Genomic DNA, 56,549 nt, shown 5'->3' with positions numbered 1-56,549 from the left:
GCATCGTCTGCGCCGTGTTCTATTTCGGCACCATCGGTGTGCTCGATCGCAGCGTGGACCGCAAGCTGACCCTGCTCTCGGAGCGCCTCGCCGCGCTGTACGAACAGGGCGGCAGCAGCCGCACGACGGCGGAAATCGCCCATTTGCTGACCGACCGCACCGACAGCGACACGGAGATTTTTTTGCTGGTGGATGCCGATGGCCGCCGCGTGGCGGGCAATCTGACGTCCTGGCCCGACGTGGGCAGCCCCGTGGGCCACCTGCTGCACCGCGACGTCACGCGCGAAGGGCGCAGGGTGCCGGCGCGCATGCTGATCCGCGATCTCGATGGCGGCGCGCGCCTGTTCGTCGGGCGCGACATGGAGGAGGGCAGGTCGATCCGCGCCCTCGTGCTGCGCTCGCTGGCCTATGGCGGCGGGGCGGCCATCTTGCTCGTGGTGGCGGGAGCGTGGCTGTTCCGCCGCCAGCTCGAGGCGCGCATCGGGCAGATCCGCCGCACGGCGGGCGAAATCGAGGCGGGTGACCTGAGCCGGCGCATTCCCGTCTTCAGCGAAGATGAATTCGGCTTGCTGAGCCGCGACATCAACCGCATGCTCGACCGTATCGAACACCTGATGGAAGGCGTGCGCCACGTGTCGAACGCCATCGCGCACGACTTGCGCACGCCGCTGGGCCGCATCCGCAACAAGCTCGATGGCGCCTTGCGCCAGCAGCAGGGCGTGGCAGGCTACGAGAGCGCGGCGCAGGCGGCCATCGACGACATCGACGACCTCACGCGCGTGTTCGACAAGCTGCTGCAGATCGCCGCGGCCGAATCGGGCATGCGTCCCGAGAATTTCGACGATATCGACCTGCACCAGATCGGCGCCGATATCGTGGAAATGTACGAGGCCACGGCCGACGAGCAGGAGGTGCTGCTGGTACAGATGTATGGCGAGGGCGTGCCGGCGCGCGGCGACCGCAACCTGCTGGGCAGCGCGCTGGCCAGCCTGGTCGACAACGCCATCAAATATGCGGGGCCGGGCGCCACGGTGGAAGTGTCGGCCGGCAGCGATGAGCGCGGCTGCTGGCTGGCCGTGCGCGACAACGGCCCCGGTGTACCAAAGGAAGAACTGCCGAAACTGACGCAGCGCTTCTATCGCCTGGACAAGAGTCGCCACCTGCCTGGCAATGGCCTGGGCCTGTCCATCGTCGCGGCCATCGCGGCGCTGCACGGGGGCAGCCTGGAGATCGAGGATGCGGCGCCGGGCTTGCGGCTGCGATTGCGGCTGCTGCGCTAGCATGGCCAGCGTGGCGTATCGGCACATTACCAACTTGTAACCCCCTTCATTTTCACCTCCCCCTATCATCCGCTCTACCCGGCGTGGAGCGGCTGCCAGCGTGCAGCCGCCTGTTCCGGGCTGCCTGCGGCCGTCGCCGTGTCCCGTTCATCAGACCCGTCATAGAGCCGTTCGCATGCATACTTTTACCGCCACCGGCGACAACGCCGCGCCACAGCAGGCGCCACTGCGCCAGCATGGCCACCGCATCAAGGCCGCGTTGGGTGCCATCGTCTTTCCCCGGCAGCGCGCGCGCTGGCAAGCGTTCATCGCCGCGACGCCGGGACTGCCGGCGCTGGCGCAAGCCCATCCCAGCCTGCTGTACAAGATCTATCGTCCCTACGCCAACCGCCATTTCGGCTGCGCGGCGCGGGTGGACCTGCTGCGCGGGCATTACCGCTTCCTGTGGCAGGCGGGCGCGCGGCCGCTGGTGGAATACGCGGCGCGGCGCGCGCTGGTACTGGCCGCCATCGAGGGCAAGGATGGCGCCACCTACCGCCTGAAATTGACGGCCATCCGCGACAGCCACCGCGAAGGGGAACTGTGCCTGCGCCTGACGCGCGACGGCGTGCCGCTGTACCTGGCCAGTTTCCTGTTCCGCCCCCAGCCTGGCGGCGCCGTCATCCAGCTGGGCGCCTTGCAGGGCTTACGCTCGCCCGCCGGCGCGCAGGCGGTGAAAGAGGCCACGCGGGCGCTGCATGGCTGCCGGCCGAAAAACCTGATGGTGGCCGCCTTGCGCGACTTCGGTGATTTCTTCGGCTGCGGCCACCTGGAACTGGTCAGCAACGCCAACCGCATCGCGCTGAACTGGCGCCGGCGCCGGCATATCTCGTGCGACTACGACCTGGCGTGGCGGGAACTGCATGCGCAGCCCGCCAGCGACGGCAATTTCCGCCTGCCATGCGGTCCCTGCCGGATGCCGGACCTGGCCCTGGTGCCGTCGAAGAAACGGGCGGATGCGCGCCGGCGCGGCGCCATGCTGGTGCAGCTGGCGGCCGACATGCGCTGGCAAGTGGCGGCCCTGCTGCACGCGCAATGACGGAGCGGTGCGGGTTTTTTGACCTGTGCGGCTTTTTTGCCGGGCGGTCCGGCGCAAGCGGCGCGATCGGCGTATACTTATCGGCGTTGTTAACCTGAAGCCAGTCACCCCATGCCAGCACAATTCCCCACTTCGCGCATGCGCCGCCTGCGCGCGACCCCGCAACTGCGCGAGCTGTTCCGCGAAACCGAGATCAATCCGCGCGACCTGGTCCTGCCGATCTTCGTCGACGAAGGCAGCAGCGATTTCATCGATATCAAGTCCATGCCCGGCGTGCGCCGCATTCCCGAAGCAAAGCTGGCGCAGGAAGTGGAGCGCTACGCGCGCGCCGGCCTGCGCTCCGTCATGACCTTCGGCATTTCGCACCACAAGGATAGCCACGGCACGGACACCCTGAACCCGGACGGCCTGGTGGCGCGTATGTCGCGCATCATCAAGGACGCCGTGCCGGAAATGGTGGTCATGTCCGACACCTGCTTCTGCGAATACACGGACCACGGCCATTGCGGCATCCTGCATGGCGACACGGTCGACAATGACAGCACGGTGCTGAACCTGGGCAAGCAAGCCGTCATCGCGGCCCAGGCGGGCGCCGACATCATCGCGCCATCGGCCGCCATGGATGGCCAGGTGGCGGCGATCCGCAGTGCGCTCGACGCGGCCGGTTTCCACGACACGCCCGTGATGGCGTATTCGACCAAGTTCGCCTCGGGCCTGTACGGCCCGTTCCGCGACGCGGCCGGCAGCACCCTCAAAGGCGACCGCAAGACCTACCAGATGGACCCGATGAACCGCCGCGAAGCGATCCGCGAATCGCTGATCGACGAAGCCGAAGGCGCCGATGCGCTGATGGTCAAACCGGCCGGCGCCTACCTGGACATCATCCGCGACCTGCGCGAAGTGACGCGCTTGCCGATTGGCGCCTACCAGGTCAGCGGAGAATACGCGATGATCAAGTTCGCCGCGCAAGCCGGTGCCATCGACGAGCGCCGCGTGGTGCAGGAAACTCTGGGCGCCATCAAGCGCGCGGGCGCGGACATGATCTTTACGTATTTTGCGATGGATGTGCTGAATAATCCGTATTGAGCATACCCGGCGTTTTTCTCACCCCGAAAGCAAATTCCGGGGTCAGACCCGGCGGGTCTGACCCCAGCATTTACGCTGTTGGGGTTCTTTCTGCATTCCCCGCCTCCCATGCCCCTGAAAATTTCCCGCATCCTGCACGCCGGCTATGTCTTCGAATGCGAAGGCACGGCCATCGCCTTCGATCCTATCGTCGAAAATCCGTTCAGCCGCAACTGCCACGCGTTTCCGCCCGTGCGCTTCGACCTCGATGCCGTGCGCCGGCTGCGCTGGGATGCCGTCTTCATCTCGCACTTCCACGACGACCACTGCTCGCTCGACAGCCTCGATGTGCTCGACCGCGCGACGCCCATTTACCTGTACTGCGTCTTCGACGAACTGTTCGCCATGATCCGCGCGCTGGGGTTTACGCAGGTGCGGCGCCTGCACGTGGACGTGCCCGTGCAGGTGGGTGCCATCGAGGTGATTCCGCGCCGCGCGCTCGATGACGATGTCGACTCGCTGTTCCAGGTGCGCGCGGCCGAGCTGAACGTGCTCAATGTCGTCGATTCCTGGATCGGCCCCGAGACGCTTGAACAGCTGGCCGCCTTTGCGCCGTGGGACATGGTGCTGTGGCCATTCCAGACCATGCGCGAGATCGCCGTCATCGCGCCGTCGCAAGCGCAGCCTGGCCCCGTCGAGCTTCCCGACGACTGGGTGCCGCAGCTGCGCGCGCTGGCGCCACGGTACATCGTGCCCAGCTCTTGCCAGTTCGTGCAGGAAGACTGGTCCTGGTACAACCACGCGATGTTCCCGATTACCTACCGCCGCTTTGCCGATGAAATCGGCGCCGCGCTGCCCGAGGCGCACATCTTCCGCCTTGATCCATCGATGGCCGTGCTGCTCGACGCACACGGCGTGAGCAGCGCCGAACCCTTGCCCTGGGTGGTACCCGTGGGCCCGCAAGACGTGGATTTCGACTACCGCCCCGATGCGCCGCCGCCCGCCACGGCGGACATCGCGCGCCGTTTCGCGCCCTTGAGCGATGCCGACGCGGCGCTGGTGTTCGATTTCTGCCGCCACGGTTTGCTTGAACGCTACCGTGACATGGAACTGCCCGAGGATAGCTACTTCCAGGCCCCGCGTTTGTGGCGATTGTCCCTGTACGGCCATGACGGCGCGGCCACCATCCTGCATTACCGCACCCACGGCGACTTGATCGACCTCGTGCCGGACACGGGCGAGGCGCCCGGCTGGACTACCGAGGTGCCGCTGGTGAAATGCCATGCGGCGCTGGTGCTCGGTGAATCGCTGACGTCGATGTACATGCGCATCAACGATGGCCCTTTCGATGCCGAGGCGCGGGCGGAACTGGAGGAGGCCGACATCGTCGACGACCCGCTGATCCGCTGCCTGTTCAACGACGCCATCGGCGCCTACCAGGCGGCGCAGCTCAAGCGCTTGCTGGCCCGCTGAAGAAAGTCGCGTGACAGGGTAAGATAGCTGCTTCTGACTAGAACGGGAAAGACACCATGGCACAAGACAATGAAACGGCAATCCTGGCCGGCGGTTGCTTCTGGGGCGTGCAGGACTTGCTGCGCCGCTATCCGGGCGTGATCGCCACACGTGTGGGCTACAGCGGCGGCGACGTGGCCAACGCCACCTACCGCAACCATGGCACGCATGCGGAAGCGATCGAGATCATTTTCGACCCGAACACCATCAGCTACCGCAAGATCCTGGAATTCTTCTTCCAGATCCACGATCCCAGCACGGAAAACCGCCAGGGCAATGACCGCGGCACGAGTTACCGTTCAGCCATCTATTACACGAACGACGAGCAGAAAAAGGTAGCCGAAGACACCATCCGCGACGTCGACGCCTCCGGCCTGTGGCCCGGCAAGGTGGTGACGGAAGTGGCGCCGGCCGGCCCGTTCTGGGAGGCGGAACCCGAGCACCAGGATTATCTGCAGCGCTTGCCGCACGGCTACACCTGCCATTACATCCGGCCGGACTGGGTGTTGCCGCAGCGCGGGCAGTAAGGAAGCAGATATGCGTTACTGGCGCGTCGAGCGGCGGCAGGCGGAAGGGCAGCTGGACTTCGGGCGTACCCTGGAGCTGATGGCTGCCATCGGCCATGCCGACGTGAATGCCGTCGCCGGGGCCATCCTGAAAACGGTCAGCACGGTCGCGCCGATTGCCCAGTGCACGATCTTTGCCTATGAATTCGGCAATCGGCCACGGACCGTCGCCGTGGCCGACCGGCGCGGTGGACGTTTCCTGCAAGATATTGCCGACAGCTACGCGCGCCATTACTACGCGCTCGACGGCAACCAGCGCGTGATCGCGCCGGCGCCGGGACGGAAAATCGATCCCGCCATCGTGCTGCACCAGCAAGCCAGCGACGAGATCGACCATCCGGGCTACCGCGCCGCCTGCTATCAAAAACCGAATGTGTCGGACCGGCTATCCCTGCTGGTGCAGCCGGCCGGCGATATCTGGCTATCCGTCAATTTCTACCGCGACAGCAGCCAGGGCCAGTTCCAGGCCGGTGAAGTGGCCGGCATCGAAACCCTGTCACCGCTGTTTGCCCATGCCGTCAAGCATCACTACAGCCTGAACGGCCAGAATACGCAAGGCGTCGCGCCCATGATGCTGGCAAGGCTGCGCCAGCATTGCCCGGCCTTGAGCAAGCGCGAACTGGATGTGTTGCGCTGCGTGCTCGAAGGTCTCACGGCCGTGGAAATCGCCGAGATCATGGGCGTGCAGCCGTCCAGCGTGACGACTTACCAGAAGCGCGCCTATAAACGCCTGGGCATTTCCAGCCAGCGCCAGTTGTTCGCCCTGTGCATGGCGCCAGCGCCTGTCTAGTTCCTTGGACGTAGCAATGGCTCCGCCTTTCTGACTGTTTTGGCCGCAAAATGTCCCCAAAATGGGGACAGCCGGCGGCATCGCCGTCTGCATACTGTGTTTCAAGCCGGGATCACCCGGCCGCTCTTGCCCAAGAACAATAACAAGGGGAGGGCGACATCTTATGGAGACAAGCATGACCATCGCCAAAGCGGCCACCCCCGCCACTGCGCCCGTCCTCGACGCGGCCGCCGTCCAACTGGAACAGCAGGTGATGCGCAAGGTATCGCGCCATCTGCTGGGATTTCTGTTCCTGCTGTTCGTGTTTTCCTTTCTTGATCGCATCAACATCGGCTTTGCCGGCCTGACCATGATGCAGGACCTGGGCCTGTCCGGCACCCAGTTCGGCTTTGCCACCACCCTGTTTTACATCGCCTACATCGCTTGCAGCATCCCCAGCAATATCGTGCTGGCCCGCATCGGCGCGCGTAAATGGATAGGCAGCATGATGATCGCCTGGGGCCTGGCCTCGACGGCGACCCTGTTCGCCAGCGGCCCGGCCAGCCTCTACGCGCTGCGCTTTTTGGTGGGCGTGACGGAGGCGGGCTTTCTGCCCGGCATGCTGCTGTACCTGACGTACTGGTTTCCCAGCGCCTACCGCGCGCGGGCCAATGCCTTGTTCATGATCGCCATGCCTGTGACGGCCGCCATCGGTTCGGCCTTGTCGGGCGTGATCCTGGGTCTCGACGGTCACTGGGGCTTGAAGGGCTGGCAATGGTTGTTTTTGCTCGAAGGCATGCCATCCGTGTTCCTGGGGCTGGCAGTGTATGGGTACCTCGATGATGCACCTGGCAAGGCGAACTGGCTGAGCAAGCTGGAACAGCAGGTGCTGGCGCGCATGCTGGCGGCCGAGCACAAACCGGTGGCGCTGCGGCAGAACACCTCGGTGCTGGCGGAAATGCTGTCGCCCACGGTATTGAAATTCGGCGTCGCTTATTTTTGCCTGGTGAATACTTTGGCCATGGTGGCCGTGTGGACACCGCTGATCGTGAAAAGTTTTAACAGCAATGCCAGCAACACGCAGATCGGTCTGCTGGCCGCCATTCCGCAAGTGTGTACCGTCATCGGCATGATTGCCTGGGGCCGCCGCTCGGACCGCTTGCAGGAACGCCGCTGGCACATCGTCTGGCCCATGCTGCTGTCGGCCGCCGGCTGGCTCTTCACCGCGTATTCGGCCAATCCCATCGTGCAGCTGCTGGGCGTATGCATGGCGTCGACGGGCGCGTACACGGCCATGTCCGTCTTCTGGACCACGCCGGACCGTGCCCTGAGCCTCGGTGCGCGCGCCATCGGCATCGCCGTCATCAATGCGACGGGCAATATCGGCTCGGCCCTGAATCCCGTTGTCGTGGGCTGGCTGAAGGATTTCACGCACAGCTTTGCCACGGGCTTGCTGTACGCCAGCGTGCTGCTGGTGGCCGGCGCGGCCATCGTGCTGACCCTGCCCATCGCCCGTGGCGGCAAAGAACAATCTTGAAGAGGACACCATCATGAGCGACACGTTCCACCCTTATCCCCATGTGCCGAAGGTGTATCCGCCCGGCAAGCCGGCGGGCGGATCGACGCAACATGTTCCTGTGTTGATCGTCGGCGGCGGCCCCGTGGGCCTGGCCACGGCCCTGGGCCTGGCCCGCCACGGCGTGCGCTCGGTGCTGATCGAGGCCGACGATGGCGTCTGCACGGGCAGCCGCGCCATCTGCATCTCGCGGCGCAGCCTGGAAATCATCGAACGCCTGGGCGCGCTCGACGGCTTTATCAGCAAAGGATTGCCGTGGGCCGGTGGGCGCAGTTTTTACCGCGACGAGGAAGTGCTGCACTTCACGATGCCGCAAGACGCGAACCAGAAGCTGCCGCCCATGGTCAACCTGGCGCAATACCATATCGAGCAATTCCTGCTCGATGCGGCCGAACGCCTGCCGGAGCTGATCGATATCCGCTGGCAAACGCGGGTCACTGGCGTGGATCGGCGCGCCGATGGCGCCACGGTCACGGTGGCCACGCCCGACGACACTTACCGGATCGACACGGACTGGCTGGTGGCGGCCGATGGCGGGCGCAGTGTCGTGCGCGAGGCGCTGGGCCTGAAATTGCAGGGCACCAGCTATGAAGGGCGCTATGTGATCGTCGATATCCACCTGAAGAGCGACCGCCCGACGGAGCGCCTCGCGTATTTCGATCCGCCGTCGAATCCTGGCTCCACCGTGCTCGTGCACAAGCAGCCCGACGATATCTGGCGCATCGACTACCAGTTGCGCGACGACGAGGATGCGCAGGCGGCCGTGCTGCTGGAAAACGTGGCGCCCCGTGTCGACAGCCTGCTGGCCATGATGGGGGAGAAAAAGCCTTGGCATCCCGTGTGGATCACCATCTATAGAGCCAACGCATTGACGCTGGAAAAATACCGGCACGGCCCCGTGCTGTTCGCAGGCGATGCGGCCCATCTGGTGCCCATCTTCGGCGTGCGCGGAGCGAACTCCGGCATCGACGATGCGGATAACCTGGCCTGGAAGCTCGCCTACGTGGTCAGGGGCCAGGCACCGCATGCCTTGCTGGACAGCTATTCGGATGAGCGCGTGTACGCCGCTCATGAAAACCTGCGCCACGGCACCAAAAGCACGGAATTCATGGCGCCGCCCACGTTCGCCTTCGATCTCATGCGCACGGCCGTGCTGGGGCTGGCGGGCAAGCACGCGCACGTGCGCTCCTTGATCAACCCGCGCCAGACGAGCGCCATCGCGTATGCGCAGTCGGCCTTGAATACGCCAGATAGTGCGACGTTTGCCGCCGGTCCCGCACCGGGCACGGTCTTGCCCGAGTGTCCGCTGGCGCTGCTGCACAACGGCGGGCAGAAAGCGGGGTATATTACCGATCTGGTGAACCGCACTGATGGCGATTTCACGGGGCTGTACTTCAGCGACGATGGCTGCGTGCCTGCGGAATTGCTGGCGCTGGGCGATACATTGCCGTTGACGACCGTGGCGATCGCCCGCAGCGGGGCGCAAGGGGACGCGTGGGACCACACGGCGCAGGTATTCCCGCTGTTCGATGCCTTGCCAGGCAGTTTTTACCTCGTGCGGCCGGATGGGCATGTGCTGGGGCGCTGGCGGCAAGTGCAGGCGGAGCAGGTGGCAGCAGCGCTGGCTAAATCCGGGGTCAGTCCCTTCGGGAGCGGTACGCGCCCCATTGGGGCGTGCACCCCCGCCGGGTCTGACCCCAGCACTTTGCGCAGCGGGTCAGTAAAAGTTATTAAGGAGATAGCATGACCGACATCGAACTGGATAATCTTTACACCGAGCTATGCCACACCATGGGCGGCCTGGGCGAACAGCGCTCGCCCCTGTTCCTGGCCCGCTTTGCCTTGCTGGCCATGGGCGCCATCGGCAAGGCTGACGTGGTGCAGGGCTTGCTGCGCGACGCGGCCGACGGCCTGGCGGAGCGCGCATGATAGGCGCCGGCTACCAGAGCGGCTTCGGCAACGAATTTGCCACGGAAGCCATCGCCGGCGCCTTGCCGCAAGGGCAGAATTCGCCGCAGCAGGCGCCGCTGGGGCTGTATGCTGAGCAACTTTCGGGCACGGCCTTCACGGCGCCGCGCGCACAGAACCGGCGCTCCTGGCTGTACCGCATCCGTCCCGCCAGCCAGCATCCGCCATTCACCTTGGTGGAAAACACCCGCATCGTCAGCGATTTCCACGCCATGCCGCCCACGCCACCGAACCAGCTGCGCTGGGATCCGCTGCCGCTGCCCGACAGCGCGACGCCAACGGACTTCATCGACGGCTTGCAGACGATGGCCGGCAATGGCAGCGCCGAAGCGATGAGCGGCTGCGCCATCCATGTGTATGCGGCCAACCGTTCCATGCAGCGCTTCTTCTATTCGGCCGATGGCGAATTGCTGGTCGTGCCGCAGGAAGGCCGGCTGGCGATCGCCACGGAACTGGGCTTGATCGAGCTGGAACCGCAGGAAATTGCCGTGATCCCCCGCGGCGTGCGCTTCCGCGTGACCCTGCCCGACGGCGCGGCGCGCGGCTATGTCTGCGAAAACTTCGGCACGGCCTTCCGGCTGCCGGACATGGGCCCCATCGGCTCGAACGGCCTGGCCAATAGCCGCGACTTCCTCACGCCGCACGCGGCTTATGAAGATATCGACGGAGAATGCGAATTGCTGGCCAAGTTCGGCGGCCATCTGTGGCGCACAACCCTCGACCATTCCCCGCTGGACGTGGTGGCCTGGCATGGCAATTACGCGCCCTACAAATACGATTTGCGCCGCTTTAATGTCATCGGTTCCATCAGCTACGACCATCCGGACCCGTCGATCTTCCTCGTGCTGCAGGCACCGAGCGAAAATCCGCAGTTCGGCGCGATCGACTTCGCTATCTTCCCGCCCCGCTGGCTGGCCGCCGAACATACGTTCCGCCCGCCCTGGTTCCACCGCAACGTGGCCAGCGAATTCATGGGCCTGATCCACGGCGTGTACGACGCCAAGGCGGCCGGTTTTGTGCCGGGCGGGGCCAGCCTGCACAACTGCATGTCCGGCCACGGTCCCGATGCGCAGACGTTTGAAAAGGCCTCGCACAGCGACACGTGCGCGCCCGTGAAGGTGGCCGATACCATGGCCTTCATGTTCGAGACGCGCACCATCCTCAAGCCGACGCCATTCGCCTTGAACGGCGAACTGCTGCAGAATGACTATTTCGAGTGCTGGCAAGGCTTGCGCAAGCATTTCGATCCGGACCAGGCTTAGTCGAACCGCGCTCACGCGGCCCGCGCCAGCAGCGTGTGCGGGCTGGCGGGCAGGCGTCATTGCCTGCGCCCTTGCCGCAGCAAGGTTCGGGCCAACGCCCCGCATATGCAAAATCCGGATAAGCTAGCGCGGCACCATTCGTTCACGCCTGCGGATGGAGCGCGGTATAGTCGGCCCATGGAACTCTTAGCCCACAATTTCAGCAGCGATTTCGCGCGCAGCGCCCACCTTGCCCGGGGCGCCGGCGATGACGGCGACAGCGAGGCGCTGGTCGCCTTCCGCGACCCGCAGCAAATGAGCTTGCTGGTGCGCGCCACGGCCTTCGTCTTTGCCGATCCCCGTTCGCGCCAGCTGCACGAGCTGATCGAACGCATCGCCCCCAGCGAAGCGACGGTGCTGATCACGGGTGAAACGGGCACCGGCAAGGAACTGATTGCGCGCCACGTGCACGGCTTGAGCGGGCGCGCCGAGCAGACCTTTGTGGCGATCAACTGCGGCGCGTTTTCCGAAACCCTCGTCGAGAGCGAACTGTTTGGCTATGAAAAAGGCGCGTTTACGGGCGCGCAGCAGGGCAAGCCGGGCTGGTTCGAGACGGCCAGCGGCGGCACCCTGTTCCTCGATGAAATCGGCGACTTGCCGCTGGCGATGCAGGTCAAGCTGCTGCGTGTGTTGCAGGAGCGCGAAGTGGTGCGCCTGGGCGCGCGGCGCGCCATCCCCATCGACGTGCGCCTGATCGCGGCCACCAACGTGGACTTGGCCGAAGCCGTGCGGGCAGGGCGCTTCCGCGAAGACCTGTATTACAGGCTGCAGGTGATCGGCCTGCCGCTGCGCCCCTTGCGCGAGCGTCCGGGCGACATCATGCCGCTGACGCGCCATTTCATGGCCATCTATGCGCAGCGATTGCACCTGGGCGAGGTGGAGCTGGGCCTCGATGCGCAGCAGGCCTTGCTCGCTTATCCATGGCCGGGCAATATCCGCGAACTGGAAAACGTCATCCACCGCGCGCTGCTCGTCTGCCGCAGCGGCGTCGTGCGCGCCGAGGACCTGAGTTTGTCGGGCTGGCACCGCGCGCCTGCCGCCGCACCTGTCTCTGCGCCTGTTCCAGATGCCTGGGCCGGCGGCGCCGACATCGCCTACGCGGCCCATGGCGCGGCCTGCCAGGACGATATGCTGGCCGCCGAGCGTTTTGCCCGCGCCTGGCAAGCCTTGCTCGACTCGGGCGAAGCCGTGGAATTCGAAGCCATGCAGCAGGAACTGGTGCGCGCGGCGTGGGAGCGCAACGAGCGCAACCAGGTGCGCACGGCGAGGCATTTGAACCTGAGCCGCAACATCCTGCGCACCTTCTTGAAAAAGGCGGGTGCCATCGACTAGCCACGCGACTTGGCCAATGGAGCCGGACCCGCAGCGATGCGGCTCCGGCTTTTTTCATGGCTGCTGCGCGCGCAACACATTGCTGCCGTGGCTGCAGCCGATTGCTGCGCAAGCAGCAGTTTCGGGCGTCGATGGGTAGCCAGCGCATGGCATGTTTTCTGCGAGGAGAGAAGGGCAGATCGCCACGCATGATGCGCCGCGACCTTTTCTTCGATCCACGACAGGAGTCCATGCATGACCATCGAATTCATCTGGCAATTGCCCACCAGCGGCGACGGCCGTTACGCGGCGCCCGGCATCACGCGCAGGGGCGAGCGAAACGCTGGCGCGCCCAGTCCCTTGCAGGCGGGCGTGAGCGACCCGCGCGGCGCGCGTCCGCCCTTCAATTATTTCGACTACCTGCACCAGATCGCCCGCGCGGCCGACCTTTCGGGCTTCGACGGCATCCAGATACGCCACGATACGCAGGGCGATGAAAGCTGGATCGTCGCAGGCTACCTGGCCCGCAGCACGCGGCATCTGAAACTGATCGCCGAATTCGACGCGGCCTGGGGTTCGGCCGTGTACGCGGCAAAGAACGCGGTCAGCTTCCAGCGCTTTACGGGCGGGCGCTTTGCCTGGCAGATCGGTCACGGCGGCGATGCCGCGGCGCGCCGGCGCCAGGGCGATGCCGTGCCGGACGCCGATATTCTGCCCCGCATTGATGAATTCATCACAGTGGCGCGCGGCGTGCAGAGTACTTCGCCGTTCAGCTTCAAGGGCAAGTTCTTCGAGGTGCAGGACGGCGGCTTCAAGGGGCCGCTGGCGAACCATCCCATTAACACCATCTACCTGAACGGGGACAGCCCGGAGGCGCTGGCCCTGTCGGCGCGCCAGGCCGACGTGCACGTGTTCGATGCGGCGCCGCGCGCGGATTTGCAGCCGGCCATCGCCAGCCTGCAAACGCAGGCGCACCAGTTGGGGCGCGCAGTGGCGGCCGGCGTCCGCATCGACGTGCTGGCCCGCGAAACGTCCGAGGAAGCACTGCGCGATGCGCGCCGCTACCGCAGTGGCTCGGGGCTGCCCGACGATAGTGCGTTTGATGGCGGCACGGCTGCCTTCTGGCCCGGCTTTGCGCAAGCGCAGACGGGCGCCCACGGCGCCCTGGTCGGCAGCTACGAGCAGGTCAGCGCCGCGCTTGAAGCGTATGCGCAGGCGGGGGTCTCCAGCTTCGTGCTGGCAGCCATCCCCCATTTCGAGGAAGCCTACCGCATCGGTGAACACGTGCTGCCCCGCGTGCGGGCGGCGTTGTACACGCAACGGCAAGCGGCCTGAATCCCCTAATTTGAAGGAGTACCACTACATGGCAATCGATTTTTTCTGGCGCATTCCCACGCATGGCGAACCGAGTTCGCACCGCGCCCGCACGCCGTTTCGCGGCGACTGGTTTCCCGGCAATGACAACCTGCACCAGGCCGGCCTCGGTGGCGGCGGCGCCGACGGTTTTACGTATATCGACTATCTGGCGGAAATCGCCCGCGCGGCCGAGCTGTCGGGCTTTCAGGGCGGCCTGATTCCTTCGTTTCCCATGACGGACGAACCGTGGGCCATCTCCGCGCTGCTGGCGCGCGAGACGAGCACCTTCCGCTTCATGATCCCGTTCCAGCCCGGCTTCCTGAACCCCGTGGTGGCCGCGCGCATGACGGCCAGCCTGCAGCGGGCCACGGGCGGCCGCGCCCTGTACAACGTGATCACGGGCGGCGGCGGTCCGGCGCAGCTGTGGTGGGGCGATTCGGCCGGCCACGACGACCGCTACACGCGCACGACGGAATTTCTCGACGTGGTGCGCGGCGTGTGGCGTGGCGGGCCGTTTTCCTACCAGGGCAAGTTCTACCAGGTGGAAGATGCTGGCCTGGCCACGCCGCTGTCGGAGCAGGACTTCCCCGAGATTTATTTTTCGGGATCTTCGGACGCGGCCCTCGGGTCGGCCTCGAAACACGCCGATTACTACCTGACGTGGTTGGAACCGTTCGAGCAGCTGCGCGAGAAATTCGCCCGCGTGCATGAAAAGACGGCGCTGCTGGGCCGCAAGATCAAATGCGCCGTGCGCGTCGACATCGTGGCCCGCGCCACGGAAGAAGAAGCGTGGGACGAAGTGCGCAAGGGCTTTGACGCCGTGGACCCCGCCACCTTGCGCCAGTTCCTCGGTGCCGATGGCGGCGATTCCGTGGGCGCGGCGCGCCAGCGGGGCAACCGCCCGACCACCCTGAACAGCTACAAGGATTTGATCACGGCGCCGAACATCTGGTCCGGCTTCAACTTGCTGCGCGGCGGGCAGACGCAGGGCATCGTCGGCAGCTACCAGCAGGTGGCCGAACGCCTCGACGAACTGGTGCATCTGGGTGCCGACGCCTTCATCCTGGCCAGCACGCCGCACCTGGAAGAAGCGTACCGGGTGGGCGAGGAAGTGCTGCCGCTCGTGCGCGGACACACGTCGGCACTCTTGCGCGCTGCCTGATCCTTTCCCTGTTGGCGCGACAGCAGCGTCACCGCCTGCTGTCGCGCAGGCAGCACGCGGCGGCGCCGCTGCTGCCAAATCAACAGCACTATCAATTCGATAGTCTTCCTTTGAAATCAATCACTTGAGCACCATTTTGCTGCGCTGCGGCAGCGGGCATGCGCCTTGCAATGCAGGTCATCACCATCTCGCGTTTTGACTTTACTCAAGGATAATCACCCATGCGCCGTTCGACTGCCCCCGCCGCCGTTTCTTCTTTCCCCTTTCATTTGACGCCGGTGCGCCGCGCGCTGCGCTCGGCCTTCGCCATCGGCGGCCTGATGATCGCTTCCAGCATGGCCCATGCCGAAGCGCCGACCGCCGATGTCATTGCCGCGGCCGACGCGAACGGCGGGGGCGAGGGCGCCTCCCTGCAATCGGTGACGGTGACGGCGCAAAAGCGCGAGGAATCGGCACAGAAGGTACCGAGCGCGATCACGGTCCTCGGTGGCAAGGAGCTGCTCGACACGGGCATCGGCCGCTCGGCCAGCGAAATCCTCAATTACGTGCCGAACGCCTCGGCCGGCACGCAGCAGCATGGCCGCCCACGCTGGTGGATACGCGGCGTCGGCGCGGGCCAGCAGCAGATCGATTTCCCGAATCCCGTCGGCTTCTACCTCGACGACGTCTACATCAGCAATTCCAGCGCCACGGGCTTTCCCTTGTTCGACCTGGACCGGGTGGAAGTGCTGCGCGGCCCGCAAGGCACCTTGTGGGGCAAGAACACGACGGGCGGCGCCATCAACGTCATTTCGCGCAAGCCTTCGTTCAAGTCCAGCGGCTACGCCAAGCTTGACTACAGCAGCTACGACACCAAGCTGGCCGAAGGCGCCATTGGCGGCGCGCTGGTCGACGACGTGCTGGCGGGGCGTTTGTCCTTCCACACGGAGCAGCAGGACAAGGGCCGCTTCCACAACCAGTTTACGGGCGAGCGCGATGGAAAACTCAAGGACAGCGCCATCCGCGGCCAGCTCAAGGCCCTGATCGGGCGCGACCTGACGGCGAACCTGAACCTGCATTACCGCGACTACACGACCAAGGGCGCCACGACGACGGTGGCCAGCTATGGCGCCAATGGCGTCTACCGCAATGGCTACATCCCCAGCACCAATCCCGATGACGTGAGCACGAACGCGCCGGCCGACAGCGACGTGAAGCAGGGCGGCGCGCAGCTGAACCTGGAATATGCGCTGGGCGAGCTGACCCTGACGTCGATCACCGGCTATGAAAACTTCCGCAACGAAGCGACGGGCGACAGCGACAACACGCCGCTGGAAGTGGGCCGCAGCCGTTCAAAAGCCAGTAGCCGGCAAGTGTCGCAGGAGCTGCGCCTGACGTCGCCGCAAAACGGCGCCGTGAGCTGGGTGGCGGGCCTGTTCTACTTCAATGAAAAGATCGATTCCGATTCGGCCGGCGCGCGCCTGCCCAACGGCACGGTGCCGGCGCTGGCGGGCAGCACCCAGCCCGTCGGCTACAACCGCACCATCTACCAGCACAAGGCGCGCAGCGCGGCCATCTTCGGCAGCACGACCGTCAACTTCAGCGAACAGTTCCTGTCCACCTTTGGCCTGCGCTGGACGACGGAAACCAAGGACCTCGATTTGCAGCGCGTGCAGGCCGCATCGAATACGGTGACGTTTGGCGATGCGGCCAACTGGTGGAACACGGTCCGGGGCGGCAATTACGCGGCCGCGTCGGTGGCCAACAATAACTTCACGTCGAATCCCTCGACCACGTGGAATGCGCTCACGTATGACGTGACACCCGAATACCGCTTCAGCCGCACCTTGCGCGGCTATCTGAAATACGCGCATGGCATCAAGTCGGGCGGCTACAACACGAGCGCCACGGACGCGCGGGCGCTGAACACGGTGAAGCCGGAAACCCTGAACTCGTTCGAGGCGGGCATCAAGTCGGAATGGCTGGATGGACGTTTGAATTTCAACGCCAACGTTTTTCACTATGACTACAAGAACGTGCAGGTCAATATCACGGGCGTGTACAACGGCGACCCCACGCAAAGCGTCAATTACCTGCAGAACGTGCGCAAGGCTCACGTGAACGGCGCGGAATTCGAGATCGAGGCGCAGCCGACGGACAACTTGCACATCAACGCCAATATCGGCCTGCTGCGCACGGAATTCGACGATTTCGCCATCCAGAACAATGGCGGCGACCGCTCCGGCAATGAATTCGTGCGCTCGCCCCACGTGACGGCCTTGCTGGCGGCCGATTACCGCTACCCGCTGGGCAATGGCGCGCAGCTGGTCTTCAGCGGCGACGTGCGCTACACATCGAAGCAGTACTATTATGTCGACCCGCAAAACGCCGCGCGCGACCTGCTGAACCAGGGCGGCTTCGCGCTGGCCAATGCGCGCCTGTCGTATGTGCTCCCGGGCGGCAAGCACCGCATCACGGCGTATGCGAACAACCTGGCCGACAAGGTCTACCGCAACCACACCTTGACCAGCTTCGTGCCGGGTGCCGTCAACGGCGACACCGTCATCATCGGCCAGGGCCGCACGGTGGGGGCGTCGTACACGATCCAGTTCTGATGGCGATTGATTGATGTGAAGGCCGGCAAACTCGCCGGCCATTTTTTTGATCAGGTAGGCCGGCCTGGCGCAGCGGTAGGTCGGCTTAACGCAGCGGTAGGTCGGCTTAGCGCAGCGTAAGCCGACAACACCACTACCGCATCAAGCCGCCACCCGCAGCAGCGCCTCCAGCCGCCGCTGCGCCTCCTCCAGCGGCCGCCGGTCGATCCAACTCTCGATATCCACGTCGCGGTCAAGAAAACCGTGCTGCAGCTGAAAATCCTTTTGCTGGCGGAACAGCGCCACCTTGTCATCGGACAGGTCGGGCGCCAGGGTCAGATGAAAACCGTCGCGGTAGGCTTCCGCCACGGCGTCGGCGCCGGCCCGCGTCTCGCCCTGCAGGATGGCCAGCACGTCGGCCTGGTGGCTGCGGGCCCAGTGCGCGGCGCGCAGTGTCTGCGTCAAAAAGCGCACGACCAGTTCGAAATGCTGCTCCAGCATTGTTTCATGCACGGTGATCGGCCGCGGCGTGCCGTTATTCACGCGGAAGCGCCGGTCCGGCAGGGCGTCGATGTCGATCCCCACTTCCAGTCCCGCCGCGCGGGCCGCTTCGGCCGCCGCCGCGCCTTTGACGTAGACGGCATCGACTTCGCCGCGCAGCAGCGGCGCGATGCCTTGCCACAGTCCCGCGCCGAGATTGGCCGATGCCTGGGCGTCGCCTCCCACTTCCACCAGCCGTACATCGTCCAAGGTGAGGCCGGCCGACGCCAGCACGCCCTTGTAGCCGGCCAGGCTCATGCCGCGCGCGATGCTGCGCCCGCGCCGGTTTTCGCGCAAGTCTTCGGCGCGAAACGCTGGCAGCGCCAGACGCTTGTCCTGCAGCTGCGCCGGTGTCGTGATGCCGGAACCGGGGCGCACGAGGATGGCTTGCCATTCATCGATCCACGTCAGGCCGATCAGGCGCGTGGGCGCCCCTTGCGCGCGCGCGGGCAGGGCCAGCAGGTTGCCGCCTTCGCGCACGAGCGTGGACAAGCCGTGGTCGTAATGGTGGCGCGCCAGTTCGCCGCCCACTTCCTGCAGGGTTTTCAAGGCGATGCCGTCGCGGGAGAATTCCTCGTCCAGCCAGCCCAGTTTATAGGCCAGGCCCGTGGCCGTGGGCACGGGACAGCGGGTGAACCAGACGGTATCGGCAGCGGGAGATGGTGCGGTAGTCATGGGATTCCTTGGTGATGGGTGGAGCCTTGAACCGTGCAGGAAACGTGCCCGCGCCGCTTGCTGGCTTGCCGACAGCGCGCTTCCACAACGCTGCTGCCACGCCAGCAACCGCTGTTGCGCAGGCAGCAGCGCCCCACCATTTTCGCGGCCCCGGCGCTGGCACGCGTCTTGCGAAAGTAGAGGCATGACTGACCCGTATTCCAACCCAACCAAATGGAGCATGACATGACGGACGTGGCACAAGCGGAAGCACAACAAGTACAGGTGCAGGAGTTGACGGCGGCCGAACTGGCCTTCGTGGAGCAGGTGCGGCGCGACGCGCAGATCGCCTTCGACGGCTTGCGCGAGACAGGCAGCCTGACGGCCAACGGTACGGTGGGCTTTGTCGAGCGCACCCCTGGCGGCGACAAGGTCGTGGTGGTCAACGATCCGGGTCCGTTCCGCCGCGGCCAGGCATTGAAGGCGGCCGTGCTGGCGCTCGATGGCACGGTGATCGTGGGCGATGCGAACAACGGCGGCGCGCGTTACTTAAAACTGTTCCGCGAGCGGCCGGAAGTCACGTCGATCTCGCACGTGCATTCGCCGTCCTTGGGCGCGTGGGCGCAGACGCACCGCACCCTGCCGATCCGTTACGTGCCCGTGCAGCGCTTTCAGCTGATCCGCGAAATTCCCATCTATATCGACCGCCGCCAGCCGGAAGTCGATTTCATCCTCGGCGAAATCGCGCGCAATACGCATGCGACGGCCATCCTGGAGGCGAACGGCGGCGCCACCGTGTGGGGCAAGCAGGGCTTGCTGAAGCTGGCCGAATTCATCCTGCTGCTGGAAGAGGGCGCGCAGATCCAGATCGCGGCCGAAGCCATCGGCGGTTCGCGCGACTTCGGCCCCGGCGTGCTGCTGCAGCAATGGAAGATGAGCAAGCTGATCGACACGGCGCGCGCGCTGTCTCTGCTGCCTGCCACCGACCTGGTGTAACCCTTTCAAGAACAGGCCCCCGATGTCATTGCAATTCTTACGTTTGAACTGGCGCAAAGTACTCGCTGCCGCCGTGGCGGCCAGCCTGCTGGCGCCAACGATCGCGGCTGCCGCCGATCCGCTGCCGGCCGCCGTGCGCATCGCCGTCGTGGCCCGCACGGCGCCGTCCGGCAAGACCGTGTTTGCCGGCTCGGCCGCCCAGGTGGCCTCCCAAGGCTGGCTGGCGGCCGAGCTGGGCAAGCTGGGCGTGAAGCTGGAATGGGTGCCCGTCACGACCAATTCCGTGGCGACGCAAGTCAACGAAGCGTTTGCCAACCATTCGATCGACCTGGCCCAATATGGCGATCTGCCATCGATTATCGCCAATGCCTCGGGCTTGCAGACGCGGCTGATCTTGCCCGGCGGCAGCGCCAACAATACTTATCTGGTGGTGGCGAACGGCTCCACGGCCAAATCGATCAAGGATTTGAAGGGCAAGAAGATCGCGCTGCACCGTGGCCGGCCGTGGGAATATCCGTTCGCGCGCCTGCTGGAAGCCAATGGCATGAGCTTGCGCGACGTGAAAATCCTCAACCTCAATCCCCAGGCGGGCGCGGCGGCCGTGGCGACCGGTGGCGCGGATGCCTTTTTTACCCTCAGCGACGCCTTTTTGCTCGAGGATAAAAAGGTCGGAAAGATCATCTGGTCCAGCAAGGCGCCGCCGCAGGACTGGAAGATGCGCGCCGAGCTGTGGGCCGACAGCGGTTTCCTGCAACGCTATCCGCAGCTGGCCCAGCTCGTGGTGACGGCCTATGTGCGCGAGCACCACCGGGCCGCGGGCGCCGGCGGCGAAGACGAGTACGTGCGCACCGAGGCGGCTGCGGGCCAGGTGGAAAGCGTCGTGCGGCGCGAACTGGCGGGCGACCATACGCCGTGGCAGGCGCGCTGGTCGCCGTTGTTTACGGCTAGCCTGCGCCAGCATTACGTGGGCGAGGCGGCGTATGCGAAGAGCGCGGGCCTGATAGCGCGGCCCCTGCAGGTCGACAGCCTGTTCGCGCCCCAGTTCGTCAACCAGGCGCTGGCGCAGCTGAAATTGCAAACTTACTGGGCGCCATGACTTCCTTGACTATCGCCTTGCCGCGCGCCCCTGCGCCAGCGCGTGCGGCTTCGGTTCCCCGGCTGCGGCGCTTCGTGCGCTCGCCCTGGTCCGTGTGGGCGTCGCCGCTGGTCTTGCTGTTGCTGTGGACGGCCGCCACCACCTTCGAATGGATGCCTGCGCACATCTTGATGTCGCCATGGCAGGTGCTGTTGACGGCCCGCGACCTGGCCGACAGCGGCGAACTGGGACAGCACCTGGCCATCAGCCTGTTCCGCCTGCTGGCCGGCTTCGGCCTGGGCGCCAGCGCGGGCCTGGCGTTTGGCGTCTTGCTGGGCCTGTCGCCGGGCTTGCGCAGCTATGTCGACCCGACCTTCAATGTCTTGCGCCAGCTGCCCACGGTGGCCTTGATTCCCCTGTTTATCTTGCTGTTCGGCATAGGCGAGAGTTTCAAGGTGTTTATCGTCGCCAAGGCCAGCTTCTTTATCGTCGCGCTGGCCGTGCATGACGCCATCCGCAACCTGTCTGCGCGCTATTTTGAAGTGGCGCAAGTGTATTGCTTCTCGCGCTGGCAGCGCATCCGCCTGATCGTCTTGCCCGCCATCGTGCCTGCCGCGCTGACGGGCATGCGCATCGCCCTGTCGCGCTCGTGGATGGTGCTGGTGGGCGCGGAATTGCTGGCCGCCGACAGCGGCCTGGGCCAGATGATGGAAATGGGCCGGCAAATGTTCCGCCTCGACGTGGTGATGGTGGGCGTGGTGCTGACGGGCGTGATCGGCTTTGGCCTGGACCGGCTCTGCCACGCGCTGGAAGCACGGCTGATGCGCTGGAAACGTAACGGAAATGGTAAGGGAGGCGCAGCATGAAGCAGCGTTTGATACTGATCATCAAGGGCGCGCTGTTGCCGCTGGCCTTGCTGGGCGCCTGGCAATGGGCCTCAGGACAGGGCGCGGCGGCCGCCTACATTTTTGTCTCCTTGGGAGACCTGGCGCACAGCTTGCGCGACTTGATCTTGACGGGCGAACTGTGGGTGCATTTGCGCACCAGCCTGGGCAGGACATTGGCCGGCCTGCTGCTGGGCGGCAGCGCCGGCATCGTCACGGGCGCGCTGATGGCGCAGTCGCCGTTGGCCGACAGATTGATCGGCCCGCTGTTCCACAGCATCCGCCAAGTGCCGCTGCTGGGCCTGATTCCCTTGTTGGGCTTGTGGGTGGGCAATGGCGACGGCGCCAAGCTGCTGGTGATCGCCATCGCCGCCTTCTATCCTACCGTGCTCAACACGTATGCGGGCATGCGCCAGGTGGAAGGGCGCTTGCGCGAAGTGGGGCAAGTGCTGACCCTGACGCGTTGGCAGACCCTGCGCCAGATTCTGTTGCCGGGCGCCATGCCGGCCATCGTCACGGGCGTCACGCATGCGCTGGCGTTTGCCTGGCTCGCTTGCCTGGGCGGCGAACTGCTGTTTTCGGCTGGCCCCGGCATGGGTTCCTTGCTGCTCAATGGCGAAGTGTCGGGCCGCATGGACGTCGTCTTGCTGGCCGTGCTCGTGATCGCGCTGCTGGCGCAAGCGATGAACGTGGCGTTTGCGCGGCTGGCGCGTTTGCTGGTGAAGGGGCGCAGCAGTGAGTGAATCGTTGCCATTCCAGTCAGACGCGGCCGTCAGCGCGCGCGAAGGCGAGCTGCGCGCCTTTCTGCTGCGCTTTATCGGCTTGACCCTGCTGTCGGGCGTGACCATCGGCATGAACAAGGTGCTGGCCACCTTGCTGGGCTTGCACCTGCACGTGAGCAATTTTCAGCTGGCCGCGATCAGCAGCGCGGAAACCCTGGCCATGGCGCTGGGTACCATTCCTGCCGGCTATATCTTGTCACGCGGCAACCCCAAGCATTTGTACGCGGGTGTGAGCCTGAGCCTGGCACTGGCCTTCTGCGTGCTGCCGTGGCTGCCCGGCTGGCAATGGGTGGCCTTGCTGATGTTCTTGGTTGGCCTGTGCATCTCGCTGCGCATTGTAGCCATGAGCACGGTCTTCCTTGTGCGCCTGCCGGAACTGGGGCAGGGCAAGGCGGGCTGGTACAAGGGGACCTTGATCCTGGGCATGCAATTCCTCGGACCCTTGTGCGGCAATTACCTGATCGCGCAGTTGGGGTTGAAGGCGGGCTTCTTGATTTCCGCCCTGATGTTCGCCATCCTCGCCGTGCTGGGCTGGCAAGTGTTGCCTGACAATACGGCACCGCGCAAGCAGGAGGGGCATGTTGCCGTACCCGGCGCGGCCAGCCTGCGCGAACTGCTGCGCCTGCCCGTTGTGCGCGTGACGTACCTGTTTGAAATCCTCGCCAGCTTCACGGCGTCCAGCGTGGGCGTGTTTTCCATCTTGCTGGCCATCCGCGTGCTGCACTGGCCTGCGCATCACTCCGTCTGGCTGATGGCCGTGCAGGGACTCAGCTGCGTGCTGGTGCTGCTGTTCCTGGGGCGCTTCGTGCTGGCCAGCCGCTACCGCGAACAACTGTATGGCGGCGCGCACCTGGCCATCATGGCCGCCTTGCTGATCCTCGGCCTGTGGCCGAACAGCATCGCCTACCTGGCGGCCTCCGTGCTGCTCGGCCTGGGCTTGGGCGTGAATAACCTCGTCAACACGGACAATATCGCCCGCGCGCCCGTCGACAAGGCCAGGGTCTCGGCCCATTTGACCCTGTTCGGCATGGTGGGCGGCACGGCTGGCGCGCTGGCGGCGGGTCGTCTGGCGGACCTGACGGGCTTGCGCAATGTGTTCCTGATCTGGCTGGCTCCGTGGCTGGCCGCCTGGCTGGTTTTCCACGGCAGCCGCTGGCTGCGCCGGGCGCCGCCCGCCGCCATTCCTTCCCTCGCCCCCACCGCAGAGAGTGCTCCATGAATGATTTCGTTTCCCCCTCGGCCTTGTCGCCGCAACAGCAGCATCTGAGCGGCGGCTTGCAAGTGCAGCACGTGAGCAAGTCGTTTTCGCTGAAAGGCGCGCCGCTGCCTGTGCTCGACGATATTTCGCTGACCATCGCCCCGGGCGAATTCGTCGCCATCGTGGGCGCGTCCGGTTGCGGCAAATCCACCTTGCTGCGCCTGCTGGCGGGCCTGGATACGGATTACACGGGCTTGCTGCTGCACGATGGCGTACCGATTCGCGGCACGGATCTGCACCGGGGCCTCGTGTTCCAGGATCACCGCCTGTTCCCCTGGCTGACGGTGCAGCAGAACGTGGCCGTGGCCTTCAGCAATACCAAGGTGCCGCCGGCCGAGCGCGCGGCGCGTGTGGCGGCGGAAATCACGCGCGTGGGCCTCGATGGCTATGCGGATGCCTACCCGCATCAGTTATCGGGCGGCATGTCGCAACGGGCAGCGATTGCCCGCGCCCTCGTGGGGCGGCCTGACGTGCTGCTGCTGGACGAGCCGCTCGGTGCGCTCGACGCGCTGACCCGCTTGCGCTTGCAGCAGGAACTGCGCCGATTGTGGCAAGACGAGGGCATCACCATGGTCATGGTCACGCATGACATCGATGAAGCCGTCTACCTGGCCGACCGCATCGTCGTGCTCGACGCCCGCCCGGGCAAGGTGCGCCGGGTGCAAGACGTGCCGCTGGCCCACCCGCGCCAGCGCGGTTCGCCAGGTTTTGTCGCCATCCGCGATGGCTTGCATGCGGATTTCAGCGACCTTGACGAATCGCATGCGCCCGTGACGCAGGAAGAACACCCCAGCAGCTTGTGGGATGGCAATGAATGGGCGCGCAGGATGGCGCTGTAGTTTCCTTTTTGACTGGTCCACCCACTCTGGAGATACACCATGAGCAATGACACTCTCGACACCCTGTGGTACACGCGCTGCCCCGTTCCGACGGGCCTGGGGATAGCCCTGCAGCAAGGCTGGCTGGAAGAAGCGTTGCGCGCCGACGGCACCAGCTTGCGCTCGCTGCGCGAATCGGACCAGGAAGCCGTGCGCGAATCGCATTTCGACCATACCTTGCAAAATTCCGTGCGTCACGGCGGCAATATTCCCGCCCTGTGGGCGCGCGCGGCGGGGCGCGAGACGCGCGTGATCGGCCTGTCGTGGTCGGACGAGACGCAGCTGATATTGACCCTGCCCGACAGCGGCATCCAGACCGTGCGCGACTTGAAAGGGCGGCGCTTCGGCTTGCCCTTATGGGCCAAGGCGCAGATCGACTTTGCGCGCGCGCAAGCCTTGCGCGGGCTGGAAAACGCGCTGAGCCTGGAAGGGCTGGCTGTGTCCGACGTGGAACTGGTCGATTATGTGGTCAACACCGGCCAGAGCGAAGCGGCGCCGGAGAAAAGTGCGGCGACGAATCTGTTCAGCGGCGCGCGGCGCGGCGGCCAAAGCCCCGAACTGCTGGGACTGCTGCGGGGCGAGGTGGACGCCATCTTCCTGAAAGGCGCGTCGGCGGCCCTGCTGGCGCAGCAATTCGGCTTGCACACGGTGATCGACACGGGCATTCATCCGGAACCCTTGATCCGCGCCAACAACGGCACGCCGCGCACCTTGAGCGTCGATGCGCACCTGCTCGACAACCATTTCAATTCGGCCGTGACCCTGGTCGACCAGGTGTTGCGGGCTGAAGCGTGGGCGCGCGGCCATGCGGACGAGACGCGGCGTTTCCTCGCGCGCGAATCGAATGCCAGCGAGCACTGGGTGCAAGTGGCGTACGGCAAGGATGCCCATCTGCGGCTGGACACGGACCTGGCGGAAACGTCGGTCGCCGGCTTGCAGGATTTCAGCGACTTTTTGTTCCGCTGGAATTTCTTGCCCAGCAAGGTCGACGTGCGCGCCTGGATCGACCCCCGTCCCTTCGAAGCGGCGCTGGCGCAGACGCGCCGTGCGGCCTGAGCGGGAAGCACGTCAACAGTGGCCATGTTCGATGATGAGGAGAATGCGATGCGGCGACGCACGGTGATGGGCGGGCTAGCCTTGCTGCCCCTGGCGGGGCAGGCGGTGTCGGCGGTGTCGGCAGCGAAAGGGGCGGGGGCGCCGCCGGCGGCCCTGCGCATCGCCTCGACGGGTTTTGCGGAAAACGGCAAGGCGGAACTGGGCGGCATCGCTTACCGGGTACAGCAGGAAGGCTGGCTGGCGCGCGAACTGAAGCAACGGGGCGTGCGGCTGGAGTGGCTGCCCGTCACCGGCGACACGGGCGCGACCATGAACGAGGCGTTCGCCAGCGGCCGCATCGACATGGCAGCATATGGCGACTTGCCATCCGTCATCCTCAACGCGGGCGGCGTACGCACGCAGGTGATCGTGCCGGCGGGGCGGGGCACGGACCAGTTCCTGCTGGTGCCCACCGGTTCGCGCGCCACGTCCCTGGCCGAGCTGAAGGGCAAGCGCATCAGCGTGCACCGGGGCCGGCCGTGGGAACTGGGCTTGCGCCAGCTGATCGCCGACCAGCGCATGTCGCCCACGGATTTTCGTTTGATCAATATGGATTTGAAGCCTGGCACGGCCGCGCTGGCCACGGGCGCCGTCGATGCCTTGTTCATGATCAATGGCTATCCGCTGGAAGACAAGGGCATCGGCCGCATCATCTGGTCCAGCAAGGGGCTGCCGGAACGCAAGATGCGCGCGGAACTGTGGGCGCGGCGCGACTTTACGCAAGCCCATCCCGACATCGCCGAACTGGTGGCCACGGCTTGGCTGCGGGCCCAGCACTGGGCGGCGCTCGACGGCAACCGCGAAGCGATCATCAAGGATGGCACGCGCAATGGCACGCCCGACAGCGTGGTGCGGCGCAGCTACGACGATCCGGGCCTGCAGTGGAAGGAGCGCTGGTCGCCCCTGTACGACGACGCCGTGTACCGCCATTACCGCCGGGTGCTGGCGTTTGCGCAGGAACAAAAGCTGATCCGCCAGCCCTTGACGGCGGAGGAATTGCTGGAACCGCGCTTCGTGGCGGCAGGCTTGAAAAAGCTGGGCCTGGCCAATTACTGGGAGCCGGCCAAGGTGTAGCGCCAGCGTGGGGCGTGGTTCAGTGCGGCAAGCATACACGTCCCGCCACATTGACCACGTCGTCGCCCGCATGCGCGCGCAGTTGCAGCATCATCAGGGCCACGCCCAGCATCAGCGCCGCAGCGCAGAGTTTCTTGTGCATCGTCTTTCCTGTTCGTACGTTCGATGAGGTTTGCCGGCATATTATTGCCCAAATTCAGCGTGCGGGCTGAGCATGTGCCATGCGTGCTTTACAATTATGCATCTGCGCATCCGCGCCATCCGAATTCTATGCATAGTATGTGAAGGGAATGACAAGCCTGTGACTTCCAAGCCGATCAAGATCGCCGCCACCGTCGTCGTGGCTCTCGCCGCTGGGGCGGGCATTTACACGTTTACCCGTCCAGCCGCCACCGCCACGCCAGGCGCCCCGGCCTCGGGCAGCCCGGCCGCCGCGCCCCAGTCCACCGTCGATACGGCCGCCGTGGCGGCCCAGTTCCGCGACTTGCTGGGCAATTTTCGCAAGATTATCGTGCTGCTGGCCGACGAGCAAAGCTTGCCCGAAGGCGCGCGCGACGAAGCCCGCAAGGTGGGGCAGGCGCTGTTCCATGAAAACCAGGAACGCATCGCCAAGCTCGATGCCGCGCTCGACCAGCTGACGGCGCCTACCAATCCGGGCCGTTTCGAGGCGCTCGACGGTTTATTGAGGTATATCGAGTCCGATCCGGGCCTATACGACGCGGACCGCCTGGCGTTCCGCGAACTGCTGCAAAGCATGCTGGCCGACGTCGCCAAGGATTCGTCCTTGCCGGCGATCAAGCTGCACAAACGCATTTCCGAAGACCTCGATGCGCTGGGCGAGATCGAGCGCAATTACGAGAAGGAAATCCGGCAAATCTTCGGCAACCTGGGCCAGCGCGCCATCGAGCTCAAGCGCGAACGGTGGGATGATTACGTGGCGCAGCTGAAAAAGCTCTACAGCCGCGAACAGATTTTGAAGGAAAACGGCATCGTCGTGCCGTATGCGGTGCCGCCGGCAGGTTCTGTGCCCGAAGCCAAGCCCGTGCCAAAAAAAGACGAGGCGGAAATCTTCGGCCTGGGTTTGCCGAAGAAAACCATCGTGCTGACCTTTGACGACGGCCCGCACCGCCGCTACACGGAAGAAATCAGCGCCATCCTGAAACAATATGGCGTGCCGGCCGTGTTCTTCAACGTGGGCCGCAACTTGGGCAGCCTGGACGCGGAAGGCCACGCCAAGCTGAACGCGGGTGCGGAAGTGAGCCGCAAGCTGATGAAAGAGGGCTATGCCGTGGGCAACCACAGTTTCAGCCACGCACAGTTATCCAAGCAGACTGGCGACAAGCTGAAAGGCGAAATTCTCGGCACCGACACGTTATTGAAAGCCATCAGCCCCGAGCGGGCCGCGCTGTTCCGCTTTCCGTATGGCGCGCGCAACAGCGAAGGCATGGCCGCGCTGGCCGATGCCCATTTGAAATCCGTGATGTGGAATATCGATTCGCTGGATTGGGCCGACCCCGTGCCCAGCTCGATCACGAACCGGGTGCTGGCGTCCGTCGACAAGGCGGGACGCGGCATCGTGTTGTTCCACGACATCCACGAACGCACGGTGAAAGCCTTGCCGGCCGTGCTCGACAAGCTGATCGCCGAAGGCTATCAATTCGCCGGCTGGGATGGCACGAGCTTCCAGGTAGCGAAAAGCTCGGCGCCCGCGCCGGAAAAAGTGCCCGTCACCACCGGTTACGCCAATTCCTGGGCCGTCGTGATCGGCATCGACGATTATGCGAAATGGCCGAAATTGCAATATGCGGTGCGTGACGCGCAAGGCATCCGCGAAACCTTGATCGAGAAATTTGCGTTCGCGCCCGAGCGTGTCGTCACCCTGAAAAATGGCGAAGCGACGCGCAACAACATCTTGGCCGCCTTCCATGACAAGCTGGCCCATGGCGGCGTGCAAAAGAATGACCGTATCTTCGTCTTCTTCGCCGGCCACGGCGCCACGCGCAAGTTGAGCTCGGGACGCGACCTCGGCTACATCGTGCCCGTCGACTCCGACCCGGCGCAGTTCGCCACGGATGCGATCCCGATGACGGAAATCCAGAATATCGCGGAGTCCCTGACGGCCAAGCACGCGTTCTTCGTCATGGACGCCTGCTATAGCGGCCTGGGCCTGACGCGTGGCGCCGGTTCCAGCTCCTTCCTGCGCGACAATGCCAAGCGCATCGGCCGGCAAATGCTGACGGCCGGCGGCGGCGACCAGCTGGTGGCCGATGGCGGGCCGAACGGCCACTCCGTGTTCACGTGGACCCTGCTGCAAGGTCTGGCGGGCAAGGGCGACCTGAACGGCGACGGCCTGATCACGGCGACGGAACTGGCGGCTTACGTGGCGCCGGCCGTGTCCAGCGTGTCGAACCAGACGCCCGCGTTTGGCAGCTTGCCCGGTTCGGAAGGGGGCGATTTCGTCTTTGAATTGCCGGGCGAGACGGAATTCCTCAGTCCGAACACGACGCAGCTGTCGACGGAAGCCATTGCCCTGAACAGCAAGCTCGACGCCAAGCCGGCGGCGGCCAGCGTGACGGTCAAGGATTTGCAGGGCGGCGAACAGAAGATCGTCACGCCGGGCGCCGTGCCGAGCTCGACGCGCCAGCTGGCGCAGCGGGCCAACGACCGTGGCTTGCAGCTGTACAAGGAGAAACAGTATGCGGCGGCGGAAGCGCAATTTACGGAAGCGCTGAAACTGCGTCCCGATTTCGCGCTGGCGGCCAACAATCTGGGCTTTGTTTTCTACAAGCAGGAAAAATACCGCGAAGCGGCCCGCTGGTTTGAAAACACGGTCAAGATGGACCCGTCGCGCGCCATCGCCTATCTGAACCTGGGTGACGCGTATGCGAAGGCTGGCGATGCGGCCAAGGCCAAAGCCGCCTATAAAACCTATCTGGAACTGGCGCCGACGGCGGCCACGGCGCCGGCCGTGCGGCAAAAGATGGAGAAGCTGTAGTTGGCCAATACTTTGCCCATCGTCCACGTGTTTGCCTGCAGCGGCCGTTTCCCCAGCTGGGAAGCGCTGCAGGCATATTTGTCGCCCACGTACACGGAAGATGGCGATGCCGTGCCATCGCCATTCATGCTGGAAACGGGCCTCACGTGTTACGAGCCGGCCTGTTTTGAAAGCGCCATGCTGGCGTCGCCAGTGCCGCTGGCGCAGTTGCTCGATGGCGTGTCGTACCCCGACAGCTGGCTGGCGCAGGCCTGTGCGGACGCGGATGGGCAAAGCGTCCTGGCCGACACGGCCGTCTGCGTGTTTGCGCCGAACCAGCTGGCGCACCCGCAGCGCAGTTCGCTCCATTACGTGGGCAGCTATGCCTACGCCGGCGGCTGAGCACCATCTTCGCGCTGCTCATGCAGTAGCTTGTTGATTGCCGCCAGCAGGCTGGTACCCGAGGTGGTGATGAAACGGGCACCGGCCGCCTGCGCTTCCGTGCCGTAGCTGGCGACCGTATCCTTGCTGCAATACACGACGATGGGCAGTTCCGGCAAGGTCTGGCGCACTTCGCGCACCGTGCGCACGCCCGCATCCTTGATGCGCCGGCGGTTTTCCACCCGTGCCATGTCCGTGATCAGCAGCGCATACGGTTTCTGTTGCAGCATGGCCAGCGCCTGCCGCGTCGACACGGCCTGGTCCACCTTGATGTTTTCCCGTTCCAGCTGCTCCACCAGCAAGGTATTGTTGCGCGGATGGTCGTCCAGCCACAGCACCAGGCTGGCTGGCTTTTGCGCCGTCGGCACGCCGGCCAGGGCCGTGACTGGCGCGCCGTCATCGGGCGGGTAGGCCAGCAGCAGCTGCGTGACGGCTTCCTGCATGTCATCGAGCGACTTTTGCTGCAAGCGGCTCAGTTCCGTCACCTCGATTTCCTTGCCGCTCTCCAGGCGCACGGATTCGTTCTTGACCATGCTGTCGGCCCGCTTGATCATGATGGACAGGTAGATGCGCGTAAGCAGGTAGCCGATCAGGAAACCATGTACGGAAAAGAACAGCATGATGCTGCCCACCACCGCCATCGCCGTGGCCGTATCCGTGGCCAGGCTGGGCGCGATAAAGGCGGCCATGCTGCGTGCGCTGCCGGGCAGGCTTTTGAGTTCGATCAAGCCCACGCCGACGATGATTTTCGTCAGCCAGTCTGACACTTCCACCAGATTCGAATTGATTTCCATGGGCGTGGGCGTGCCCAGGAACAGCGTATTGCTGGGGGCGGCGGCCGCCGTGTCGGTCCCTGCGGCCGGTGGTTCGTCCGTGGGACGGCTCTTGCCATTGTTCCGCTCGTCGGGCGGTGCGGCGCTGACGGTGCCCGATGGCAGGCTGCGCGGGATGCCGAACAAAAAGCCCAGCAGCATGCCGCTGACGCAAAAGCCCAGGCTCCACAGCAGGGCCGGCACGGCCTGGTAGTAAGGCGGCAGCAGGGCGCCCGCCATCACGGCCAGCAAGCCTGCCAGCAGGATGAACAACAGAATATAGGGCAACACATCGCGTTTGCGCACGGCCGCGGCGGCGGTTTTTGTTGCCTTGCCGGCACTGTCGCTCAGGTCCACGGTCGCTCCTTGAAAAATGCTGAATCCAAACAAGCAGCCGGCCGCGTATATATCCGGTAGGCTAGACCAAGCCCTGGACCCATACTGACATCATAAAAACTGGAGACGCGATGCGATTGAGAAAACGCAAACTGGTAGCAGCTTGTGCGCTGGCATTGCTGGGCTTTGGGCGCCAGGCGGCGGCCCAGGCCCAGTCCGAGGCGGCTCCAGTTGCCGATGAAGCACGCACCGTGCGCGTGGCGGGCCACTATGACAACGCCGTCGGCACGTCGGATGCGGCCAGCCAGGGCGTCATCACTACTGAGTTGATTGTCAACCGGCCCGCCTTGCGCACGGGCGAATTGCTGGAATTCGTGCCCGGGCTGATCGTCACCCAGCACAGCGGCGACGGCAAGGCCAACCAGTATTTCCTGCGCGGCTTTAACCTTGACCATGGCACGGATTTCGCCACCTATGTCGATGGCATGCCCGTCAATATGCGCACGCATGCGCACGGGCAAGGCTATTCCGACCTCAATTTCCTCATTCCCGAGCTGGTGCAGCGCATCGATTACAAGAAGGGGCCGTATTTCGCCGGTGAAGGCGATTTCGCCTCGGCAGGCAGCGCCCGCATCCGTCTGGCCGACAAATTGCCGCAGGGCCAGGCCAGCGTCTCCGTCGGCCAGCACGGTTATGTGCGCGGCGTCGTCGCCGATTCGTTCTCTGCCGGGTCAGGCACCTTGCTGGTCGGCCTGGAAGTGCACCGCAACAGCGGTCCCTGGGACGTGCCGGAGCGCGTGCGTAAATACAGCGGCGTGCTGCGCTACAGCCAGGGCACGCAAGACGACGGCTTCAGCGTGACGGGCATGGCCTATAAAAACAGCTGGAACGCCACCGACCAGGTGCCGCTGCGCGCCGTCGAGTCTGGCCAGATCGGCCGTTTTGGCAGCCTCGCGCCCAGCGACGGCGGCGACACCTCGCGCTACAGCCTGTCGTACGCGATGCGCAAGCGCACGGACAACCGGCTGTTCGAGCTCGACGCCTACCTGATCCGCTCGCAGCTGGAACTCAATAGCGACTTCACGTATTTCCTTGCCAATCCGCAACAGGGCGACCAGTTCCAGCAAAGCGAGCGGCGCACGGTGGCCGGCGTGAACGCCAGCGAAAGCTGGACCATGGAGCTGTTCGGTCTTCCCCTGCGCAACAAGCTGGGCGTGCAGGCGCGTTTTGACCGGCTGTCGCCCGTGGGCTTGTACAACACGGTGGAGCGCGTGCGGCAGAGCACGGTGCGCGAAGACCGGGTGCGCGAAAGCAGCATCGGCCTCTACGGCGAAAACACGGTGCAATGGCTGCCGTGGCTGCGTTCCGTGGCGGGCGTGCGCTATGACGCTTACCGTTTCAAGGTGGACAGCAGCATAGACGGCAACAGTGGCTCGGCGAACGATCACGTGGTGTCGCCGAAACTGTCATTGATACTTGGGCCGTGGAGCAAGACGGAATTTTTCGTCAACTACGGCAAGGGCTTTCACAGCAACGACGCGCGCGGCACGACGCAGACGCGCTTGCCCGACGGCACCCCATCCACGCCCGTCACGCCGCTGGTGCCGACGAAAGGCATGGAACTGGGCGCGCGCACGGAATGGTTGCCGGGCCTGCAAAGCTCGCTGGCCCTGTGGCGCCTCGACATCGCGTCGGAATTGCTGTTCGTCGGCGACGCGGGCGAGACGGAGGCGAGCCGCGCCAGCCGCCGCCACGGTATCGAGTGGAACAACCACTACATTGCCGCACCGTGGCTGCTGTTCGACCTGGACCTGGCCGCTTCGCGCTCGCGCTATACGGAAAACGACCCCGCCGGCAACTATATACCCGGTTCGATCGACAAGGTGGCGTCGTTCGGCGTGACCGTGACGGACCAGGGCCCGTGGTCGGGCGCCTTCCAGCTACGTTACTTCGGCCCCCGTCCCCTGATCGAGGACAACAGCGTGCGCTCGGCCTCGACGACGTTAGCCTACGCGCGCGTGGCGTATCAGATCAACCGCAAGACGCGCGTCTCGCTCGACGTATTCAACCTGTTCGACAAGCGCGCCAGCGACATTGATTATTACTATGCCTCGCGTTTGCCTGGGGAAGCAGCGGAAGGCGTGAACGACCGGCATTTCCATCCGGTGGAGCCGCGCTCCGTGCGCCTGACCTTGTCATATGCGTTCTGACAAGGCTACACTGCGGCATGACAGATCATTTGGTAAATACCAGTAAATTCCTTTCCCTCATCCTGCGCCATGCGCCCGAAAAAATCGGCCTCGCGCTCGATCCCCAGGGCTGGGCCGACATCGGCCAGTTGCTGGCGCTGGCGGCCCAACATGGCCGCAGCCTTTCCCGGGAACAATTGGATGACGTGGTGATGCGCGACAGCAAGACGCGCTACGCGATCAGTGCCGACGGCTTGCGCATCCGTGCCAACCAGGGGCATTCGCTGTCCGCCGTCGATATCGGCTTGCTACCGTCCACGCCGCCCGCCATGCTGTTCCACGGCACGGCCAGCCGCTTTGTCGACGCGATCCGCGACGGCGGTTTGCTGGCGGGATCGCGCAACCACGTGCACCTGTCCAGCAACCGCGAAACGGCCGTGGCCGTCGGCGCGCGCCACGGCAAGCCCGTCGTGCTGACGGTGGATGCGGCCGCCATGCTGGCGCAGGGCCACGTGTTTTACGTGTCCGACAATGGCGTGTGGCTGACACAGGCCGTGCCGGTGGCCTTCATCGGCTTTCCCTGACTAATGACTTAGCGCCCTGGCCCTGGCTTGCCCCTGGCGCTTGCGGCGCCAGATCAGCACGCCCGTCACGCTCAGGCCCGCCACCAGCACGCCCATGGCGCAAATGAACAGTTTGAAAGGCCAGCCCCACATCGAGGCCATGTGCAGGGCGCTGATCCAGCTGCGGATGGTGTCGCCGCTGGCTGCGCCCGTGGGCAGCCAGGTGGCCAGCTGCCGGCCGCTGGCCGCGTCGAAAAAGACGGTGGTCAGGCCCTTGTGGGCGCGCACGTCGCGGCTGCTGCGCACGTTGTAGCTGTACACGCCCAGCGCGCGTTCGTGGGCCAGCGCGTTTTCCTCGATGATGGTGAATGCGTGCTGGCGCGCCAGGGCGTCCATCAACTGGCGACCCTGCGTGCGCGCGGCGGGCCAGTCCAGCTGCGGCCCCGGCGACGGCGTGTGCCGCGCGACGATTTCCTCGGCACCCTGGTGGGCAAACAGCGGATGCATGACGGCCGCATAGGCGCCGTACAGATTGAAGGCGACGCCGCTCCACGCAAACACCAGCAGCATGGCCCACAGCCACAGGCCGCCCGCGCGGTGCAGGTCGAACACCAGTTTATAGCTGCCGCCGTTGCGGCGCAGCAGCCATGACGGGCGCCAGCGCAGCAGCCACGGTTTCGTTCCCGGCGAGCGTTTTTTCAGGCGTGCGGGGAAAGTCAGGGCGGCGCCGATGAAGCAGTCGACCGTCCAGATGATGGCGATCAGGCCGAACATCAGTAAACCCGTGTCCCCCAGCGCCAGCGCGTAATGCAGGCGTTCGATGAAGGGCAGCAGATTGATGGCGCCCTCGCTGATTTCGCCCCAGCGCCGCTGGCCCAGCACGGCCCCCGTGTAGGGATCGACGAACACTTCGTCGCTGGCCAGCGGCGCATTGCCGGACTGGCGCAGGTAGAACACCATGCTGTGGCCTTGTGGCGCAGACAGCGGCGCGTAGCTGACCTGCGCCTGGGGAAAGCGCGCGGCGATCGTCTCGCGCAGCTGCAGGGCGTCGAGCGGCGCGGCGTCGTGCATTGGCGGCGCTACGCGGAAGACGGCGGGCAGCATGGCCGCCTCCAGTTCATCCTTCCACGCGAGCGCGCTGCCCGTCACGCCGGTCACGATGAGGAAGCCGGCCATCAGCAGGCCGGCATAGCGGTGCAGCGCCGCCAGGACGGGGCGCATGTGCAGCGATGGCATCAGAAGCGGTACATCGCGCTGACGTTGGCCGTGCGTTCGGCATTGCGGTAGCACAGGTTAGGCAGGTAGCCGCAGTCATACAGGGTCTGCTTGTTCAGTACATTGTTGACGTTGAGGGCAAACTGCCACGGCCCGCGCGACACGCCCAGCGCCGCATCCCACTGCGTGATGCCGCCATTGCGGATGTTCAGGTTTTCGCCATCGGAATTCGAGCGCATGGCGCCGAGAAAACGCATGCCCAGCGCCGCATACGCGGGCAGGCTGCCGGCCAGCGTGAACGATTGGCGGGCCCAGGCCGAGGCGCTATGGCGCGGCGCGCCCGCTTGCTGCAAACCCAGGTCGCCATTGTTGCTCTTTGTGACCTCCGTATCGAGGTAGGTGTATTGGGCGATCAGGCTCAGACGGCTGGCGAACTCCGTGCGCGCTTCCAGTTCGACGCCGCGCGACTTGACCTGGCCCGTCTGCAGCAGGAAACCCGGATTGCCGATGTCGGACGTGGAGACATTGTCGCGCACCAGGTCGAACACGGCTGCCGTATAGCTGGCGCGCTGGCCCACGGGTTCGTAGCGGACTCCGGCTTCAAACTGCTTGCCGCGCGACGGTTTCAAGGCGCCGCCGCCCATCATCGTGCCCAGTTCGGGCGAGAACGAGGTGGCATAGCTGACATACGGCGCCCAGCCGTCATCGAACAGGTAGACGGCGCCCAGGCGGCCCGTGGTGGCCGATGGCGACTGGCGGTAGTCGGGTTTGACGGCGCCGGTATTGAGGTCCGTGACGTCGCGCGACTGCGTGGCCTTGTCGCGGCGTAGGCCGGCCGTGACGACCCAGCGGTCCCATTTCAATTGATCCTGCGCGTACAGGCCCAGCTGGCGCGAAGGGGCATCGGCGCGCGTGGGCGCCTTGGACGGGACCAGGGGCTGCTTGCCGTACACGGGCTGGTACAGGTCGAGCGGCTCGATGAAGCCCCGCTGGTGGCGGTAGTCGTCCGTGTTGCGGATGTTCGCGTAATCGACGCCCAGCAGCACCTGGTGCGTCAGGCCGCCCGTGGCAAACCGCGCCTGCAGCTGCGTGTCGGCGAACAGGCTTTTCGAGTCCGTGTCGACGGGCCAGAAATATCGATCAACGGTACCGTCGTCGTTCAGACCGCCGGGGAACATGTCCGTGCGGTCGTTCTTCAGGCGCGTATAGCGCAGGTTCTGGCGCAGCGACCAGGTATCGTTGAATGTGTGCTCGAACTCGTAGCCCAGCATGGTATTGCGGCGCTTGAAGCGGTTGTCGTCGCCCATCAGGTTCACACTTGGGTCGACCTGGCCGCGCGGGCCAGGCACCAGCAGCTGGTTCGGGAACGCGTACTGCTGGTTGTCCTGCTCGTAGCGGGCCAGCAGGGTCAGACGCGTGGAGGGGCCTGCCTGCCAGGTGAGCGAGGGGGCGAAGTACAGGCGGTTGTCGCGGTCGCGGTCCAGCCGCGTATGGGCTTCGCGGCCCAGCATGACGACCCGGAAGGTCCAGGCGCCCGGCGTGTCGATGGTGCCGCCCACGTCGGCTTTCAGCTGGCGGCGCTGGTAGCTGCCGTACTCAATTCCCACTTCGCGCACGGCGTCCGCGCTGGGACGCTTGCTGACGGCGTTGACCATGCCGCCCGGCGGAATCTGCCCGTACAGCACGGATGCGGGGCCGCGCAGCACTTCCAGGCGTTCCAGGCCATACGGTTCGATCGAGGCGCCAAAAGTGCGGCCCGAGTTGCGCAAGCCATCTTGCAGGATGCCGTTCGTCTCGATGGTGAAGCCGCGCAGCAGCGAGGAATCGTCGCTGCCCAGCGGGCGCTGGTTCGGCGTCACGCCGGCCGTGTAGCGCAGGGTTTCGTCGAGCGATTCGGCATTGCGGTCGCTGATTTCATCGGCCGTGACCACCGACACGGATTGCGGGTTTTCATTGAGCGCCGTATCCGTCTTGGTGGCCGAGCCGGCGCGCCGCGCCACGTAGCCGCGCACGGGGCCCGTCGCCGTTTCGCGTTCGCTGCTGGCATTGATGGTGATGGCCGGCAGGGTGGTGCTGGCCTGGGCCGGCGTGGCTGCCGGCGCAGTCTCCGCCCGCAGCGCGTACGCGCCGTTGGCGCCCGCCACCACGCGCACGCCCTGGCCGCGCAGCAGTTCCTCGAAACCCTGACGCACCGTGTAGCTGCCCGCCAGGCCGCCGCTGCGCTTGCCCTGCAACAGGGCCGCGTCGGCCGACAGTTCCACGCCGGCCGCGCTGGCGAACGTGGTCAAGGCCCGTTCCAGCGGTCCGGCGGGCACCGCGTACTGGCGCTTCGCTTGCGTACTCTCTAACGTCTGCGCGTGGGCGGCAGGGGCCGTGACGGCGACGGCGCCCACGGCGGCGCCTGCGAGGAACAGGGCCTGGATGGCGGCGGCGAGGGGGAACGGACGCAGTTTGTGCGCAGGTGCGGTCAGGCGAGGGGGCATGGTGCAAATCCTTGGAAAGTGGCGGGAAAAAATCGGTTCTTCCCGTATTCCGAACGAAAAGCCAAAACCCTCAACGTTTTTTCACTTATTTTTTCAGCTGGCCTGGCGCGGCCCCACGCTGACCCAGTAGCGCGTGCGGTAAACCAGCTGCACGGGCAGGCTGGCGGCCAGGTTGGCCAGCGAGCGATCCGTGTCGCGCAGCGAATACACGCCCGTCACGCGCAGGCTGGCGATCGATTCGTCGCAGCGCAGCACGCCGTGGCGGTAGCGCCCCAGCTCGGCCAGCAGCTCGTCCAGGCGCATGCGCTCTGCCACCAGGCTGCCATCGGTCCAGGCGGCGGCGCTGTTTTCGAGGTTCGTCACATCTTGTACTTCCAGGCGCGTGTAGCCAGCCTGCTGGCCCGCCTGCAGGTGCAGCGAGGGGGCGCCGTCCTGCATCGGCTGCAGCGGCTGCAGGGCGACTGTACCCTGGAACACGGCGACACGGCTCTCGCCATCATCGAGGCGCACACTGAAGCGCGTGCCCAGCGCCGTGGCCGTGCCTTGCGGCGTTTGCACCAGCAGCGGACGGTAGACGGGCGCTGTTTCATGTGCGCTGGTGACGAGGATGGCGCCCGCGCGCAGCACGATGCGCCGTTCGCCAGCGCCGTAGCGCACGTCGATGGCGCTGGCCGTGTCGAGCACCACTTGCGTGCCGTCGGCCAGCACGATGGTGCGCGTCTCGCCGACCGACGTGCGGTAGTCGCTGGCGGCGCTCTGCCACAAGTCCGTTTCGTGCGCCAGCAGGGCCGTGCCCCCGCCCGCCGCGATCAGCCCCAGCAGTTGCAGGGCGCGCCGGCGGCCGGCGGCATGGCGCGGCGCCGGCGCCAGGGCGCTGCGCGCCACGTCGCGCGGCAAAGTGTCGAATTGCCGGGCGAAGCGCTGCAGCCGGGCCCAGGCCCGTTCGTGTTCGGGGTGGGCGGCGCGCCAGGCGGCGCAGGCGTCCGCATCGGCCGCGCTGGCGTCTTCCGCCCACAGCCGCGCCATCCACTCGGCGGCGCGCTGCAGCGCGGCGGGGGCGATGGGGGCGCTGTCCAGCTGGGAGCTCATGCGAATTGCGCCGCGCAGCAGGCCAGCAGCGCGCGGGCGATGTATTTTTCCACCGACGAGACGGAAACGTCCAGGCGCGCGGCGATGTCGGTGTAGCCCATGCCTTCGAGCTTGCACAGCAAGAAGGCGTCGCGCACTTTATGCGGCAGGCTGGCGAGGATGGCGTCGATTTCCATCAGTGCCTCGACGATCAGCGCGCGCATTTCCGGCGTGGGTGCGGCCGCTTCCGGCTGCGCGGCGATGGCGTCCGCGTAGGCTGATTCGATATGCCGGCGGCGGAACAGGTCGACCACGAGGCCATTGGCGATCTGCGCCAGGTGCTGGCGTGATTCGTCGCGCCCGGGCGCGCGGCCCCGCGCGAGGATGCGCAGATACGTGTCGTGCGCCAGGTCGGCCGCATCGAAGGCGTTGCCCAGCTTGCGGCGCAGCCAGCCCTGCAGCCAGCCGTGGTGGTCGCTGTAGAGCACTTCGATTTGCCGATGCAGTTCCAGTTCGGGGCGTAGCATGCAACCTTTCCATGCCATGGTCCGCGGACAAACAGGCCTTGATGCGATTGAGAATTGTTCGTATTGTAGCCCGGTTGTGCGCGCTTGTGGCTGGCTTGTGGCCGGCTAGTGGCTGTCCAACAACGCCATCAGCTTGAAATCAGCTTGATGTCGACCACTCTCTCCACCAGCCAGACGGCCGCCACCAGGGCGATGGCCAGCGAGCCGACGGTCAGCACTTGCCGGTACAGCCACGTCTTGCGCAGCAGCCAGGCGGCGGGCAGGAATGCGGCGACGATGGCCAGCTGTCCCAGTTCCACGCCCACGTTGAAGCCCAGCAGGCTGGCCAGCAAGGAACCCTGCGGCAAGCCCAGGTCGCGCAGCACGCTGGCAAAGCCGAAACCGTGGATCAGGCCAAAGGCGAAGGCGGCCACGGGACGCTTGCCGCGGAACAGCGGCAGCAGGTTGTTCAGCGCGGCCAGGATCACGGAGGCGGCGATGGCCGATTCCACCCAGCGCGATGGCAGCGAGATGAGCGACAGGCTGGCCAGGGTCAGGGTGATGGAATGGGCGAGTGTGAAGGCGGTGACGACTTTCAGTACGTCGATGAATGCGCCTCTTAACCCCCAGCTCAAGACCTGGGGTCGGACCCGCCGGGTCCGACCCCGGCTCTCCGCTGCGGGGGGCAACGGATTCTGCGGCACGTTTGAGCGTGTGGACTGGTGGGCTTGAGGCAGCAGCACGGCCGGCAGCAGCAAGGACAGCAAAAACAAAATATGGTCGTAGCCGATCCAGATATGCCAGACGCCGTGTTTCACATAGGCGCCGAACTGCGCCAGGCGGTCGGGCGCGGCCAGGGAAAGCGTCTGGCGCGGGCTGTCCGGGTCGAAGATGGCCGTTTGCGTATTGCCACCGCTATCGATTTTGACGAGTCCCTTGTGCTGCGGATCGAGGTCGGCGAACAAGGTGTAGCCGATGGCGAGACTGGCAGGGGCGGCGCCGGGGCAGCTGGCCTGGAAGCGCAGCACGCTGTAGGCGCCGTCCGTATGGTTGTCGATCAGTTGTTCGACGGCTTTCAAGGGGCACGCGCCCTGGTCGCTGGCCACTTGCAGGCGCTGCAGCGCGTAGGCGGCGATGGCTTGGTGGCGCGCGCGGATTTCATCCCAGGTCAGGGCGCCGTCGCCGTTGCCATCGAGGCCGATGGCGAAATCGAGGTCGCGCAGGGCGATATCCCATTGTCCTTCGATCTGCTGGCCGTGGACCTCCAGGCTCAGGTAACTGTCGCTGGGCTTGTGGGCTTGTGCGGGAGAGAGCCAGGCGCACAGCAGCAGGATGAACAGGTATCGCTTCACAGTACACCTGCCTTCTTCGCAGCACTGATTTTTGCGCCATCCTGTGGCCCCAGCTGCCTGACGAGGCGCTGCAAGGCCACGTCTTCCACGCCATTGGCCGCGATCCAGGCCAGCACGGGCTGTGCCGCCGTATAGTTGCGCGCGGCCAGCGATGCTTCCAGCAAGATGCGCATGTCGGGCACTTCCTTCTGGATGGCCCAGTTTTTCTGCGCCAGTTGCAGGGCGGCGGGAACATCCTGCTGCAAAAACAGGGCGAAGCGGGCCTGTTCGCGCTGGTGCACGGTGTCGCCGCGCTGCATGGCGGCGTTGAAGCGGGCCGCCAGCTCCGCTTTTGCCGCCAGGAAGGCGGGCTGCTGGCCGGGCAGCGCCTGCAGGGCCAGCGCGTAGCGCAGCAGCAGGGCATCGATGCGCTGCTGCTCTTTCAGCAGCTTGGCGACTTCCTGCGGGCGCTGCCGGTCGAGCAGGAAATCCGCGTAGGCGCCCAGCAGATAGCTGTCGCGCGGCTGCTGGGCCAGCGCCTTGGTGTAGCGGGCTTCGGCCAGCGCCCACTCTCCGCGCCGGGTGGCCATTTCCGCCAGCAGGGTTGCGGCCCAGCTTTCCAGTTCGGGCGCCGCGCCGGCGCTACGCTGCAAGGTCAGGTCCAGCAAACGCTCGCTGGCGGCGGCGCGGCCCGTGACGCTGGCGATGTTGGCAAGGCAGGTGACGGTGACGAGCTGCGTTGTCAAGGCGGACAGCCGGGCGCAGCTGGCGGTCGCTTTCGCATAGTCGCCCTGCACGGTGAGCACGGTGGCGCGCGTCAGCCACGCTTGCCCGTTGGCTGGCTCCTGCGCTATGACGGCGTCGAGATCCTGCAGCGCGGGGCCGAAATGGTGGGTGCTTTGCAAAATGGTGGCGCGCAGCAGGCGCACGGGGACGGGCGGCGCCGCTTGCCGCCACCACGGCGCCAGCGCCGCTTGCGCGTAGCCCAGGTAGCGCGGATCCGTGTCGCTGCGCGCCAGGGCAATGTAGCGCTGCGCCAGACCGCTGGCCAGGGCCAGGTCTTGTGGTTTGGCGTCGAGTTGCTGGCGCAGGCCGCGCAGGGCCAGCTGCGTGGCGTCGGCGCGGCGCGGCAGCTGCTCGATGACGGCGCTGCCATCTTTTGGCGTGTAGGGCGCGGCCCATGCCAGCAAGGGCAAACAGGCGCACAGCAGGGAAATCGGTGTTTTCATCGTGGACGCCATCGACGGGAATGGGTACAGGCGCCGGGGAGCTGACTCCCCGGCGCCCGATGGGGCTTACAGAGGCACCGGCTCCGTATTGTCCGGAGACGTCGCCATGATGACGTCAATGCCGACGCCATCCTTGTCATCGCTGGTGGTCAGGATGACGTTGCTGACGGCCACATAAAATGCGTCAAGCAGGACGACGGGCGGAGGATTGACGCCGCCGTCGCCATTATCGCCACCGTGGCTGCTACCGCCGCCACCGCAGCCGGCCAGCAGGGCCGTGAGCGCCAGGGCGCTGCATACATAGAGCTTTTTCATCACGTTCTCCTGGTTACAGCTGCGGCGAACCGGCCACGGGATTTTTCAGGTAGGGGAAGCCTGCCGTGAACGACGTTTCGTCGAGGAAGGCGCCATCCGTGAAGTGCAAGCCGCCGGCGGGAGCGTCGGCCGGGGCGCAGCCGATGTTCAGGGTGCACAGCTTGCCCATGGCCACGCGCAGGACGACGTCGACCACGTCGTCGCCAGGGCGGCGGCCGTTCGGGAAGCCCGCGTTATCGCCGCCGATGACGCCGAGGCGGTTCTGCGCACCGACGCTGGTGGCGGCGATGGACGTATTCAGGCGCAGCATTTCCGATGCCGTCACGGTGACGGGCTGGTTCACGCCCTTGATGCCCGTCAAGAAGGTGGCGACCAGGTCGTTGCGGGGAAAGTTGGTGGGCGCCTTGGCGCCGGCCGAGCCGTACAGTACTTCCACCAGGGCCGGCGCTGTCGGGTTGGTGACATAGTCGGCAAATTGCGCGTCGCCCGACGGCTTGCTGGCGTTGAAGCGGTCCTTGTCCTTCAGGCCGATCACCAGTTCATTTACCAGCGGCATGCCCAAGCGCGACACTTGCACCCACGCGCCGCCTTCCTTCGACGCCGCCGTGGCCGTGCCCGGCGTCGGGTTCAGCAGGCGTCCCTGGCGCAGGCTGGCCGTGGTCCAGCCGCCGATGACGGGGTCGGCGCCCGCCGTGAGGCAGGCGGTCGGCACTTCCATCTCGATGGCCGTGACATTTTTCTTGGCCAGGTCATCCTTTGCGGCCGACTCCGCATTCGCGGCAAACTCCGTGGCTGGCGCCTTGATGTTGATCAAGTCGAACGTTTCGCCCAAGTTGACCACAAACGGGTCCTTGCGCTGGCCGACGAACAGGCGCGCCGGCGTGGCGCAGCCGGGAATGTTGACGGCGTACACATGCTGCGCGGCATACGCGGCGTAGTTGGGGATGGCCTTGTTGCCGATATTGTCGACAGGCTTGTCGAAGGTCGTGCCGCCGCCCGTGGCATTCGTGACGCTGCTGCGCGTGCCTGTGCGGCGGTCGCCCCGCACCACCGTCACGCTATAGGTTTCGCGCACGTTCAGGCCGGCCGGGTTGACGGAATCGATGGCGCCGCCGTTGATAACGAGCGGAATCGAGACTTTCTTGCCACCCACGGTGAACTGGCCATCCTTGATGGTGTTGGTGAAGCGGAACTGGAAGGTGAGGTCTTCCTTGCCGTCGCCATTGTTGTCGATATGGATTTCGTACAGCGCGTTCGGGTCCATGGCGAAGTAATTCGGCCCGCCGTAGGCATCCTGCAGGGGGATATAGTCGGCTACCAGCGTGGTGTAGGCGCCGCGCCCCGTTTCATAGCTGCGGAACATATAGAAGTCGGTGGCGTCGACCTTGGGGTTTTGCGTGATGAACGGCGCTTCGCGGTGGCTGGAGGCAAAGGCCGATGGCGTGATCGCCAAGGCCAGCAGGTTGCCCAGGAGGGCGGCGCCCAGTGCGGTTTTCGAGTGTAACAATGACATGTCGATTCTCCCTGATTGTTATGTGCATACGTAGGACTAGCGGGAATTACGGGGCTGCATCAGTTGTACGGGGCGCCAGCACGATCGGATTCATTCCTTGCAAATTATTTTTAGGCAGCGGAATGAACGGCCGTCGATCGTCAGGGGGCTGGCGCACGAGGTCGAATCTACGTGGATATTGCACGTCAGTAAGAAAAAATATTTTGTGGACAAGAAGAGACGCCGCCGCCAGTGATGGCGATAGCCTGTTGCGCTATGTCGCGGCGTTTGCGAAGGCGTGCGCGGGGCACGTGGGAATGCGTGAGTATGCGGATATGGATACGATAGACGCTCGAAACCCGCTTGACCGGCGTCCCGCTTGCGGGGAGAGTGTGCTTACCAGGCCAGCACTTTGGGGCCGATGGCCGCGCCGATGGCAGTTGGCACCAGCATGCCCAGCACGTACCAGAAACCGACGAAACTGGCGGCCAGCTCGGGGCAGTGCAGGCAGTACACGAGGGCCGCCATGGCGCCGGCGGCAAACCCGGCGGCAGCGCCGGCCAGGCGCAAGCGCGTGGGCGCCAGCTGGCGCATCAGGCGCAGCACGGCGGCCAGGATGGGCAGCGACAGCAGGGCGATGAGCAAGGGACAGCTGCGCCAGGTGGCGCCCCAGAACAGCTCGGCGCGTTGTTCGGGCAGGGCTGCCTGCAGGATGATGGCGCCCAGCGCCCACATCAGCAGCAGCGGCATGGCGAGCAGCAGGGGCAGGGCGCGCGTGGCGGCGCCCGGCACGCACAGGCGGCGGCTGACGTGCCAGGCCGCCAGGGAGAGGCAGATGACGAAACCGACCTTGATCCAGAAGTCGGGCAGCAGGGCCAGCTGTTCCAAATTGGGCCGCACGCCCAGCAGCATGACCATCAGCGTCACGCTGGCCAGCAGTCCGGCGCCCAACGTGGACGCGGCACGCCAGTGCGTGCCCGGGGGCGGGGCGGCTGCCACGTCGGGGCCGTTGGCCAGCATGGATATCAAGTCATCGGTTTTCATGGTGTCGTTATCCTCAAGTTGGCTGCCAGTGCCTTCAAGCCGCGATGTACTGCCACTTTGACGCTGGCTTCCGAAATCTGCATGGCCGCGGCCGTGTCGCGCACGGACCAGCCGTCGAGCTTGGTATGCACGATGGCGTCGCGCTGCTGCGCCGGCAAGGTGGCCAGCAGCTTGCCCAGGTCGCGGCTGGCCTCGGCCGCCTCGGCATCGGCGCTGGAAAACAGTTCCTGCGCGCTATCTTCTTCGTCATACGGCAAGTGCTGTGCCTCGCGCCGCCCATGCCGGCGCAGCCAGTCGATCAACTTATAGCGCGCGATCGCATGGATCCACGACGTCAGCGGCACCCCCGTGTCATACGTCAAGCGCTGGTTGTGGATGGCCAGCAGACACTCCTGCACCAGGTCTTCCACCTCGTCCGGCCAGCGCAGCAGGCGGCGCCGGAAAAACGCGCGCAAGTGCTGGCTGCTTGCCTGCAAAAAACTGCGGTAGGCCGCCGCATCGCCATCGAGCCCGCGCAGCATCAAGCCATGCAGCCGCAATTCCGTGCCATGCAGGTGTTCGCTTACAGGTATTCGTTGCATGCAGGCCTTTGGTGACAGGCGTTGAAAAAAATAAATTCAAAAAATAATGGAGGGTGGCTGTAACCAATCCGCGGCATGCGGCGAATTGACAGGCAAGCACGCTTCTTAATTCAATATACCGGGTAACGACCATGGACATCAAGCACCGCCTTGCAACACTGCTTTTACCCGTCCTGAGCATGGCTGTGGCCGCCCCGGCCATGGCGCAAATGGCAGTCGGCCAGCGCTGCGCCGTGCAAAGTGGGCCGCAGACGGCGGCGCTGGTGGAGCTCTACAGCAGCGAAGGCTGCTCCAGCTGCCCGCCCGCCGACCAGCGCCTGAGCGCCTTGCGCAAGGAAGCGGGAGAGGCCAGCCTGATCGTGCCGCTGGCCTTGCACGTCACCTACTGGGACCAGATCGGCTGGACGGACCCGCTGGCGCAGGCGCAATTCGATGCGCGCCAGGCCGAATTGCTGCGCCACCAGCCGCGCCACGTGGCCTACACGCCCCAGTTTTTTGTGGGCGGCACGGAATTGCGCAGCTGGGATACGCAACTGCCGGCCGCCATCCGCCGCATCAACGCCACCGCCGCGCCCGTCAACATCGGCCTGTCCGCCACGCCGGGGCCCGGTGGGAAACTGGTGCTTGAAGCCAATGCCAGCGCGCCGGACGCGCAGACGAGCGGCCAACTGTACGTGGCCATCAGCGAAAGCGCCATCGTGTCCAAAGTGCTGCGCGGCGAAAATCGCGGCGCCACCCTGCATCACGATGCGGCCGTGCGCCTGTGGCTGGGGCCAGTTGCGCTGGAGCAAGGCCGTGCCCAGCTGCGCCGTGAAGTCAAGCTGCCCGCCAGCTGGCGCCCGGAGCAGCTGCAAGCGGTGGCCTTCGTGCAGCGCAGCGACAGCAGCGCCATCCTGCAAGCCGTCAGCACGGCATCCTGCGCGAAGGGAGCGATGTGATGAACGGACAAGCAAGCGTGATCCACCCAGCCTGGCTGCGCATCACGCACTGGCTCAACGCCGTGGCCGTCGTGGTGCTGGCCACCAGCGGCTGGCGCATCTATAACGCGGCGCCGTTCTTCCCGTTCGAACTGCCGCGCGTCCTGACCCTGGGAGGCTGGCTCGGCGGCGCCCTGCAATGGCATTTCGCCGCCATGTGGCTGCTGGTGGCCAATGGCTTGCTGTATCTGATCATCAATATCGTCTCGGGGCGGCTGCGGCGCCAGTTCTTTCCCCTGTCGCCGCGCTTGCTGCTGGCTGATTTCATCGCCGCGCTGAAGGGCAAGCTGGCCCATGCGGACCCGCGCCACTACAACATGGTGCAGCGCGCCGCCTACCTGTTCGTCATGCTCGACTGCATCGTGCTGGTGCTGTCCGGCCTGGTGCTGTGGAAATCCGTGCAATTTCCCCTGCTGCGCGAGCTGATGGGCGGCTACGAGAGCGCGCGCAGGGTCCACTTCATCGCCATGGCACTGCTGACGGGCTTTGTCGGCGTGCACCTGCTGATGGTGGCGCTGGTGCCGCGCACCCTGGTCGCCATGCTGCGCGGCCGCTAAGGAGATGAGCATGAAAAAAACCATCATCGTGCAAGAGCAGGGCCAGGCCATGCTGGCCGACGCCTTGCGCCAGATCAAGCAGCCGTCGCGCCGCCTTTTCCTGCAGCGCAGCTTGACCCTGGGCGGCCTGTCCTTGCTGACGGGCTGCAACGCCAGCGACCCGACCGGCATCGAGACAGCCTTGACGGCGGTGTCGCGCTTCAATGACAAGGTGCAAGGCTGGCTGTTCGACCCGAGCAAGCTGGCGCCCACGTATCCCGATTCCATGATCACGCGGCCGTTTCCCTTCAACGCGTATTACGGCGAGGATGAAGTGGAAGAGATCGATGGCGACGCCTGGCGCCTGGAATTGAGCGGCCTGATCGCCGACAAGAAGCCCTGGACCCTGCCGCAGCTGCGCGCCTTGCCGCAGGAAACGCAGGTGACGCGCCACATCTGCGTGGAAGGCTGGAGCGCCATCGGCAAGTGGGGCGGCGTGCCGTTTTCTCACTTCCTCAAGCGGGTGGGCGCCGACACGACGGCCAAATACATCGGCTTCAAATGCGCCGACGATTATTTTACGAGCATCGACATGGCCACGGCCCTGCACCCGCAAACCATCATGGCCCTGACGTATGACGGCCAGGAATTGCCGCCGAAATATGGCTACCCGATGAAACTGCGCATGCCGACCAAGCTGGGCTACAAGAACCCCAAGCACATCCAGGCGATTTTCGTCACGAATTCCTACCCGGGAGGGTATTGGGAGAATCAGGGATACAACTGGTTCGGCGGCTCTTGATTACTTTTGGCAACACCTGTAGCACAGCAACAGCTTTACCACCGGGCAATCTCGCCCATCCCACACTGAGACAAGGACTTATCATGAAAACCACTATCACCGCCATCATCGCTTCCGCCATCCTCATGTCGGGCGCCGCTTTCGCCCAGGACGCCATGAAAAAAGATCCGATGGCCAAGGATGCTTCGGCCGATGCCATGCACAAGGATGCGATGGGCAAGGACGGTATGAAGAAGCCGATGGCCAAGAAGCACATGAAAAAGGATCACATGGCCAAGGATGGCATGGCGAAAGATGCCATGGCGAAAGACGGCATGAAGAAGGATGAAATGAAGAAGGATGGCATGGCCAAGGATGCGATGGCCAAGTAAGGATAAGTACGGCGGCTTGCCTAGCGTCGCTGTCAGCCTCGACCGAAGCTGACAGCGACGCTAGTTGCATCAGAGTTCCATTGGAGCATGCTATATTTGCATTATCTTTCTCTCAATGCGGGAATTTTCCGATGCGCTATATCGACGTCACATGGTTCCATGAGAACAAGGCTGATCCGGTGCGCCTGATGTCCGAGCTTGACCGTAATGGTTATGAAACGCGCAAACTGGAATTTTTCATCGATGGCGGCGTCGGTTTCGCCCATGTTACGGCGGCATCGATGGCTGTCGAACTGGGGAGCGTGCCAGTCCCACCGCTAGACGAGATCAATGCCCATGCCGAGTTTTCCGGCGTGGAAATTTGCCAGGCGGACTTCGAGCATGCGTGGCGCCAGGCGCTAGGCAATCAATGCTAGTGCGGCGCAAGCTTGCTTGGCGTTGCCAAATCAAGATGATCCGCGCCGATTGGTGTAAGCTGATCGCCTCGTGATTTCCCGCATGTATCGTCATTCATGACCGACCCCTCCGCCACCGCGCTGTCCGCCACGTCCACCGCTACCGACAAGTCCCTGCGCCGCCGTTCGCTGTTCGCCGCCTGCAGTGCACATGCCGTGCATGACGGCTTGACGGACGTGATCTATGTGCTCTTGCCCATCTGGCAGGCGCAGTTTGCCATCAGCTATGCCATGGTAGGGCTGTTGCGCGGTTCGTACTCGGGCATGATGGCCGGTTTCCAGTTGCTGGCCAGCCGCATGGCCGGCGCTGGGGACGCGAGCGCCTGCTCGTGGGCGGCACGGCGCTGGCCGGCGTCGCCTACCTGGTCGCGGGGCAGGCGGGCGGCCTGGCCGTGCTGCTGTTCGCCTTGCTGCTGGGCGGCCTGGGTGCCAGCACCCAGCATCCGCTGGCCTCGTCCATCGTCACCGATACGCACGAGGCGGGTGGCGGTGTGAAGGAAGCGCTGTCACACTACAACTTTGCCGGCGATATCGGCAAGACCTTGATACCCGCGCTGGTGGGCTTGCTGTTATTGGTCTGCAGTTGGCAAGCCAGCGTCTCGCTGCTGGGCTTGCTGGGGCTGGCGGCGGCCGGCTTGCTGTGGTGGCTGCTGCCCAAGCCCGGCGACATCCAGGTCAGCCAGAAAAAAGTTAGCAAGCCCATCGCGAGTAATGGCTCGCCAGCGAGTTTCCGCGCCTTGCTGGCCACGGGCACCCTGGACAGCGCCGTGCGCATGGGTTTTCTCACTTTCCTGCCATTCCTGCTGAAAAGCAAGGGGGCGGGCACGGCCGGCATCGGCGTGGCCCTGTCCTTGCTGTTCGTGGGCGGCGCCTTCGGCAAGCTGCTGTGCGGCTATCTGGGCGCGCGCATCGGCATGATGAAGACCGTGTGGCTGACGGAATCGATGACCTCGCTGCTGATCGTGCTGGCCCTGTGGCTGCCGCTGGCCGGCGTCATGGCCATGCTGCCACTGCTGGGGCTGGCGCTGAACGGCACCTCGTCCGTGCTGTACGGCGCCGTGCCGGAACTGGCCGAGCCCGGCAAGCGCGAGCACGCGTTTGCCCTGTTCTACACGGGCAGCATCGGCGGCGGGGCGCTTTCGCCCGTGCTGTTCGGCGCGCTGGGCGACCATACGAGCGTGAACACTGCCTTGCTGGCGCTGGCGGCCGTATTGCTGCTCACTTTGCCGCTGGCGTGGAAGGTGCAGCGGGGTTTGGCAAACTGAGGGGTATGGAAAATTGCCTTTAAATTATCATTTGACGCATTTCAAGAGCTAAACATGCCACAACTCGCTAACATCGGGGATGCCCAGGCTGCTGAACTGGCCTGCGCGCATATACTTGCGCAAAAGGAATTGTTCTACAAAAATATGTTCTTTCATGAGGGCGATAATTTGCTCTGCGGCCGTCTTCTTGCTGCCTTGGGCAGCAAACCGGTATTCGGCAACAGCGGCATCGCGCCTGTCCTGTTGCTGCATTACTCGGACCAGGCCGGATTGGCGGAGTTCCATGCCGGATCATATTGGACGCTCGGCGTTTCGCTGGACAAGGGACGCATCCGGCGGCTCACGAACGTGCCAAATATGAGCGACATCAAGGCCGTGTATGCGATGCGGTATGCACAGGAGGTGGCGCATGCCGATGGCACCCGTTCGGGTGAGTATGCAAGCTTTGCGTTCACCAGGCAGGCAGGCGCTGAAGAAGTTACCTTGTTCCAGGACGTCGGCAGCGAATACTTTGTCTGCCTGCCGTTCTCCAATTGAATCATCCGGGGCGATGGCAGTACAGCTTGCCCGCGATCACCCCATCGTCTACACTCGCCGCATGAAAAATTTTGAAAAGCGGCGCGACCGCTATGACTTGTTCCGGGCGTTTGATAATCCCCTCGTCAACATCAACTTCCAGCTCGATGTGCCGGATTTCCGTCCCTGGTGCAAGGAACGGAAAATCCCCGTATTCCACTTTTTCCTGTTCTGCCTGCTCAATACAGTCAGGGAGATCGACAATTTCATGTACCGCATCCACCAGGGCGAAGTGATCAGGATCGATGATTTCCCCGCCTCGTACACCGTCATCAACGGCGACGAGAACCTCAACTACACGCGCTTCGCGATGACGGACCAGCTCGATCTATTCATCGCGCGCAGCCTGGAAGCGAAACGCCTGGCCGAAGCGAGCAGCGCGCTGATCAACACGGGTGAGGGAGAGTCCGAGCGCGAGCAGCGCAACAATATCTTCATCACCTGCCTGCCATGGCTGGAACTGGCGGCCATCGAGCACCCGATTTACCGTCACCGCGACGCCGACATCCCGACTTTTACCTGGGGCAGGTTCGGTCCGGCGCAGGACGATGGCCGCATGCGCGTGCCGTTTTCCACGCAAGCCCACCATGGCTTTGTCGACGGCTACCATGTGCAGAAACTGGCGCAGGCGCTGGCGCGGCGCATCGCCGCCATCATCTCCTAGTCCAGATAATCGCTGGGCGCCTGGCCCAGCACGCGGCGGAAGGCGGCCGTGAAGGCGCTGGGGCTGGCATAACCGAGGTCGAGCGCGATCCTGGTGACGGCTTGCCCCTCGGCCAGCCGCGTGATGGCGGCCAGCAGGCACGCTTGCTGGCGCCATTGGGCAAAGGCCAGCCCCGTCTGGATGCGGAATTGCCGCGTAAAGGTGCGCCGGCTCATGCCTGCCTGCGCCGCCATCGCATCGAGGCTGCTGTCCAGGCTCGGTTGCTGCAGCATCTCCGTACACAGCCGCGCCAGCCGCGGTTCCTGTGGCAAAGGCGCACTCAGGGGCAGGGGCCTGGCAGCGGCAATCTCATCGAGCAGCAAGGCCATCAGTCGTCCGGCCCGCGATTGTTCCGCATACAGGGCGTCGACGGTCACTGCCTCGGCCAGCAACTGGCGCAGCAGCGGCGGTGTGTCCAGCACCTGGCAGTGGGGCGGCAAGCCGGCCCCGTCGATGGCGGCGGCGCGGATAAACACGTTGTGCATGGTCACGGCGCCATGCATGCGCATGCCGTGGACGAGCTCGGCCGGTACCCAGCAAGCCCGTTGCGGCGGCACCAGCCAGTTGCCTTGCGGCGTGTGCACGCTGATGACGCCCTGCGCCGCATAAGCGAATTGCCCGCGCGCATGGCTGTGGCTGGGAAACATTGCGCCTGCGCCATAGTCGCGCGTCGTGGCGATCAAGGGGCGCGGCACTTCCGTATAAAAATCATCCATGGCCCATACTCTACAGTATTTGACCTGACATCGAAGGCGGGCCGACGGCTGGCCACCTACCATGCACTCTTTTTCAGGAGTAAACATGCACAATACCTGTCATCGCGTGGGCCATGGTCCCCACGCCGTCGTCGTGCTGCACGGCTGGTTTGGCGACGCGCACGCATTCGCGCCGATGGAAGCGGCCCTCGATGGTGGCGCTTTCAGCTATGTCTTCATGGACAATCGCGGCTATGGCGGCATGCGCGGTGCGCAGGGCAACTACTCGATGGACGAGGTCGCCCGTGACGCGCTGGCCTTGGCCGATGCGCTGGGCTTTGCCACCTTCAGTGTGGTGGGACACTCGATGGGCGGCATGGCGCTGGAACGGCTGGCCTTGCTGGCGCCCTTGCGCCTGCGCAAACTGGTGGCCGTGGCGCCTGTACCCAGCTGTGGCGTGGCGCTCGATGGGGCGGCGCGGCAACTGTTTCTCGACGCCAGTGGCAAAGTGCAGGCGCGGCGCGCCATCATCAACCGTAGCACGGGCGAACGCTTGCCAGCCGCCTGGCTGGACTGGAAGGCGAAATATTCTTGGGAAAGTGCGGACCAAGCGGCGTTTGCCGCCTATTTTCTCGCGTGGAGCGGGACGGATTTCAGCGAAGACATCAAGGCGGCGCACGTGGAACTACCGTTGCTGGCGCTGGTGGGGGAGCACGACCCGCGTTTCGATGCGGCCCTGATGCGGCGCACGTATCTGGCGTGGTACCCGCAAGCCCGGCTTGAGGTGCTGGGCAATGCGGGACACTATCCGATGAATGAAACGCCGCTGGCCCTGGTGGCCAGCATCGAGACGTTTTTACTACAGTAATTATGCGGCCTTGCTGCGCAGGCGCAGCAGGCTCAAGCCCAGCAAGACGAAGGCGCCGCCCGTGATGCGGTTGAACAGCTTGGCGCGGCCCGGCGTGGCCAGCTGGGTTTTCAGCAGGCGCGCCAGGTTGGCGTAGAACAAGTGGGCCAGCATGGCGCAGGCGACAAACGAGGTCGTCAGCACGGTGAACTGGATGGCCACGGGTTCGCCCGGCGTGATGAATTGCGGAAACAGTGCCGAGAAGAACAGGATGGCTTTCGGATTGGTCAGCGCCACCGTCAAGCCCTGGCGGAAGAGTTTCCAGAAGGAATTCGGATTCGCCGCGCCAGCCACTACGGGCGCATCGGCCACGACGCTGGTCTTGCTGCGCCATTGCTTGATGCCCAGGTACACGAGGTACAGGGCGCCAGCCAGTTTCAGCAGCATGAAGGCCGTGGCCGAGGTGGCGAGCACGACGCCCATGCCGGCCATGGCCACGCCGGAAATGATGAACAGGCCAAACCCATTGCCCATGCTGCTGATCATCGCGCGGCGCGGGCCGACGGCGATGGCATTCGAGATGGCCAGCAAGACGGCCGGGCCGGGAGAAAACGTGACGAGCAGGGCGACGCTGCAGAAAAGCAGCCAGTTCGAGAGGTGCATGGATGTTCCTGGGTGGGGCCGAAGCCGGTTTGAGAGTCAAAACACCTGTATTGTACGAAGTTTTCGGCTCCCGCGTCAGCGGTCCCGGCTTGAATCCGGCTCAAGGTCAGGCAAACAGGCTGGCAACCACGTGGTTGATGGCGGCGCCACCGGCGATCAGCCAGCAGAACAACAGGCCGGCCAGCAACAGGGGCTTGATGCCGGCGCGGCGGATGGCCGACATATGCGTCGTCAAACCCAGGGCCGCCATGGCCATGGCCAGCAGGGCCGTGTCGAGTTCGGTAATGGCGGCCACGGTGTCCGCTGGCAGCAGGCCCAGCGAATTGAAGGCGACCACGGCAATGAAGATGAAGGCGAACCAGGGGATGGCCAGCTTGGCCGCCTTTTCCTTGCCACCGGCCTTCGCCTTGCCGCGCGCCAGCATGGCCGACAGGATGACGAGAAACGGCGCCAGCATCATCACACGCACCATCTTGGCGATCACGGCCGCATTCGCCGCTTCCTGTCCGATCGACTTGCCAGCCGCCACTACTTGCGCCACCTCATGCACGGTCGAACCGATATACACGCCGAAGGCGGCAGGCGTGGCGCCCAGCAGGTGCCAGCCTTGATTCAACTGGTACAGCAATGGGTACAAAAAGATGGCGATGGTGCCGAACACCACGACCGTGGAGACGGCCACGGTGACATCCTCGCTGCGTCCCTTGACGACGGGTTCCGTCGCCATCACGGCCGCCGCGCCGCAGATCGAGCTGCCCGCACCAATCAAGATGGCGCTGTTGCGTTCCAGCTTGAACACCTTGGTGCCGAGGAACATGGCCAGGCCAAACGTGGACGCCAGCACCAGCGCATCGATGGCGATGCCGGCCAGCCCGACTTGCCCGATATCCTGGAAGGTTAAACGGAAGCCGTACAGGATGATGCCAAGTCGCAATAAAGTCTGTTTGGAAAAAGCCACGCCCGCGCCGCAGGTGGGCGCGAGGCGGCCGTACACGCTGTTACCCAGCACGATGCCCAGCATGATGGCCAGGGTCAGGGCGCTCATGCCGTGGCTTTGCATCCATTCCAGCTTGCCCAGCGCGATGGCTGCATAAGCGATTGCGCCGCTCAGCAGCAGGCCCGGCAGAAGGCGGCCATAGCGGTCGCTGAAACCTGTTGTGTTTGTTGTTGAGAGGGATGACATACCGTACTCCGTGTTCTGTATTCGTATGCCATGACTGTACAGTTCGCTGATTAAATGGTAAAACGGATTGTTTTTGTATGTTTAACTGAAAAAATAGGTAGATGAGATGGCGTTGACCTTGCGGCAGTTGCAGATTTTCCTCGCCGTGGCGGACACGGGCAGTACCAGCGCGGCTGGCGACTTGATTGCGCTGTCGCAATCGGCCACCAGCGCGTCCCTGAACGAACTGGAAACCTTGCTGGGCGCGCAATTGTTCGACCGCGTGGGCAAGCGATTGCTGCTCAACGACAATGGCCGGCTGCTGTTGCCGCAGGCGCGGCAGATGCGCGACGGGGCCGCCAGCATCGAGCGCCAGTTCGCGGGCGCCGATCCGTCCGTGCCCGTCAGTCTGCAGATCGGCGCCAGCACCACCATCGGCATCTATCTGCTGCCGCAGATTCTGGCGCAGGCGGCGCAGCAATACGGGCGCAGCATTCCGCAGGTGACGATAGCCAACACGGCCGACATCGCGGCCGCCGTGGCGGAGTTCCGTGTCGATATCGGCCTGATCGAAGGGCCGTGCCACGAAGCGGGCTTGCTGGTGGAACCGTGGCTGACGGACCAGATGCTGATCGTGGCCGCGCCCACGCATCCGCTGGCGCAGCTGCGCCATTTGCTCAGCTTTACGGAACTGAACCAGGCAGGCTGGCTGCTGCGCGAAGCGGGCTCAGGCACGCGCGAAGCCGTGGAGCAGGCGCTGGTGCCGTATCTGCACTATCTGCGCGCCGCAGGCGAATTCAGCAACTCGGAAGCCATCAAATATGGTGCGGCGGCGGGGCTGGGCATCGCCTGCCTGTCGCGCGTCGTTGTGGCCGATTTGCTGGCCAGCGGGCAACTGGTGGAACTGGAGACCATGCTGCCGCCATTGGAGCGCAACTTTTATCTGATCCGGCAATCCAAGAAGATACTCTCGCCGCGCCTGGCCGGTTTCCTGGAGCTGTGCCGCCACGCATCGCGCATGGCCGGGTAGCTGTGCCGGGTGTCATTTTGGCCGGGGAGGCTGGAGCTCCGCATCGGGCGGCGCCAGCGTGCCTGCGCGCAGCCGTTGGGTGGCGATGGCCACGGCGCGCGCCACGTTGCGCACTTCTTCCTGCAGATTGGTGTCATGGTCGAGAGTATCGTGGCTTTGCGCGTAACTGTCGTAATAGCCGATGTAGCGGTCCAGCCGCGCCTTGGCGCCTGCGTCAATCAAGCCCATCCAGTCCAGCCAGTCGGACAGGCCCCGCCGCACGCCTTCGATGCCGGCCACGTCGCCATGCACGACGAGGCCATACGCGCGCCCGGCCAAGTGTTTCGGATAATTCCAGCCTTGCAATTCGAGTGCCTTCGCTTCCACGGCTTTCTTGCCGTGCGTGGACGTGGGATCGGGATTGCCGCCATCGGCGCAGACGAGCCGGTCTATCATCAGTTTCAGCACGCTAGGCGTCTGGTACCAGTACACGGGCGTGAGGATGATGACGGCGTGCGCAGCCGTCCAGCGCTCGTAAATTTCCGCCATCCAGTCATTCGTCTGCCGTTCGCCATGGTTCGGGTAGCAGCTGCATGGCCAGTGGCACAGTGGCATGGCTGTCGAGACACAGCCCTTGCACGGATGAATGTGCAAATCATATGAAGAGGCCAGCAAGCTCAGGTCCAGCACGTCCGTTTCGATATTGTCGGCCTGCAGCACTTCCCTGGCCCATTGCGTCATGCGCCACGTTTTCGACATTTCACCGGGGCAAGTTTCGACATTTCACCGGGGCAAGAACCGTCATTGCGTGCCGCGCCGCAGATCAGCAGCACGCGCGACGCCGTGCCCGGGTCTTTCTGGCGCGCTTCTGCGGCCAGCAGGCGGTCGCGCGTGGCTTTCCACTCCACGGACAAGTCGTAATCGGGGTCAAGAAAACCGGGCCCCGCCTTTTGTGTCACGGGCGCCTTGCGGCCATCCTGGTAATTCTTCCACGCCACTTCTTCCACTTGCACCAAGGCACCGCGCACGGCGTCGAACGCGGGATCGGCATACGAGCGAATGAACTGCAAATGGAATTCGACCCTGCCCAGCGGCGCGGGCGCCTGGCCCAGACGTGGCTGGGGAGTGGCGGGAGTGGAGGCCATGGCTTTTCCTT

At 64.9% G+C, this 56,549-nt stretch carries 51 protein-coding genes and 2 pseudogenes (1 of these 53 only partly in view); 36 read left to right on the top strand and 17 right to left on the bottom strand.

Translation table 11 applies throughout. The features are described from left to right. The 14 genes from OPV09_RS16855 to OPV09_RS16790 form a co-directional block, all read left to right on the top strand. Positions 1 to 1,280: the 3' portion of a sensor histidine kinase gene (locus tag OPV09_RS16855; RefSeq protein ID WP_425323994.1), read on the top strand. The gene continues 73 nt to the left of window position 1, outside the view; only the last 1,280 of its 1,353 coding nucleotides appear in the window; the start codon falls outside the window, past its left edge; its stop codon occupies positions 1,278 to 1,280. A gap of 175 nt (positions 1,281 to 1,455) precedes the next feature. Next, positions 1,456 to 2,358 carry a VirK/YbjX family protein gene (locus OPV09_RS16850; RefSeq protein ID WP_072453461.1) on the top strand — a complete coding sequence of 301 codons (903 nt, stop codon included), beginning with the start codon at positions 1,456 to 1,458 and terminating at the stop codon, positions 2,356 to 2,358. A gap of 111 nt (positions 2,359 to 2,469) precedes the next feature. Continuing rightward, positions 2,470 to 3,444, top strand: a complete 975-nt coding sequence (hemB, locus tag OPV09_RS16845; RefSeq protein WP_100873238.1) for a porphobilinogen synthase — start codon at positions 2,470 to 2,472, stop codon at positions 3,442 to 3,444. A gap of 108 nt (positions 3,445 to 3,552) precedes the next feature. After that, complete coding sequence (locus OPV09_RS16840; protein ID WP_338678842.1) at positions 3,553 to 4,896, top strand: MBL fold metallo-hydrolase; 1,344 nt, start codon at positions 3,553 to 3,555, stop codon at positions 4,894 to 4,896. Positions 4,897 to 4,952: 56 nt separating this feature from the next. Then, positions 4,953 to 5,462 (top strand): peptide-methionine (S)-S-oxide reductase MsrA, encoded by a 510-nt coding sequence (gene msrA, locus OPV09_RS16835; RefSeq protein WP_219328713.1) that lies wholly within the window; start codon positions 4,953 to 4,955, stop codon positions 5,460 to 5,462. A 10-nt stretch (positions 5,463 to 5,472) separates the two neighbouring features. After that, complete coding sequence (locus OPV09_RS16830; RefSeq protein ID WP_338678841.1) at positions 5,473 to 6,291, top strand: helix-turn-helix transcriptional regulator; 819 nt, start codon at positions 5,473 to 5,475, stop codon at positions 6,289 to 6,291. 175 nt (positions 6,292 to 6,466) lie between these two features. After that, the gene (locus OPV09_RS16825) at positions 6,467 to 7,807 is read left to right on the top strand and encodes an MFS transporter (protein WP_338678840.1); all 1,341 of its coding nucleotides are present in this window, start codon (positions 6,467 to 6,469) and stop codon (positions 7,805 to 7,807) included. 13 nt (positions 7,808 to 7,820) lie between these two features. Further along, positions 7,821 to 9,593, top strand: coding sequence for an FAD-dependent oxidoreductase (locus tag OPV09_RS16820; protein ID WP_338678839.1), 1,773 nt, complete (start codon positions 7,821 to 7,823; stop codon positions 9,591 to 9,593). Beyond that, positions 9,590 to 9,775, top strand: coding sequence for a DUF2783 domain-containing protein (locus OPV09_RS16815; protein WP_034755818.1), 186 nt, complete (start codon positions 9,590 to 9,592; stop codon positions 9,773 to 9,775). Before OPV09_RS16820 ends, OPV09_RS16815 begins: the two co-directional genes overlap by 4 nt. Continuing rightward, complete coding sequence (hmgA, locus tag OPV09_RS16810; RefSeq protein ID WP_338678838.1) at positions 9,772 to 11,076, top strand: homogentisate 1,2-dioxygenase; 1,305 nt, start codon at positions 9,772 to 9,774, stop codon at positions 11,074 to 11,076. The genes OPV09_RS16815 and hmgA overlap by 4 nt, the downstream gene beginning before the upstream one ends. A 177-nt stretch (positions 11,077 to 11,253) precedes the next feature. Next, positions 11,254 to 12,447, top strand: a complete 1,194-nt coding sequence (locus OPV09_RS16805; protein WP_083292638.1) for a sigma-54 interaction domain-containing protein — start codon at positions 11,254 to 11,256, stop codon at positions 12,445 to 12,447. Between the two features lie 234 nt (positions 12,448 to 12,681). After that, the gene (locus OPV09_RS16800; RefSeq protein ID WP_338678837.1) at positions 12,682 to 13,761 is read left to right on the top strand and encodes an LLM class flavin-dependent oxidoreductase; all 1,080 of its coding nucleotides are present in this window, start codon (positions 12,682 to 12,684) and stop codon (positions 13,759 to 13,761) included. A gap of 28 nt (positions 13,762 to 13,789) precedes the next feature. After that, positions 13,790 to 14,944, top strand: a complete 1,155-nt coding sequence (locus OPV09_RS16795) for an LLM class flavin-dependent oxidoreductase (protein ID WP_338678836.1) — start codon at positions 13,790 to 13,792, stop codon at positions 14,942 to 14,944. A gap of 221 nt (positions 14,945 to 15,165) precedes the next feature. Then, positions 15,166 to 17,538 carry a TonB-dependent receptor gene (locus OPV09_RS16790; protein WP_338678835.1) on the top strand — a complete coding sequence of 791 codons (2,373 nt, stop codon included), beginning with the start codon at positions 15,166 to 15,168 and terminating at the stop codon, positions 17,536 to 17,538. 141 nt (positions 17,539 to 17,679) lie between these two features. Here OPV09_RS16790 and OPV09_RS16785 read toward each other — a convergent pair whose 3' ends face one another. After that, positions 17,680 to 18,732: an ABC transporter substrate-binding protein gene (locus tag OPV09_RS16785; RefSeq protein ID WP_219328703.1), complete on the bottom strand. Its 1,053-nt coding sequence runs from the start codon at positions 18,730 to 18,732 to the stop codon at positions 17,680 to 17,682. A gap of 225 nt (positions 18,733 to 18,957) precedes the next feature. On the opposite strand from OPV09_RS16785, the gene OPV09_RS16780 reads away from it, so the two are divergent. The 8 genes from OPV09_RS16780 to OPV09_RS16745 are packed head-to-tail and all read left to right on the top strand — an operon-like array spanning position 18,958 to position 26,753. Further along, positions 18,958 to 19,707: a class II aldolase/adducin family protein gene (locus OPV09_RS16780; RefSeq protein ID WP_070302797.1), complete on the top strand. Its 750-nt coding sequence runs from the start codon at positions 18,958 to 18,960 to the stop codon at positions 19,705 to 19,707. Between the two features lie 22 nt (positions 19,708 to 19,729). Continuing rightward, the gene (locus tag OPV09_RS16775) at positions 19,730 to 20,803 is read left to right on the top strand and encodes an ABC transporter substrate-binding protein (protein ID WP_034755832.1); all 1,074 of its coding nucleotides are present in this window, start codon (positions 19,730 to 19,732) and stop codon (positions 20,801 to 20,803) included. Further along, on the top strand, positions 20,800 to 21,648 hold the full coding sequence (locus OPV09_RS16770; protein ID WP_338678834.1) for an ABC transporter permease: 849 nt from the start codon (positions 20,800 to 20,802) through the stop codon (positions 21,646 to 21,648). Before OPV09_RS16775 ends, OPV09_RS16770 begins: the two co-directional genes overlap by 4 nt. Next, complete coding sequence (locus OPV09_RS16765) at positions 21,645 to 22,409, top strand: ABC transporter permease (RefSeq protein ID WP_338678833.1); 765 nt, start codon at positions 21,645 to 21,647, stop codon at positions 22,407 to 22,409. The genes OPV09_RS16770 and OPV09_RS16765 overlap by 4 nt, the downstream gene beginning before the upstream one ends. Further along, a complete protein-coding gene (locus OPV09_RS16760) occupies positions 22,402 to 23,667 on the top strand; it encodes an MFS transporter (RefSeq protein WP_338678832.1) in 1,266 nt (421 codons plus the stop codon). The genes OPV09_RS16765 and OPV09_RS16760 overlap by 8 nt, the downstream gene beginning before the upstream one ends. Continuing rightward, positions 23,664 to 24,545, top strand: a complete 882-nt coding sequence (locus OPV09_RS16755) for an ABC transporter ATP-binding protein (protein ID WP_338678831.1) — start codon at positions 23,664 to 23,666, stop codon at positions 24,543 to 24,545. The genes OPV09_RS16760 and OPV09_RS16755 overlap by 4 nt, the downstream gene beginning before the upstream one ends. Before the next feature lie 39 nt (positions 24,546 to 24,584). Then, positions 24,585 to 25,640, top strand: a complete 1,056-nt coding sequence (locus OPV09_RS16750; RefSeq protein WP_219328696.1) for an ABC transporter substrate-binding protein — start codon at positions 24,585 to 24,587, stop codon at positions 25,638 to 25,640. Between the two features lie 48 nt (positions 25,641 to 25,688). Then, entirely contained in the window at positions 25,689 to 26,753 is a 1,065-nt protein-coding gene (locus OPV09_RS16745) for an ABC transporter substrate-binding protein (RefSeq protein ID WP_034756498.1), read from the top strand. Between the two features lie 19 nt (positions 26,754 to 26,772). Here OPV09_RS16745 and OPV09_RS16740 read toward each other — a convergent pair whose 3' ends face one another. After that, positions 26,773 to 26,895: a hypothetical protein gene (locus OPV09_RS16740; RefSeq protein WP_331776465.1), complete on the bottom strand. Its 123-nt coding sequence runs from the start codon at positions 26,893 to 26,895 to the stop codon at positions 26,773 to 26,775. Between the two features lie 159 nt (positions 26,896 to 27,054). Between OPV09_RS16740 and OPV09_RS16735 the strand changes: the two genes are divergently transcribed. Beyond that, positions 27,055 to 29,748 (top strand): polysaccharide deacetylase family protein, encoded by a 2,694-nt coding sequence (locus OPV09_RS16735; RefSeq protein WP_338678830.1) that lies wholly within the window; start codon positions 27,055 to 27,057, stop codon positions 29,746 to 29,748. Then, positions 29,749 to 30,129 (top strand): immunity 22 family protein, encoded by a 381-nt coding sequence (locus OPV09_RS16730; protein WP_338678829.1) that lies wholly within the window; start codon positions 29,749 to 29,751, stop codon positions 30,127 to 30,129. Here OPV09_RS16730 and OPV09_RS16725 read toward each other — a convergent pair. After that, positions 30,114 to 31,337 carry a response regulator gene (locus OPV09_RS16725; protein WP_338678828.1) on the bottom strand — a complete coding sequence of 408 codons (1,224 nt, stop codon included), beginning with the start codon at positions 31,335 to 31,337 and terminating at the stop codon, positions 30,114 to 30,116. The two genes, OPV09_RS16730 and OPV09_RS16725, sit on opposite strands and share 16 nt — an antisense overlap. Positions 31,338 to 31,447: 110 nt before the next feature. Between OPV09_RS16725 and OPV09_RS16720 the strand changes: the two genes are divergently transcribed. Both OPV09_RS16720 and OPV09_RS16715 read left to right on the top strand, forming a co-directional pair. Next, a complete protein-coding gene (locus OPV09_RS16720) occupies positions 31,448 to 33,526 on the top strand; it encodes a TonB-dependent receptor (protein ID WP_338678827.1) in 2,079 nt (692 codons plus the stop codon). A 17-nt stretch (positions 33,527 to 33,543) separates the two neighbouring features. Then, a complete protein-coding gene (locus OPV09_RS16715; protein WP_338678826.1) occupies positions 33,544 to 34,089 on the top strand; it encodes an RNA 2'-phosphotransferase in 546 nt (181 codons plus the stop codon). Here OPV09_RS16715 and OPV09_RS16710 read toward each other — a convergent pair whose 3' ends face one another. The 10 genes from OPV09_RS16710 to OPV09_RS16665 all read right to left on the bottom strand — a co-directional run bounded on the left by OPV09_RS16710 (position 34,090) and on the right by OPV09_RS16665 (position 45,332). After that, complete coding sequence (locus tag OPV09_RS16710) at positions 34,090 to 35,304, bottom strand: PepSY-associated TM helix domain-containing protein (RefSeq protein ID WP_338678825.1); 1,215 nt, start codon at positions 35,302 to 35,304, stop codon at positions 34,090 to 34,092. Beyond that, positions 35,304 to 37,766 (bottom strand): TonB-dependent siderophore receptor, encoded by a 2,463-nt coding sequence (locus OPV09_RS16705; protein ID WP_338678824.1) that lies wholly within the window; start codon positions 37,764 to 37,766, stop codon positions 35,304 to 35,306. The genes OPV09_RS16710 and OPV09_RS16705 overlap by 1 nt, the downstream gene beginning before the upstream one ends. 93 nt (positions 37,767 to 37,859) lie before the next feature. Beyond that, the gene (locus tag OPV09_RS16700) at positions 37,860 to 38,855 is read right to left on the bottom strand and encodes a FecR family protein (protein WP_338678823.1); all 996 of its coding nucleotides are present in this window, start codon (positions 38,853 to 38,855) and stop codon (positions 37,860 to 37,862) included. Next, positions 38,852 to 39,361, bottom strand: a complete 510-nt coding sequence (locus OPV09_RS16695; protein WP_338678822.1) for a sigma-70 family RNA polymerase sigma factor — start codon at positions 39,359 to 39,361, stop codon at positions 38,852 to 38,854. The genes OPV09_RS16700 and OPV09_RS16695 overlap by 4 nt, the downstream gene beginning before the upstream one ends. Before the next feature lie 128 nt (positions 39,362 to 39,489). Beyond that, positions 39,490 to 40,692 carry a HupE/UreJ family protein gene (locus tag OPV09_RS16690; protein WP_072453483.1) on the bottom strand — a complete coding sequence of 401 codons (1,203 nt, stop codon included), beginning with the start codon at positions 40,690 to 40,692 and terminating at the stop codon, positions 39,490 to 39,492. Next, positions 40,689 to 41,900 carry a tetratricopeptide repeat protein gene (locus tag OPV09_RS16685; RefSeq protein WP_219328916.1) on the bottom strand — a complete coding sequence of 404 codons (1,212 nt, stop codon included), beginning with the start codon at positions 41,898 to 41,900 and terminating at the stop codon, positions 40,689 to 40,691. The genes OPV09_RS16690 and OPV09_RS16685 overlap by 4 nt, the downstream gene beginning before the upstream one ends. A 66-nt stretch (positions 41,901 to 41,966) precedes the next feature. Then, positions 41,967 to 42,215, bottom strand: coding sequence for a hypothetical protein (locus OPV09_RS16680; protein ID WP_072453485.1), 249 nt, complete (start codon positions 42,213 to 42,215; stop codon positions 41,967 to 41,969). A 13-nt stretch (positions 42,216 to 42,228) separates the two neighbouring features. Then, a complete protein-coding gene (locus OPV09_RS16675) occupies positions 42,229 to 43,728 on the bottom strand; it encodes a DUF4331 domain-containing protein (protein WP_338678821.1) in 1,500 nt (499 codons plus the stop codon). A 375-nt stretch (positions 43,729 to 44,103) separates the two neighbouring features. Beyond that, positions 44,104 to 44,751, bottom strand: a complete 648-nt coding sequence (locus OPV09_RS16670) for a DUF1109 domain-containing protein (protein ID WP_331776475.1) — start codon at positions 44,749 to 44,751, stop codon at positions 44,104 to 44,106. Next, entirely contained in the window at positions 44,748 to 45,332 is a 585-nt protein-coding gene (locus OPV09_RS16665) for a sigma-70 family RNA polymerase sigma factor (protein WP_219328919.1), read from the bottom strand. The genes OPV09_RS16670 and OPV09_RS16665 overlap by 4 nt, the downstream gene beginning before the upstream one ends. 131 nt (positions 45,333 to 45,463) lie before the next feature. Here OPV09_RS16665 and OPV09_RS16660 point away from each other — a divergent pair, with 131 nt between their 5' ends. The 8 genes and pseudogenes from OPV09_RS16660 (at position 45,464) to OPV09_RS16625 (ending at position 50,978) form a co-directional block, all read left to right on the top strand. Continuing rightward, positions 45,464 to 46,270 carry a DUF1223 domain-containing protein gene (locus OPV09_RS16660; RefSeq protein ID WP_338678820.1) on the top strand — a complete coding sequence of 269 codons (807 nt, stop codon included), beginning with the start codon at positions 45,464 to 45,466 and terminating at the stop codon, positions 46,268 to 46,270. Beyond that, a complete protein-coding gene (locus OPV09_RS16655) occupies positions 46,270 to 46,866 on the top strand; it encodes a cytochrome b/b6 domain-containing protein (protein ID WP_338678819.1) in 597 nt (198 codons plus the stop codon). Before OPV09_RS16660 ends, OPV09_RS16655 begins: the two co-directional genes overlap by 1 nt. 4 nt (positions 46,867 to 46,870) lie before the next feature. Further along, a complete protein-coding gene (locus OPV09_RS16650; protein ID WP_338678818.1) occupies positions 46,871 to 47,647 on the top strand; it encodes a molybdopterin-dependent oxidoreductase in 777 nt (258 codons plus the stop codon). Positions 47,648 to 47,730: 83 nt separating this feature from the next. Next, positions 47,731 to 48,018: a pentapeptide MXKDX repeat protein gene (locus OPV09_RS16645; RefSeq protein ID WP_034755896.1), complete on the top strand. Its 288-nt coding sequence runs from the start codon at positions 47,731 to 47,733 to the stop codon at positions 48,016 to 48,018. A 131-nt stretch (positions 48,019 to 48,149) separates the two neighbouring features. Then, on the top strand, positions 48,150 to 48,434 hold the full coding sequence (locus OPV09_RS16640) for a DUF6881 domain-containing protein (RefSeq protein ID WP_338678817.1): 285 nt from the start codon (positions 48,150 to 48,152) through the stop codon (positions 48,432 to 48,434). 96 nt (positions 48,435 to 48,530) lie between these two features. After that, positions 48,531 to 49,738 (top strand): annotated as a pseudogene (locus OPV09_RS16635) (MFS transporter). A gap of 54 nt (positions 49,739 to 49,792) precedes the next feature. After that, positions 49,793 to 50,275, top strand: coding sequence for a hypothetical protein (locus OPV09_RS16630; RefSeq protein ID WP_338678815.1), 483 nt, complete (start codon positions 49,793 to 49,795; stop codon positions 50,273 to 50,275). 61 nt (positions 50,276 to 50,336) lie between these two features. Beyond that, positions 50,337 to 50,978 carry a CatA-like O-acetyltransferase gene (locus tag OPV09_RS16625; RefSeq protein ID WP_338678814.1) on the top strand — a complete coding sequence of 214 codons (642 nt, stop codon included), beginning with the start codon at positions 50,337 to 50,339 and terminating at the stop codon, positions 50,976 to 50,978. Here OPV09_RS16625 and OPV09_RS16620 read toward each other — a convergent pair. Then, positions 50,975 to 51,733 carry a helix-turn-helix transcriptional regulator gene (locus OPV09_RS16620; RefSeq protein ID WP_338678813.1) on the bottom strand — a complete coding sequence of 253 codons (759 nt, stop codon included), beginning with the start codon at positions 51,731 to 51,733 and terminating at the stop codon, positions 50,975 to 50,977. The genes OPV09_RS16625 and OPV09_RS16620 overlap by 4 nt on opposite strands. An 85-nt stretch (positions 51,734 to 51,818) precedes the next feature. On the opposite strand from OPV09_RS16620, the gene OPV09_RS16615 reads away from it, so the two are divergent. Beyond that, positions 51,819 to 52,580 carry an alpha/beta hydrolase gene (locus tag OPV09_RS16615; protein WP_338678812.1) on the top strand — a complete coding sequence of 254 codons (762 nt, stop codon included), beginning with the start codon at positions 51,819 to 51,821 and terminating at the stop codon, positions 52,578 to 52,580. Here the strand turns inward: OPV09_RS16615 and OPV09_RS16610 are convergent, their stop codons facing one another. Beyond that, the gene (locus OPV09_RS16610; protein WP_034755914.1) at positions 52,581 to 53,222 is read right to left on the bottom strand and encodes a LysE family translocator; all 642 of its coding nucleotides are present in this window, start codon (positions 53,220 to 53,222) and stop codon (positions 52,581 to 52,583) included. A gap of 106 nt (positions 53,223 to 53,328) precedes the next feature. Beyond that, complete coding sequence (locus OPV09_RS16605) at positions 53,329 to 54,405, bottom strand: YeiH family protein (protein WP_338678811.1); 1,077 nt, start codon at positions 54,403 to 54,405, stop codon at positions 53,329 to 53,331. Between the two features lie 106 nt (positions 54,406 to 54,511). Here OPV09_RS16605 and OPV09_RS16600 point away from each other — a divergent pair, with 106 nt between their 5' ends. Further along, entirely contained in the window at positions 54,512 to 55,414 is a 903-nt protein-coding gene (locus OPV09_RS16600; RefSeq protein WP_070302580.1) for a LysR family transcriptional regulator, read from the top strand. A gap of 12 nt (positions 55,415 to 55,426) precedes the next feature. Here the strand turns inward: OPV09_RS16600 and OPV09_RS16595 are convergent. Further along, positions 55,427 to 56,538 (bottom strand): annotated as a pseudogene (locus OPV09_RS16595) (flavodoxin family protein). Positions 56,539 to 56,549: the final 11 nt, after the last annotated feature.

It is taken from the genome of Janthinobacterium sp. TB1-E2 (assembly GCF_036885605.1).
In the GTDB taxonomy this organism is placed as follows: Bacteria; Pseudomonadota; Gammaproteobacteria; order Burkholderiales; family Burkholderiaceae_D; genus Janthinobacterium; species Janthinobacterium aestuarii.
Note: the sequence above shows the minus strand (reverse complement) of the source record. Positions and strands in the feature narration are given on the sequence as shown.

What these genes read in the sequence shown, in the direction of transcription:
- OPV09_RS16850 (WP_072453461.1), top strand. Translation starts at nt 1,456, where the DNA reads ATGCATACTTTTACCGCCACCGGCGACAACGCCGCGCCACAGCAGGCG.
- hemB (WP_100873238.1), top strand. Translation starts at nt 2,470, where the DNA reads ATGCCAGCACAATTCCCCACTTCGCGCATGCGCCGCCTGCGCGCGACC.
- OPV09_RS16840 (WP_338678842.1), top strand. Translation starts at nt 3,553, where the DNA reads ATGCCCCTGAAAATTTCCCGCATCCTGCACGCCGGCTATGTCTTCGAA.
- msrA (WP_219328713.1), top strand. Translation starts at nt 4,953, where the DNA reads ATGGCACAAGACAATGAAACGGCAATCCTGGCCGGCGGTTGCTTCTGG.
- OPV09_RS16830 (WP_338678841.1), top strand. Translation starts at nt 5,473, where the DNA reads ATGCGTTACTGGCGCGTCGAGCGGCGGCAGGCGGAAGGGCAGCTGGAC.
- OPV09_RS16825 (WP_338678840.1), top strand. Translation starts at nt 6,467, where the DNA reads ATGACCATCGCCAAAGCGGCCACCCCCGCCACTGCGCCCGTCCTCGAC.
- OPV09_RS16820 (WP_338678839.1), top strand. Translation starts at nt 7,821, where the DNA reads ATGAGCGACACGTTCCACCCTTATCCCCATGTGCCGAAGGTGTATCCG.
- OPV09_RS16815 (WP_034755818.1), top strand. Translation starts at nt 9,590, where the DNA reads ATGACCGACATCGAACTGGATAATCTTTACACCGAGCTATGCCACACC.
- hmgA (WP_338678838.1), top strand. Translation starts at nt 9,772, where the DNA reads ATGATAGGCGCCGGCTACCAGAGCGGCTTCGGCAACGAATTTGCCACG.
- OPV09_RS16805 (WP_083292638.1), top strand. Translation starts at nt 11,254, where the DNA reads ATGGAACTCTTAGCCCACAATTTCAGCAGCGATTTCGCGCGCAGCGCC.
- OPV09_RS16800 (WP_338678837.1), top strand. Translation starts at nt 12,682, where the DNA reads ATGACCATCGAATTCATCTGGCAATTGCCCACCAGCGGCGACGGCCGT.
- OPV09_RS16795 (WP_338678836.1), top strand. Translation starts at nt 13,790, where the DNA reads ATGGCAATCGATTTTTTCTGGCGCATTCCCACGCATGGCGAACCGAGT.
- OPV09_RS16790 (WP_338678835.1), top strand. Translation starts at nt 15,166, where the DNA reads ATGCGCCGTTCGACTGCCCCCGCCGCCGTTTCTTCTTTCCCCTTTCAT.
- OPV09_RS16785 (WP_219328703.1), bottom strand. Translation starts at nt 18,732, where the DNA reads ATGACTACCGCACCATCTCCCGCTGCCGATACCGTCTGGTTCACCCGC.
- OPV09_RS16780 (WP_070302797.1), top strand. Translation starts at nt 18,958, where the DNA reads ATGACGGACGTGGCACAAGCGGAAGCACAACAAGTACAGGTGCAGGAG.
- OPV09_RS16775 (WP_034755832.1), top strand. Translation starts at nt 19,730, where the DNA reads ATGTCATTGCAATTCTTACGTTTGAACTGGCGCAAAGTACTCGCTGCC.
- OPV09_RS16770 (WP_338678834.1), top strand. Translation starts at nt 20,800, where the DNA reads ATGACTTCCTTGACTATCGCCTTGCCGCGCGCCCCTGCGCCAGCGCGT.
- OPV09_RS16765 (WP_338678833.1), top strand. Translation starts at nt 21,645, where the DNA reads ATGAAGCAGCGTTTGATACTGATCATCAAGGGCGCGCTGTTGCCGCTG.
- OPV09_RS16755 (WP_338678831.1), top strand. Translation starts at nt 23,664, where the DNA reads ATGAATGATTTCGTTTCCCCCTCGGCCTTGTCGCCGCAACAGCAGCAT.
- OPV09_RS16750 (WP_219328696.1), top strand. Translation starts at nt 24,585, where the DNA reads ATGAGCAATGACACTCTCGACACCCTGTGGTACACGCGCTGCCCCGTT.
- OPV09_RS16745 (WP_034756498.1), top strand. Translation starts at nt 25,689, where the DNA reads ATGCGGCGACGCACGGTGATGGGCGGGCTAGCCTTGCTGCCCCTGGCG.
- OPV09_RS16740 (WP_331776465.1), bottom strand. Translation starts at nt 26,895, where the DNA reads ATGCACAAGAAACTCTGCGCTGCGGCGCTGATGCTGGGCGTGGCCCTG.
- OPV09_RS16720 (WP_338678827.1), top strand. Translation starts at nt 31,448, where the DNA reads ATGCGATTGAGAAAACGCAAACTGGTAGCAGCTTGTGCGCTGGCATTG.
- OPV09_RS16715 (WP_338678826.1), top strand. Translation starts at nt 33,544, where the DNA reads ATGACAGATCATTTGGTAAATACCAGTAAATTCCTTTCCCTCATCCTG.
- OPV09_RS16710 (WP_338678825.1), bottom strand. Translation starts at nt 35,304, where the DNA reads ATGCCATCGCTGCACATGCGCCCCGTCCTGGCGGCGCTGCACCGCTAT.
- OPV09_RS16705 (WP_338678824.1), bottom strand. Translation starts at nt 37,766, where the DNA reads ATGCCCCCTCGCCTGACCGCACCTGCGCACAAACTGCGTCCGTTCCCC.
- OPV09_RS16700 (WP_338678823.1), bottom strand. Translation starts at nt 38,855, where the DNA reads ATGAGCTCCCAGCTGGACAGCGCCCCCATCGCCCCCGCCGCGCTGCAG.
- OPV09_RS16695 (WP_338678822.1), bottom strand. Translation starts at nt 39,361, where the DNA reads ATGCTACGCCCCGAACTGGAACTGCATCGGCAAATCGAAGTGCTCTAC.
- OPV09_RS16685 (WP_219328916.1), bottom strand. Translation starts at nt 41,900, where the DNA reads ATGAAAACACCGATTTCCCTGCTGTGCGCCTGTTTGCCCTTGCTGGCA.
- OPV09_RS16680 (WP_072453485.1), bottom strand. Translation starts at nt 42,215, where the DNA reads ATGAAAAAGCTCTATGTATGCAGCGCCCTGGCGCTCACGGCCCTGCTG.
- OPV09_RS16675 (WP_338678821.1), bottom strand. Translation starts at nt 43,728, where the DNA reads ATGTCATTGTTACACTCGAAAACCGCACTGGGCGCCGCCCTCCTGGGC.
- OPV09_RS16670 (WP_331776475.1), bottom strand. Translation starts at nt 44,751, where the DNA reads ATGAAAACCGATGACTTGATATCCATGCTGGCCAACGGCCCCGACGTG.
- OPV09_RS16665 (WP_219328919.1), bottom strand. Translation starts at nt 45,332, where the DNA reads ATGCAACGAATACCTGTAAGCGAACACCTGCATGGCACGGAATTGCGG.
- OPV09_RS16660 (WP_338678820.1), top strand. Translation starts at nt 45,464, where the DNA reads ATGGACATCAAGCACCGCCTTGCAACACTGCTTTTACCCGTCCTGAGC.
- OPV09_RS16655 (WP_338678819.1), top strand. Translation starts at nt 46,270, where the DNA reads ATGAACGGACAAGCAAGCGTGATCCACCCAGCCTGGCTGCGCATCACG.
- OPV09_RS16650 (WP_338678818.1), top strand. Translation starts at nt 46,871, where the DNA reads ATGAGCATGAAAAAAACCATCATCGTGCAAGAGCAGGGCCAGGCCATG.
- OPV09_RS16645 (WP_034755896.1), top strand. Translation starts at nt 47,731, where the DNA reads ATGAAAACCACTATCACCGCCATCATCGCTTCCGCCATCCTCATGTCG.
- OPV09_RS16640 (WP_338678817.1), top strand. Translation starts at nt 48,150, where the DNA reads ATGCGCTATATCGACGTCACATGGTTCCATGAGAACAAGGCTGATCCG.
- OPV09_RS16630 (WP_338678815.1), top strand. Translation starts at nt 49,793, where the DNA reads ATGCCACAACTCGCTAACATCGGGGATGCCCAGGCTGCTGAACTGGCC.
- OPV09_RS16625 (WP_338678814.1), top strand. Translation starts at nt 50,337, where the DNA reads ATGAAAAATTTTGAAAAGCGGCGCGACCGCTATGACTTGTTCCGGGCG.
- OPV09_RS16620 (WP_338678813.1), bottom strand. Translation starts at nt 51,733, where the DNA reads ATGGATGATTTTTATACGGAAGTGCCGCGCCCCTTGATCGCCACGACG.
- OPV09_RS16615 (WP_338678812.1), top strand. Translation starts at nt 51,819, where the DNA reads ATGCACAATACCTGTCATCGCGTGGGCCATGGTCCCCACGCCGTCGTC.
- OPV09_RS16610 (WP_034755914.1), bottom strand. Translation starts at nt 53,222, where the DNA reads ATGCACCTCTCGAACTGGCTGCTTTTCTGCAGCGTCGCCCTGCTCGTC.
- OPV09_RS16605 (WP_338678811.1), bottom strand. Translation starts at nt 54,405, where the DNA reads ATGTCATCCCTCTCAACAACAAACACAACAGGTTTCAGCGACCGCTAT.
- OPV09_RS16600 (WP_070302580.1), top strand. Translation starts at nt 54,512, where the DNA reads ATGGCGTTGACCTTGCGGCAGTTGCAGATTTTCCTCGCCGTGGCGGAC.